The following is a 57,671-nucleotide window of genomic DNA, read 5'->3' as shown; positions in this document are numbered from 1 at the left end:
GGCTCGGGGAACGCACCGCGACGCTCACCTTCGGCACCGACCTGGCCGCCCGCCGCGCGCTGGCCGCGCTGCACCGGCTCGGCATGGGCTGCACGACGTCGGCCTCCGGGCTGGTGATCGGTGTCGCGCTGTCCGGGCCCGCCGACATCACGGTGCTGGTCCGCGCGCTCGACGCGGCGGGCGCGCCCATGAAGGACCTCACCGTCGCCGAGCCGACACTCGATGACGTCTACCTTTCGCTGCACCGGAATCCGGCGGCCGCACCATGACCGAGGCACGGCACCGCGCGCCGTCCCAGCCGGTGCTGACCAATCCGGCGACGTGGCCGCCGAGCACTTTCGCCACCCAGGTCCGGGTGCTGGCGGTCCGATCGCTGAAGACGGCGTTCGGCGACCGGCGGCTGGTGTTCTTCGGGCTGCTGCAACCGATCGTGCTGCTCCTGCTGTTCAGCCAGGTCTTCAACGGGGTCAGCACGCTGCCTGGAGTCGCGGCGTATCAGGGGTACGTGAACTTCCTCGTCCCGGCGACGCTGGTGAACATCGCGATGACCACGGCGATGAGTTCGGGCGCCGGCCTGCTCGCGGAGATCTACAGCGGCTTCACCGGACGCCTCCGGTGCATGCCCATCAGCCTTTCCGCCGTTCTGGTGGCGCGCACCATCTCGGATTCCGCCCGGCTCGGCGTGCAACTGCTGGTGACCGCGCTCGCCAGCGTGGTGCTGCTCGGTTTCCGGCCGACCGGTGGCGTTTTCGGTGTCACCGCGGCGCTTTTGCTCACGCTCGTGGTCGGCTGGTGCCTGAGCTGGATCTTCGTCGCCATCACGACCTGGCTGCGCAAGGCCGAAACCCTGCAGATCGCGTCGTTCGTGGTCATGTTCCCGCTGATGTTCTCCTCCAGCGCGTACATGCCGCTCGAGACGATGCCGTCCTGGCTGCGGACGGCCTCGGCGCTCAACCCGCTGACCTACGCGATCGACGCGACCAGGGCGCTCGCGCTGGGACGCCCGTCGGGCTGGTCGATCCCGGTGTCGCTGGCGATCGCCGCCGTCGCCGCGGCGGCCGGCGGGTGGATCGCGGCACGGACCTTCCGGTCGCCGCGGGACACCACCCCGATGACCTGAAACCCGTAACTCGCGTGTCCAGAGCCGTAACTCTCGTGATCAGAGCCGTAACTCGCGAGTTACGGCTTCAATCACGTGAGTGTCGGCTTCAATCACGTGAGTTACGGGTTTCCGTCAGTGCGGCAGGGACTCCAGGTGATCCGCGGCGGCCACGACTCCCCCGGCCGCCGCGAACGAGGCCCGCACCCGCGCGGCCGCCGCGGCGTAGGCGGGCTCGGTCAGCACTTCGGTGACCGTGCGGCGGATGTCGGGCGTCTTCGCGCGGTCGAAACGCAGCCGCAGCCCGGCACCGGCCGCCTCGACCTGCTGCGCCAGCATCGACTGGTCGTCCCGGATCGGCGCGATCACCAGCGGCAGCCCGGACGCGAGGGTCTCGCTGACGGTGTTGTGCCCGCCGTGGCAGATCACCGCCGCCGCTTTCCGTACCACTTCCGCCTGCGGGATCCGCTTGACGATCAGCACTTCGTCGCTGAGCAGTTCGCCGGTCGGGTCGACGACGAGGCCTTGGACGTCCGGCATCCCGGCGAGGGCGTCGACGCATTCGGACAGGAAGCGGCGGCCGAGGGCGGCGTTGGCGGTGCCGAGAGTGGCGAGGACGAGCGGACGGCCGTCGAGCCGATCCCACGAAAAGCCCACCGGCGGTGCGGGAGGCAGCGCGGGCCCGACGAACCTGACCGCGCCGACGTCGGCGATCGGGCCCGTCAGGGAGACCGTGGTGAAGGCCAGGATGAGCTCCGGCGAGAACCGCAGGTCCCCGCACGACACCTTGTGCCGGGCACGGAGTCCTTCCTGCAATCCGTCGACCCAGGCGGCGATCTTCGGCATGGCGCCCAGCGGATCGCCGAGTTCGGTGGACGTCGACGCCGACGTCACCCACGGCAGGGAGCGCCCGCTCGCCACGAGGGCGCCCGCGAAGGCCTGCTGGTCGGCGAGCACGACGTCGGGCCGGAACGCCGCCACCGCCTTCTCGACCCCGGGGACCATCGCGTCCGCGAGCGGGACCAGGTACTGCTCCCACAGGTATTTCAGCGCCGCGAATCCGCGCAGGCCCTCGGGACGGCGCTCGACGGCGAACTCCAGCGCGTCCCCGGCCGCGTACACCCGGCCGGCGCGCGTCAGTTCGGACGTCGTGGGTTCCGGGCCGCACCAGGCGACGTCGTGGCCGCGGCCCATCAGCTCGGCGGCCACCGCGCGCAACGGCGCCACGTGCCCGGTGAGCGGCGGGACGACCAGCAGGTACCGGCTCATCCGCGCGGCCTCCCGTGCCGGTCGATCCACTTCAACAGCAGCTCCCGGACCTCGCGGTGCTGCTCGACGAGCACCGAATGCCCTTGGCCCTCGAACACGTGCAGCTCGCCGCGGGGCAGCAAGGAGGTCAGCGCGGTGAGATCGTCGGCCTGATAGCCGTGACTGCCCAAAATGGACAGTACGGGGCAGCCGATCGCCGCCACCTGGTCCAGGGTCAGCAAGGGACCGAGCGGGACCTCCTCGGCCATCGACGTGGACATGATCCGCTCGGCCGCCATTCTCGCCAGCCGCCGGTGATGGGCGCTGTAATTGGCCTCGATCCAGTCGAAGCTCTCTTCGACCTTCAAGAAGCGCACGGTGTGCTCGAGGATCTGCGACATCTTGCCCGCCCACAGTTCGGTGGCGGGTTCCGACTCGATGCACACGATGCTGCGCACCCGTTCCGGTTTCGCCACGGCGTAGCTGTAGGCGAGGGTGCCGCCGAAACTGTTGCCGACCAGGTGCACAGGCCGGTCGAGGTCGAGCTGGTCGAGCAGGTCGTCGAGATCGGCGACGAAATCCGCGATCGTGTACCCGCGCTCGGGGCGTTCGGTCTTGCCGTGCCCGCGCAGGTCGTAGCTGATCACGTCGACACCGGCGGCGGCGACCGGCGGGGCGAGCGTGAGGTAGAAGCTCGCGAGGCTGTCGGTGCCCATACCGTGCAGGAACACCACGGTCTCCGTGCCGCCGCCGGGCACGAGCTGCACGTTGGTGCGCAGCCCGTTGACGGTCATGGTCGGCACCGCCTCAGCCCCGTTCGCCGAGGCGGGCGGCCACGTAGTCGGCGATGTCGCCGACCCGCAGCCCGATCACGTCGTCGAGATCCTTCTCCGCCAGGAACTCCGCGAGGTTGACGTCCGCGCCGAAGAACTCGGCGAGGATGCTCGCGAAGGTCACCAGATCAATGCTCTCCAGCTGGAGGTCCTCGTGGAAGGTGGTCTGCGGGGTGATCTCGATGCCGAGGACGTCGGTGTCCCCGACCAGTTCCTTCAGCAACTCGGCGACGGTGCCGAAGACCGACGCCGGACTCTGCTGTTCGATGGTCATGCTCTGCTCCTGTTCCTACCCGCGGTTCCAGGCCACCACGTGCCCGGGGATTCCGGCGAATTCCGCCCCGATACCGATCTCCTCGGCCAATCCCGCCAGCTCGCCTTCACCCCGGACCGCGATCCGGGGTGGCGTCGCGGTTTCCTCCCGGACCAGGGCGACCGCGACCTCGCCCGCCGACGCGACGGCCACCGCCAGCGGTGGCAAGACCCGGCCGTGCAGCCCGGTCACCCTGGTCCCATCGGCGCTCACGCGGAGTTCCGCCGGGTAAACGCCGTCCAGGCCGAGTTTCGCGCGGACCGCGTCCTTGATCGCGATCCGCTCCAGCAGCCAGCCGCGCTGCCGTCGTGGCGAGCAGGCGGCGAACTCGGCGCGTTCCTCCGCGCCGAGGTAGACGCCGGCGTAGATGTCCCGCGCGGCGGGGCTCGGCCACCGGTCGGTGACCACCGTCCAGCCGCCGTGGTGGTCCTCGGAAAGCCGGTGCCGGTCCGGGAAGGCGTAGACCCGGTGGGCGGGCCGGTCGCACGGGAACCGGATGTCCCGCCACTGTTCGATCCGGGCCAGCACGGCGCCGTCCAGCACCAGTTCCGCGTCCATCTCCAGCACGTCCGGCCGCGGCAGCCGGACCCGGACCACGCAGCGCAGCTTGGTGCCCGGCGCCGGTTCCGGCGCGAACCAGGCGACCCGGCCCATCGACGTCGGGAACGCCAGCAGCGCGTCCGCCTTGGTGGCCATCAGCCAGCAGCCCAGCAGCTGGCCGACGTTGTCCAGCAGCGCGCCGGGCGCGGACGGGACGACGAGGTCGCCGCGGATATGCCGCTCGCCGAGCCCGATGAGCTTGTCGAGCCCTTGGTACGCGGGGCCGTGGAACATCTCGCGGCGGGTGTAGATCTCGGCGGCGGTCAGCGGCGGCGCCGTTTCCGGCCCCGGCGGCGGAGACGGCCGCGGTGCCGTCGGATACCGCTGCGCCAGATGGACGTCCATGCTGGCGTGCGGTCCGATTTGGACACTGATCCGGTCGCCCTCGCGGGTCATCGAAAGCGGCACGCGCACCGCCGGGGCGGCGATCAGCCACCGGGAGAACGCCGCGTTGCTCACGCCCGTCGCGACCGTGCCCGGCCAGGCCCGTTCCGCTTCCCGGCAGGCCAGGTCCACCAGTGTCGTCGCGGGAACGGTGGGACGGAAGTCCGCTTCCTCCGGCCAGTCCTCGCGCTGGCGGAAGAACCGATGGTCGACCAGGTAAGGCATCGTCGCGAGCGATACGTCCACAATGGACTCGAAGGTCCGCCGTGCCGCGGCGTTGGCGACACTCGCCGCGGCCTGCCGGGTCTCCGCGAGCAGCGCGGTGAACTCCGCGACGATCGCGTCCGGGATCCCGTCGGCCAGTTCGGGAACCGCGCCATCGAACATCCCTTTGACGTCGCCCTCGACCGAAAGCAGCGATCCCGCCGTGTCTATCCGGGTCCGGCGCGGCTCCAGCGCGTCGAACGCGGGCCGCCCGCCCTCCACCCAGACCGCGGTGGCCACCCGGCGCAGCTGGGCGAGACCGGGCCTCGTGCCGGACGACGCCGGGATGACCAGGTGCGGCCGCGAGCCCAGCGTGTCCGACACGAACGATCCGAGCTGGCCTGCACCCGCCTGCACGAAGACCCGGGCGCCGTCGGCGTAGAGCGCGTCGATGAGCTCCCGGAACCGGACCTTGCGCACCAGATGGGCCAGGTACAGCTCGCGGACTTCCACCGGATCCGCGGGATACGGCCGCGCCGTGGTCGCCGACCAGACCGGGATCCGCGGCGGCTTCAGGTCCAGTTCGGCCACGAGCCGGGTGAACGGGCCGAGCCGCGACCGCATCAGCGGGGTGTGGAACCCGGACCGGAACGGCAGGGTCCTCGCGACGACACCGTGCTGGGTGCACAGCTTGGCGAGCCGGGCAGCGGCGGCCGGGTCACCGCAGACGATCGTCTGCCGGGGTGCGTTCTCGTGGGAGACCATCAGCTCCGGTTCGGCGGCGAGCAGTTCCTGCGCCCGCTCCGCGGAACAGCCGAGTACAAGGAATTCGGCATCCGGCAGCGTGAATCCCTGTGGCCAGTACCGGTTCAACATGTCCTCTGTGGACTGTCCGGAGTACATCCCCGCCGCCTGCATCGCGGTCCATTCGCCGACGCTGTGCCCGGCGACGAGGTCGGGGTTGATGGCGAGCCGTCGTAACGCGGTGTCGAGCAGCAACCCGACCTGGGACACGCTCGACGCGCGGGAAAGCACACTCGTCGTCGACCACTCCGGCCGTTCCAAACCGAAATGCCGGGCGACGTCGGCACAGCGCGGTTCCGCGTCCGCTTCCAGGCCCGGGTAGGCGAACGCGGTCTTCGCCCCGGCCTGCTCCAGCAGGGGAGCGGTCGTGCACCAGATGTCGTTGGGACCGTGCCAGGAACCACCCTCGGCCGCGACCTTCGCCAGCACCCTCCGCGCGACTTCGAGCCGCTTCCCGGTCGGCCCGACGATCCCGATCCGGCACGGGCCGTGCCCGCCCGACTCCGGATCCGGTCGATCGAGCTGGGCGCGTAGTCCGTCGAGTGTGGCCGCCGCGAGCAGCAGGACACGCTCGGGCTCCCCGCTCACCTTGGCCCGGCGCGGCCGCGCCGGCGCGGGGTCGGCCTCCTCCAGCACCACATGCGCGTTGACACCGCCGAAACCGAAGGCGTTGACCGCTGCCCGGCGCGGGACGTCACCCGACAGCCACCGTTCGGCGTCGGCCAAGACACGGAACCGGGTCTTGTCCAGCAGCGGGCTCGGATCGGCGCAGTTCAGGGTCGGCGGCAGGACGGCGTGGTGCAGGGCGAGCGCCGCCTTGATCAGACCGGCCGCCCCGGCGGTCGGCATGGTGTGCCCGATCATCGCCTTCACCGCGCCGATCGCCGCGCGCGGCCCGTCCGGCGGGCCGAACACGTCGGCGAGGGTGGCCAGTTCGGCGGCGTCCCCGGCCGGTGTCGCGGTCCCGTGCGCCTCCAGCAGACCGAGCGCGCCGGGCGCGGTGGGATCGAGGCCCGCCGACGCCCACGCTCGCCGCAGCGCCAGCGTCTGACCGGCGACAGCCGGGCTGAGCAGGCTCGCGCCCTTCCCGTCACTCGACGTTCCGGAACCGCGCAGCACCGCGTAAACCCGGTCGCCGTCGCGGCGCGCGTCGTAGAACCGTTTCAGCACGACCATCGCGGTGCCCTCACCGATCAGGAGGCCGTCCGCGTCCCGCGAGAACGGGTTGATCCGCTGGCTCGGCGACAGGGCGCCGAGCTGGGTGAACATCGACCAGAGCGTGTCGTCGTGGCAGTGGTGCACGCCGCCGGCCAGCACGATGTCGCATCGGCGGCGGACGAGCTCGCCGATCGCCTGGTCCACCGCGAGCAGCGAGGACGCGCAGGCGGCGTCCACCGTGTACGCGGGGCCGCCGAAGTCCAGGCGGTTGGCGACCCGCGACGCGGCGAGGTTCGGCACCAGCCCGATCGCGGTGTCGGGCCGGAATTCGCCGAGCGGTTCCAGCAAGGCGTCCCGGAGCCTGTCGAGCATCTCCGGACGCGCCGACGGCAGGAGATCGCGGACGGCGCCGGTGATCTGGCGGACCGACCGGACCCGCTGGTCGAACCGCTGAAGCCCGGGCGAGAGATAGCCTCCCCTGCCGAGGATCACGCCCACGCGTTCGAGATCGCCCAGCCGTCGCAGGCCGCCGGCGTCGTCGACCGCGGCGGCGGCCACGGCCAGCGCGACCAGCTGGTCTGGCTCCATCCCGGCGACCGTGCTGGGCGCGATGCCGAGGGCCGTCGCGTCGAAGTCCAGGCTGTCGGCTACGAACCCGCCGCGCCGTCCGTAGGTGCGGTCCGGGGTGCGGCCGTCACCGTCGTGGAAGCTCGGGTCCCAACGGTGCGGCGGGATCTCGGTGATCGCGTCCGTACCGGAGACGATGTTCTGCCAGTATTCGTCCACAGTGGACGAGCCGGGGAGGAAGACGCCCATCCCGACGATCGCGACCGGCTCCTGGTTCACCACAGCGACGCCGTGTACAGCACGGAGCGGACGTCGGCCGGGCCGTAGGCCAGCTCACGCAGGAGCGCGGCGGCGCCTTCGTCCGGGTCGATCAGTGCCACCTCGCGGCGCTCGTATTCCCGCGCGAGCTCGGGCGACACCATGCCCGCGTGATCGTCCGAAGGCGCCCAGGGTCCCCAGTGGACGGTCAGCGCCCGGCAGCCGGTGCGGTCCGCCCATTGTTCGCCGAGGGTTTCCAGCGCGTCGTTCGCCGCCGCGTAGTCGGTCTGACCCCGGTTTCCCAGCACCGCGGCGATGCTGCCGAAGAAGGTCACGAACCCGGGCCGCACACCGAAGTGCTCCAGGGCGTCGAGCAATGCCCGAGCACCGTCCACTTTGGTCCCGTAGACCGTGCGGAACGACTGCTCGTCCTTGTCGGCCATCAGCTTGTCGTCGATCACGCCCGCCGCGTGGACGACGCCGTCGATGCGGCCGTGCCGGGTGTGCAGGTCCTTGACCACCTGCCGGACGGCGGCCGCGTCGCGCACATCGAGGGACCGGTAGGCCGCGGTACCGCCCGCCGCGCCGATCTGGTCGAGCGTCCGCGCGATCTCACGCTGGGCCAGCACGGTGCGCACCCGGCGTTCGATATCCGCCAGCGAACCGCCACGCGCGGCCAGCGCCGAGCGCATGCCCGGCGCGTCACCGGGAAGGTCCTCGTCGCCCGGTTCGGCGGGCCACGGGGTGCGGCCTGCCAGTTCGATCCGGCATCCGCTCGCCGCCAGCGCGACCGCCGCCCGCGCGGTGATCCCGCGGGCGCCGCCGATCAGCAACAGCACCGAATCCGGGCCGAGCCCGAGCGCCTTGACCTCGCCACCGCCGGGCCCGGCGCCCGCGTACGCGATCGAACCGAGCGAGCCCGCCGAAGGCTCGAACGCCGCACGTCCCGCGGTGTCGTAGCGGACGGCCACCGGTCCGTCGGCGACCGCCTCTTCCAGCACTATCCGCGCCAGGTCCACTGTGGACTCCAGTTCGACCAGCCTGGTCGGTTCGCTCCGTTCCCGTGCCGCGGCGCGGACGAGACCGCGCAGTCCGGCGGTGTGCCCGGCGCCCGCCCTCGCCACCACGACCACCGCGCCCTTCGCGCCCTTGAGCAGGCCGAAAACTTGCGCCGCGACGGGTTCTTCGGCCTCCGACAACGGGTTCAGCACGACGGTGATGTCGGCCTCGTCGGCCGGAAGGGCGCCCGCGTCGGCGAACACCGCACGAACCGAGTCGGCCAGTTCCTCCTGACCGGGCTCGAAGCTCACCGAAACCGTCTTACCGGTCACCTTGGCGAGATCGGGAGTGCCGAGGGGCGCGGAAACGCGGTCGAGCAGGTACCGGACGGGCTCGGTGCCGGCCGGGGCCACGGTGGGGGCCTTCGCCACGGTGACCGGAGCGGCCGGTTCGAGCCACTTCCGCAGCCGCGCGGCCAGCGCGCTCGCCGTCCGGTCGCGGCTGAGCTGATCCTGGGCGTCGTCGTGTACTCGGCCCGAGAGGCCGAGCTTCGCGAGCAGCGAGCCCGCGATCTCGGTGCGTTTGATCGAGTCGATGGAGAGATCCGCTTCCAGATCGAGATCGGCGTCGATCATCTCGGCCGGATAGCCGGTGCGTTCGCTGATCGCGCCGATCACGGTGGCCAGGACATCCGTGACAGCGGCTTCCGAGACCTCCGCGACCGGTTCCGGCTCGGGCACGACGACCGGAGCTTCGACCGGCGGGAGCAACGCCGGCACGACCGGCGCCGACACCGGAGCGGGGGCGAGCGGCGCGGTACCGAGGTACCCCAGCATCACATCCCGCTGCGCCGCCAGCATTTCGCGGCTGGTGCGAAGGAATTCGACGACGGCCTGGTCACGTCCGGGCGCGGGCTGGTTCATGGTCGTCCTCGGGATTCGTCGGGCGGGCACGAGCCCATGGGCGGGGACCTCGCCACCAGGCGCGCGGACGGTCTGGCCGTCTACGGTCCAGGCAGGTTTGGGAAGCGGGCCGACGCGGACACGGCCGTGGAAGAGCCGCTCGGTCCGCACCTCGACACCGGTGAGCGCCAGGCGCGCGAGCGCGGTGAGGAAGCCTCGCAGCCCCGGCCCGCCGGGGTCGCACGCGATCACGGTGTGCGGGCGGTCGCCGAGGATTTCCTTGGCCAGCCGGGAAAGCACCTGTCCCGGCCCCGCCTCGACGAACGTGCGCGCGCCCGCCGCGTACATGTCCTCGATCAGTTCGACGAAGCGCACCGGCGAGCCGATCTGCGCCGCGAGCTCGGCGCGGACCGCTCCGGCTTCGTACGGGCGGGCGGTGCGGTTCGACCACACCGGCGGACCGGGCTCGCCGATCTCGGCGTTGTCGAGGTCGACGGCGAACACACCGCTCGCCCCGGCCACCAACGGACTGTGGAAGGCGCACGCGACCGGGATCCGTTTGGCCCCGATCCCCTGTGCCCGAAGTTCGCGCACCGCCTCCTCGATGGCGACCGTCGGTCCGGAAAGGACGGTCTGGCCGGGCGCGTTGTGGTTGGCCAGTACGACATCCGGGTGGTCGAGGGCGGCGGCGAGTTCGTCACGGGAGGCCTTCACCGCGGCCATCGCGCCCGGGTCGGCGCCCGCGACTTCAGCGATCGAGCGAGCCCTGGCCCGGCTGAGCGCCACCAAGGTCGGGGTGTCGAACGCGCCCGCCACCGACAGCGCGGTCAGTTCGCCGTAGCTGTGCCCAGCCAGCAGATCCGGCCGGACGCCGAGGTCGGCGAGCAACCGGCAGACGGCCGACTCGACGAGCCCGAGCGCGGGCTGGGCGACCCGGGTGTCCTTGAGCGCCTCCTCCTGCGCGGCGCGGGCGTCCTCGGTGAAGGCGCGCGGCGGGAACGTGGCCGCGGCGACATCGGGCGCGAGCCTCAAAACGTCGGCCAGTTCAGGGAAGTGCACGAACAACTCCGCCAGCATCCCCGTCCGCTGGCTGCCCTGGCCGGGGAACAGGAACGCGAGCGCGCCGGCTTCAGTGTCTTTCGCGACGAGCCCTCCGCCGTTCTCGGCGGCCTCGCGCAGTTCAGCGAGGTCACTCGCGACGACAGCGAGCCGCACGGGGCTGGATCCGCCCCGTTCGGCGGCGAGAGCGGCGATCTCCCGCAGTGGACGTCCGTCGTTGGCCGCCAGCAGCTCCCGCAGCGCCGCGCGCGCGGTGTCCACATCGGACCCACGGAGGAGGACCAGCTCGGCGTCCCAGTCGCGCGGGCCGTGCCGCCGTCCTGGCGGGACGGTCGGGGCGGCGAGCACCGCGTGGAAATTGGTCCCACCGAACCCGAACGCGCTCACTCCGGCGAACTCGCGTCCGCGCGGAACCGGCGTCGGCCGGGCGCCGGTGGAGAAGGTGAAGGGGCTGCTCTCGGCGTCCCAGGCGGGGTTCGGCCTGCTCAGGTGCAGCGTGGGCGGCACGACCTCGTGCCACAGCGCCAGCGCCGCCTTCATCAGGCCCGCCAGCCCCGCGGCGCATTTCGTGTGCCCGATCTGGCTCTTCACCGAACCCAGCGCGCACTGGCCCGGTTCGGCGCCCGCGGCGAGGAAGAACTCGGTGAGCGTGGTCAGTTCGGTGGCGTCGCCGACGACCGTGCCGGTGCCGTGCGCTTCCACCAGCGAGACGTCCGCCGGAGACACCCCGGCGTCGCTGTACGCGCGGGCGAGGGCTCGTCGCTGTCCTTCGGGACGCGGCGCGGTGAGGCCGAGCGCCTTGCCGTCACTGGCGGCGCCGACGCCCTTGACCACGGCGTAGACGCGGTCGCCGTCGCGTTCGGCGTCGGAACGCCGCTTGAGCACGAGGCACGCGACGCCCTCGCCGAGCGCGATCCCGTCCGCCGACGCGTCGAACGGACGGCACCGGCCGGTCGGCGACAGGGCACCCGCGGAGGTGAACATGAGGTAGTCGTTGACGCCGTTGTGCAGGTCGACGGCGCCGCACAGGACCATCGAGCTCGTACCGGCCCGCAGTTCCTTCACCGCGAGGTCCAGCGCGGCCAGCGAGGAGCCGCACGCGGCGTCCACGGTGTAGTTGGCACCGCCGAGGTCGAGCCGGTTGGCGATCCGGCCGGAGATGACGTTGGCGAGCGTGCCAGGGAACGAGTCCTCGGTCAGTTCCGGCAACTGCGCGAGAAGCTCTTCCGGCACGTCTTCGAGGTAGCTGGGCAGCAAGGCGCGCAGGACACCGGCGTTCGCCAGATCTCCCCCGGCCTCGGCGCCGAAGATGACGCTGGTGCGCTCGCGGTCGAAGCCGCCGTCGCCGTAGCCGGCGTCTTCGAGGGCACGCCGCGCCGTTTGCAGGGACACCAGCTGGGCCGGGTCGATACTGCCCATCGACTTGGGCGGGATGCCGTACGCGAGCGGGTCGAAGTCCACCGGGGGCAGGAAACCTCCCCATTTCGACGTCGACTGGTCGGCGTAGACCTCGGTGTCCCAGCGCTGATCCGGCACCTCGGTGACGGCATCCGCACCGTGCAGTACGTTCGACCAGAAGGCCGGGAGATCGGGTGCCCCGGGGAATACACAGGCCATCCCGACGATCGCGATGTCACCGTCCACAACGGACTCCTCGGTGGGAATGCGGGCGGCGAGCAGTTCCGCCGCTCCTTCGGTGACTTCCCGGTGCAGGGCGGCGATTCCGGTGCGGTGTTCGCGCAAGACGGTCACCTGTCCCGCCATGTACATTCCCTCGGCGAGCTGGCCGAGCGTGTCGACCTCGACGAGCGCGCCGCCTTCCCGACGGAGGCCCTTGCTCGCGATCCGCAGCCGCCCGGTGTTCAGTTCCTCCAGACGTTGCCAGGCCTCCTGCGGCGGGACGCCGTCCGCGCGGAGGCCGGCCTTCAGCGCGGCGAACTCGTCGGTGTACGGGCTGGGCAGGCAGCGCGTGAGATGTCCGGGCGCGGTCTCGAGCGTGACCGTCGACGCGGCGCCGAGCACCCGGTCCTGGAAGGTCTCGGTGATGGCGCCGTGGGTCACGGCTTCTTCGGTGAACAGGTAGGCGGTGCCCATCAGGACGCCGACGCCACCGTTCAGGGGCGCCGCCATCGCCGAGACCATCGCGGCGGACCGGGCGTCGTGGATCCCGCCCGCGAACAGGACTTCGACGTCTTCGGCGCCGTGTTCACGCAGGACGTCCAGCTGCTGCTCCCACAGCACGAAGCTCGACCGCGGGCCGATGTGCCCACCGCATTCGGCGCCCTCGAAGACGAACCGGCGGATCCCGGCGTCGAGGAACTGACGCAGCAGGATCGGTGACGGAACATGGAGGAAGGTCGCGATGCCCTCGGCCTCCAGCGCCTTGGCCTGCGCGGGTTTCCCGCCCGCGATCAGCACGCAGCGCGGGCGCGCCGCCCGGATCGCCGCGAGCTGCTCGGCGCGCAGGGCCTCCGGGACGAACCCGAGGATGCCCGCGCCCCAAGGCCGTTCACCGAGCGCTTCGGCGGTGTGGCCGAGCAGTTCGGCGGTCTTGGCGCCGTTCGCGGTGGCCACCGCGACGAACGGGAAGCCGTCGTGCGCGGCGACGGCGGCGGCGAAACCGGGCTGGTCGCTCACCCGCGTCATCGGCCCCTGCACGACCGGCAGACGGGTCCCCAACGTGCGGCACAGCCGTACGCCTTGGTCCGAGGGGATCGCCGACGGCGCCGCGAGCGATCGCACGATCGAGCGGACAGCGCTTTCCGCGTCCTCGAAGCGATTCGCGAACAACGCGGAGAGCCCGTCGTCGGCCCTGGCGAGTTCGTTCCGGGCCGCCGCGGACACGTCGGCCTCCGGGAACAGGCCGAGCCCGTCGAGTACCACGCCCGCCGCGCCGCCGGCGATCGCGGCCACCGCCGTACGCGGCCCGATGCCGCCGTACGCCCACACCGGGACGTCCTCGCCGAACCGCGCCAGCAACCGCTGCAGCAGGACGAACGTGGTGAGGTCGGACCCGCCCGCCTCGGCTCCCTTCGCCACCAGACCGGAGGCGCCGGTGTCGAGCATCCGGACGGCCTGCTCGACACCGGTCACCTCGGCCAGCACGGGGAGGCCGGCCCTGCCCCGCCAAACCGCCCCCTCGGCCAGCAGGACGAGCCCCGCGCCACTCTCCCGCACTTCTTCGTCCCGCACGTGGCGGCCCGCCGGGATCCGGACGCCGAACGGGCAGCCTCCGTCCACTATGGACCCGAGCTCCACGACTCCGAGCCCGCCGCCCCTGGCGACGGCGGCCGCCAGCCCCGGATCCGGACGTCCGAGCGGGTTGACGCCGAGTACCCGCGTGCGCGCCGTCGCATGACTCACCGGCGGACCTCCTGTTCGGCTGGGGCTGGTCGAACCTCGCCGGGTTCGGCGATCTTTCAGCGGGATTCCCAAGAAATAACCTACTTGCCGCAGAGAGCGCAATACTCTCGTACGAAAACTCGGAAAACAAGGGAACGCATGCTAAAGTCCGGCGCCGGAAACAAATATGTCGACACACCCAGAACAAGCCCCTGACCTGCACTTTTATCACGTGCATCGCATATTTTGACAACGCGTTGCTCACCGGCATAACAAAACGGAAGAATTGTCACCGAAAGCAGAATCGATAACCATGGAGCGCATGTGGAAGTAACAGGACGAGTCGTCGTGCTGACCGGCGCGGCACACGGTATCGGCGCCGCCATGGCCAGGCGGTTCGCCGCCGAGGGCGCCGCCGGGGTGGTGGTCTCCGATCTCGACCTCGAGGCCGCCGAAGAGGTCGTCGCCGGGATCACCGCCTCGGGCGGCACCGCGATCGCGCGCCACGCCGACGCGTCGTCCAAAGAGGACTTGAAGATGCTGGTGACCGAGGCCCGCGCGGCGTTCGGGCCGGTGGACCTCTTCTGCTCCAACGCCGGTGCCGCGTTCGGGACGGGCGTGCACGCCGCGGACGAACAGTGGACGCGGTCGTGGGCGATCAACGTCATGCAGCATGTGCACGCCGCGCAGGTCGCGCTCCCCGCGATGCTGAGCCGGGGCCACGGATACCTGCTGATCACGGCCTCGGGCGCGGGCCTGCTGGGCACCCCCGGCGACGCGCCGTACTCGGTGACCAAACACGCGGCCGTCGGGCTCGCCGAATGGCTGGCCATCACTTACCGCCCGCGGGGAGTGCGAGTCAGCGCGCTGTGCCCGCTCGGCGTGCGGACCGCGCTGCTGGAACCGGGTATCGCCGCCGGTCACCCCGCCGCGCTCGCGATCGCCGCCGCCGCGCCACTGCTGGAGCCGGAGGACGTCGCGGAGTCCGTCGTGCACGGGCTGGCGTCGGAGGAGTTCCTGATCCTGCCGCACGAATCGGTGCGGGAGACCTACGCCCGCAAGGCGGCAGGCCTCGACGAATGGATCGACCGCACCATCCTCGAAACCGGCGCGCGGAAGAGGTGACCATGGAGTACCGCAGGCTCGGCGCGAGCGGATTGTCCGTCAGCGAGATCTCCTACGGCAACTGGCTCACCCACGCCGACGGCGCGGAATGCGTGCAGGCCGCGCTCGACGCGGGCATCACGACCTTCCACACCGCGGCCGCCTGGGACGGTGGTGCCGCCGAAGAGAACCTCGCCGCGGCACTGAGCCACGCGCGCCGCGACGATCTCGTCCTGTGCACCGGCGTCTTCTGGCCGGAAGGCCCGGGCGTCAACGACGCGGGCCTCAGCCGCAAACACCTGACCACGTCGCTGCACGGCTCGCTCCGGCGCCTGCGCACCGACTACATCGACGTCTATCAGTTGCTGCGGTTCGACTACCGCACACCGCTGGACGAGACGTTCCTCGCGCTGTCGGATCTGGTGCGGCAGGGGAAGATCCTCTACGCGGGCACCGCGGAATGGACGGCGGAACAGCTGCTGGAGGCGCGGCCGATCGCCGAACGGCACGGCGTCCCGCTGATCGCGAACCAGCCGCACTACTCGATGCTCTGGCGGGTCGCCGAGGCCCAGGTGATGCCGGTGTGCGAACGGTCCGGGATCGGCCAGTTCGCCTCGGTCCCCCTCGCACAGGGTGTGCTGACCGGCAAGTACCGGCCCGGCGAGATCCCACCGGGCTCACGAGCGGCGAAGGCCGGCGAGGCGCGGCCGTTGCTCCTGCCGGACCTCCTCGAACGCGTCGGCATGCTGCGCGGCGTCGCCGACGAGGCCGGGCTGACCATGGCGCAGCTGGCGCTCGCGTGGACGTTGCAGCACAACACCGTCGCTTCCGCGGTGACCGGCGCGAGCACCGCCGCCCAGGTGACCGAGAACGCGAAGGCGGCCGGCGTCGTGCTGGACCTCGATGCGCTGACCCGGATCGATCACCTGCTGGGCAGTTTCGTGCAGACGGACCCGAGGCTGACCTGGTCACCGCCCGCGACCACCTGACGCCTGCTTCGCCGGTCCGTGAAGGCCTCCTTCCCTACCCTGAAGGTAGTGAAGGAGGCCTTCACGGCGGTTTCGCGTGATGGGCTGGACGACACGCGCGAGACCGGGGTCGCGCCGCGTGTCGTCCGTCTGATGGCGATTGGCGCGATCGGATCATGAGGGCGAGGCAGTCCGCAGGATGGCCTCGAACCGTCGTTACATTTTGGACGGTCGTTTCACTTTATGCACACAACCCCGCAACGTGCGCCAGCGCTTCGGTCAGTCCGGCCGTCTCATCGTGCGGAGCGGCCCAGGCGACATAGCCGTCCGGCCGCATCAGGAAGGTCTGATCGGAGTCCGCCTCGACGAGCCGCACCCGCCCGCTCACGGCGGCACGGCTCTCGTCGGCGCGGGCCACCAGGAGCGCGCGGCCGTCCTCGGACACCAGCGGCAACGGAGCGAACCGGCCGACCAGCGGATGCGCGGCATCCGGTGCGTAGTCGATCTCGGTCCCGTTCCCCATCGCGATGAAATGCCGCTTGGCCGCCGGGATCTCCAAGGTCTCCTCCAGCACCTCCCGGAGCGCGGCGACCTGCGGGCCGGGGCGCATCAACGCGACCTGGGCCCTGGTGTTGCGCAGAACGCGCTCCCCGACCGGATGCCGCTCCGCGGTGTATGTGTCCAATAAGGACTCCGGAGCCGACCCCCGGACGACCAGGCCCAGTTTCCAGCCGAGGTTCATCGCGTCCTGGAGCCCCAGGTTCAGCCCCTGCCCACCGATCGGCGAATGCACGTGGGCGGCGTCGCCCGCCAGCAGGACCCGCCCCCGCCGATAGGTCGCCGCCTGACGGGTGTTGTCACTGAAGCGGATTCCGCCGCCGAACCGGACGACTTCGACCTCGACCCCCGCGACGCGGCTGATACTCGCCCGCATCTCCTCGGCCGTCAGCGGCGCGTCCCGGTCACCCGGTCCGCCGTCGAACTCCATGGTGGAGATCTCGCCCGGCACCAGCGACGTGTGCACCATTCCGCCGGGGCCGTGCATGGTCGACTTGACCGCGCCGGGGTTCGCGAGTTCCACCGCGGCGACCCGGCCGGTCATCGTCGCGTCCGTACCGGGGAACGCGATCCCGGCCCGCTTCCGCACGACACTGCGGCCCCCGTCGCAGCCGACCAGATACGCGGCCCGCTCGGATCCGCCGTCGGCGAGCACGGCGCGGACCTCCGAGCCCTCCTCGACGAGGTCGACGACTTCGCAATCCGTCCGGATCCGGACACCGAGCCCGGTCGCCCATTCCGCGAGGACCCGTTCCAGCACATGCTGTTTGAGCAGGAACCCACTGGCCGCCCCCGGCGAGACCTCGTCCTCGACGAGCGGCAGGCCGGCGAAGTGCCCCCTGGCGCGACTTCCCTTCATGAACGGCGAAAGCCCCGGCGCGAGCGTCTCCTGCTGCGCCTTCGAGAAGGCCTCGGTCAGGCCACGCAGCCGCAAGGACTGCGACGTGCGGCCGTTGATGCCGCGCAATCCGAAGCTCCGGTTCCGCCTGGCCGCCCCGTCGGCCGCCTCCAGGACAAGCGGATCGGCACCGGCCAGCCGAAGCTCACCCGCCAGCAGCAGGCCGACCGGTCCCCCGCCCACGATGATCACGTCGTTCACGGCAACCCCGTATTTACGGTGTAAATGTACGCTGTAAATATGATAGATACACCGTAAACCTGTCAAGCGAAAGGCGTGGGATGACGCGGAGAGAACCGTTGAACCGGGAGAAGGTCCTGGACGCGGCGCTCGCCTTGGCCGGCGAGGAAGGCCTCAAGGGACTGTCGATGCGCAAACTCGCCAAGACGCTCGGCGTCGAAGCGATGGCGCTGTACAACCACGTCCGGAACAAGACCGACATCCTCGACGGCATCGCGGAACGCGTCTACAGCGGGATAGAACCCGCCGACCCCGGCGCACCCTGGCCGGAACGGGTACGGGTCACCGTACTCAACATTTATCGCGCCCTCGCCCGGCATCCGGTCGTGCCGATGGCGCTGGCCACCGACGAGGCCAACCCGAACTCGCTGCGCGCCCTGCGGCCGGTCGACGATCTCGTCGGCACGCTCTACGAAGCCGGCTTCGAGGACGACGGGATCCGCCAGACGCTGGGCGCCCTCAACAGCCTCGTCTTCGGCTCCCTGCTGCTGACGACCGCCGGCTTCACCACGACGCGCCGCGGCGAAGCCGAGCAGGAGCAGATGGACCATTACCTGCGGAGGATCGATCCGGCGGTCTTGCCGAACTTCAGCCGCGCGTTGCCCGCGCTGAAGGCAGCCGATCCCGAACGGGACTTCATCCGCGCGCTGGACCTGCTGATCAGCGGCCTCGTCGCGGCCGCACCAGGAAGGTCGTGAGGTTGTCGAGTGTCTGCGAAGGCCAAGTCGTATGACCGCTGGCCAGGTGAGCCGAGAGTAGCTCGTCAACGAGGCTTGGCGCCTCCTTGACTGTCCATAAGGGACACCGATCGAGGTCGAGAGTGACCGATTCGCGTGCTTTGCGCGGCTTCGCGACCCCCACGCAGAACTGCACATAGTGGATACAACCGGACTTTTAGTCACCAGCGAGCGTCCCTTGTGGACACCGCCACCGGTGTCCGTGAAGGCCTCCTTCCCTACTCTCAAGGTAGGGAAGGAGGCCTTCACGGAGCTGGCGGTGCCGGGCCGGCCACTCGCCCCCGCCGCGGTCCGGTGCCCGAGGACCGTCCTGCCGGGGTCAGCTCAGGCTCGAGCAAGGCCTCGCATCGGGATCCTGCGCGCCCTTGGGCACCCACCGCACGTTCGCGAACGAAGCGGAGAACTTGCCGTCGGTGTACACCAGGAACGGCGTGTTGACGTTCTCCAGGTCAAGCCCGTTGGCGAAACACGACACCGGGATCTTCACCGTCGACTTCGGCGCCCCCGCCAGATCGGTGAACAGCTTGGTCGCGTTCACCTCGGAGAAGCACGGGTAGACGCAGTGCATGCTGATCACCGTGCGGTTGGCGGGCGCCTCGTGCACCACCGTGTCGAACTCCAGCGCCGCGTCGGCGTTGAGGTAGCCCCGCAGATCGTTGGTACCGGCCGGATTCTGGAAGTAGAGCTGCGCCGGGCCGGTGCCGGTCCACGTCGCCTTGAGCCCGTCCTGCTGCACGTTCACGTCCGACTGGACGACGCCGATCTCAGCGTGTGCGGCGGTGCCGTCCGGGCCGATCTCGGTGCCGCCCCAGTTCTCGGCGGAACCGATGAAACCCTTGTACGGCGCGACATCGGTGCGGTTGAACACTTCGAGGTCCTCGGTCGCGGTACCGCCGCCACCGGTCGAGCCGCACGTCACCGGCCCGGTGGTCTCGTCCAGCTGCCCGACCGTGACGCGCTGCCCGGTCTTGAGGCCGTAGCCGAGCTTGAACAGCGGGTCGTAGTCCGCCGAACCCGCGTTCAGCGGCGTCTGACACGCGCTCTTCGGCCACGAGTACGGCAGCGCGCCCTTGAAGCCGCCCTTGACCAGGACATCCGCGACGCCGCCGCCTTCGGTACCCGGCAGCCAGGCCGCGACGAACGCGTCGGAGCGGTTGATCTCCTTGTTCATGTACAACGGACGGCCGCCGACGTAGACGGTGACGACCGGAGCACCCTTCCCGCGAACCTTGTCCAGCACGGCCAGATCCTCGGGGTAGAGCTTCGAAGCCTCCAGCGTCTTACGCGTCAGGTCGCCGACGCCTTCCGCGTACGGGGTCTCGCCGATGACGGCGATGACCGCGTCGTAGCCCTTCGGGTCGGTGTCGCCCTTCTCATCGAAGGTGACGTTGACGTCGCCGAGCTGCTGCTTGAGCCCGGCGAGGATCGACGTGGCGTTCGGGAAGTCGGCGTTGGTGTTGCCGGTCCCCTGCCAGCTCAGTGTCCAGCCGCCGGTCTGGTTCTGGATGCTGTCCGCGCTCTTGCCGACCACGAGGACCTTCGACTTCGGCTTCAGCGGCAGCACGTTGCCGTTGTTCTTCAACAGCGTCTGCGACGAACGGACGGCGTCGCGCGCCAGCCAGGTCTCCTTCAGTGCCTCGTCGGAGTTGGCGTAGGACCGGTCCGACGGCTTCTGCGCTTCGTACAGCCCGGAGCGCAGCTTGACGCGCAGGATGCGGGTCACCGCGTCGTCGATCCGCGACAGCGGGATCTGGCCGCCGTTCACCTGGGCGACGGTGTTGGCGATGAACGCCTTCCAGTCGTTGGGCACCATCACGATGTCGATGCCGGCGTTGATCGCCTGCGGGCAGGAGGCGTTGGTACAGCCGGGAACCTGGCCGATGCCGTTCCAGTCGGACACGACGAGACCGTCGAAGCCCATCTTGCCCTTGAGGATCTGGTTCAGCGCCTTGTCGCTGCCGTGCAGTTTGCCCTCGCCGATGCCGAGTTCGGCGTTGGTCCAGCTGTTGAACGACACCATCACGGTCTGGGAGCCCGCCGCGAGCGCGCCGTAGTAACCCTGGCCGTGGACATTGATCATCTCGGCCTCGGACGACGGGTTGACGCCCTGGTCCTGGCCCTTGAGGGTGCCGCCGTCACCGATGAAGTGCTTGGCGGTACCGATCACGCCGTTGTAGCCGATGCGTTTGGTCGAGCCGTCCTGGAGGCCGTTGATCGCCTCGTAGCCGTAGGCCCTGGTGATCCGCGGATCCTCGGAGAACCCTTCGTAGGTACGGCCCCAGCGGTCGTCCTTCACGACGGCCAGCGTCGGCGCGAAGGCCCAGTCCTGGCCGGTGGCGCGGATCTGCCGGGCCGTCGCCGCGGAGATGTCGCGTACCAGGCACGGGTCGTGCGCCGCGCCGAGCCCGATGTTGTGCGGGAAGACGGTGGCGCCGTACACGTTGTTGTTGCCGTGCACGGCGTCGATACCCCAGATCACCGGGATCTTCGTCCTGCTGCCCTTCGCGGCGTCCCAATAGGAATCGGCGAGTTTCAGCCAGTCCTGCTGGGAGGCGTGCTTGTCCTTGTTCGGCCACGAGCCGCCGCCGTTGAGGACCGAGCCGATCGAGTACTGCCGGACCTCGTCGGGGGTGATCGCGGCGATCTCGGGCTGTGTCATCTGCCCGACCTTCTCCTCGATGGTCATTCCCTTGAGGATTTCGGCGATCCGCTGCTCGTCACCGGCCTTGCCCTTGAACCGGCTCTCGACCTTCGGCCAGTCGGCGAGCGTCGGCAGGCTCTTCTCGATGCGGGCGCAGCCGTCCCGGTCGAGCGCGGGTTTCCCGATCACCGGCTGCTCGGCGGCGACGGCGGGAGTGGCCGCCACGGCCCCGCCGAGCAGGGTGAGACTCATCAAGGCGATCAGCGGACTTCGGCGCGCACGGGCACGTCTTGCCATGGTCTGGTCCATTCTGCGGGAGGCGGGGACCGGCCGATCCTCACCGGGCCCGGCGGCCGCGTCAAGGGTTTCGGGCCGGTATGCCGGGTGTTAATTTTTGCCATGAACTAAGACTCATCCGGCCACCTGTCGCCGATTGCGCCGCTTGGCGGTGTACGGCAGCGCGAACAGGTACAGCCCGCTGAACATCAGCAGGAAGAGCGGCGGCAGTGGCGTGTAGAGCACCCACTGCGCCGGGTCGCCCTGCGCCACCACGCCGAAGACGAGGGACGTCCATCGGCGGAACGTCCGGATCCACTTGACCTCCACATTACTTGAGCTTTTACCTTCGCGGAAAACGAAGGGAATCACTCATGACCGTCTTGGTAACCGGGGCCACCGGGAACACCGGCCGCCACGTGGTGGCCGAACTCGTCCGCCGAGGGGAACACGTCCGGGCACTCACCCGGAACCCCGCCGAAGCCCGGCTTCCGGCGGGTGTCGAACTCGTGGAAGGCACCCACACCGCGCCCGAAACCCTGACCCAGGCCTTGGCGGGGGTCACCAAGCTGCACATCACCGTCACGGCGGGGCTCGCCGACGTCGGCGTCGATCTGGTCAAGCGCGCCGTGGACGCGGGCGTGCGCCGGATGACCATCGTGTGGGGCGGCTACGTCGGGCCGACGGAACAGGCCATGGCCGAGTCCGGGGTGGAATGGACGCGCCTGGAGCCCCAGGAGTTCATGTCGAACGCCCTGACCTGGGTCGACTCGGTCCGCGCGGAGGGCGTGGTCCGTGAGCCGTTCGACCTTCCGAGCGCCGTTGTGCACGAGGGCGACATCGGCGCCGTCGCCGCGACCGCGCTCGTGGAGGACGGGCACTCCGGCAAGGTCTACAACCTCACCGGACCGGAAGCGCTGACCACGAGCGAACGGATCGCGATCCTCGGCTCCGCGGTCGGCCGCGACATCACGCTGGAGCGGATCACGCGGCAGCAGGCGATCGACCGGCTGCTGGCCGAAGGCGTTTCGGTCGCGGACGCCGAGTACGTCGTCGGCTGGCACAGCGATCCTCCCGTGGAGGCGCGCACCGTCGTCGACACGATCGAGAAGGTGACCGGACGGCCTGCCCGCACGTTCGCGCAGTGGGCCGCCGAGCACGCCGGCCGGTTCACGTCGTGAGCGGTCCGATCGCCTTCACGATCTCCAGCACCGGCGCGGTGTGCACCGTGTGGATCGCGCGCAGCGCGCCCAGCCGGTGCGTGAGGTAGTGGTGCAGCGCGGCGGGATCCGGGCATAACGCCTGCGCGGCCAGGTTGGTGGGCCCGGTCGTGGCGACGACGACGGCGAGCTCCTCGTGAGTGGCCAGCGTCGTCGCCACCTCGTCGAGATCCGCCGGCGCGACGGCCATCCACAGGAACGCCTGGGTGGTCACGCCGTACAGGGCCGCGCTGATCTCGACGTCGAAGAAGAGCGTGCCTCGCGCGCGAAGGTCCGCCAAGCGGCGGGCCGCGGTCGCCGGGGCGAGGCCCGCCGCGGCGGCGAGATCCGCGATGCTCGCGCGGCCGTCGTGCCGGAGGGCGGCGATCAGCGCGTGGTCCGCCGTCGTCGGCGGAGCGTCGTCGCCGTCGGATTCCGGCGGCCGCAACGCTTCCTGCTGTTCCTCCGTCAGCGCGGCGACCCGCCCGCGCCACGCCGTCGGGCCGCCGAGGTAGGTGTGCAGGATGAAATGCGCGGACACCGCCGTGACGCTCGCGGCGCGCGGGATGTCGTGCAGCAGCATCGCGCTCTGCGCATGCCTCGGCGTGTGCGCGATCGTCACGATCTCCGTACCACCCGAGGTGAGCTTGACCCAGGAGGTGTCCGGCCGCCTGGCCAGCGAACGGGCGAGCGTCCGCGCGGAGGCGGGCTGCGCGGTCAGCCGGACGAGCCACTGCGTCAGCCCCGTCCGGCCGGGATCGGGCAGACCCACCACGCGGAGCCCGGATTCGGCCCGGAGCCGTTGATAGCGCCGGGCGACGGTCTGGGTCGAGACACCGAGCACCTCGCCGATCCGGCTGAACGGCGCGCGGGCGTCGATCTGCAGCGCGTGGATCAAAGCGCGATCGATGTCGTCGAGCATGGAATATTTCGCCCATTCGGTCCGGGTATCATGGAATAGAAGTCATCCTGGCCGCACGATCCTGGTCATGCAACTGACGAAGACCAGATCGGTTCCGCTCGCCACGCTGCTCGCGGCGGAGGCGATGAACGTGCTGGACACGACGATCACCCAGGTCGCCGGTCCGGCGATCCACGCGGACCTCGGCGGCCCCGCGTCCGCCATCCAATGGTTCGGCGCCGCCTACACGCTCCCGTTCGCGGTACTGCTCATCACCGGCGGCAGGCTCGGCGACCTGCTGGGCCGCCGCCGCGTGTTCCTCTCCGGCGTCGCGGTGTTCGCCCTGGCCTCACTGTGCTGCGCGCTCGCACCGGCCGCCGGCGTGCTGATCGGCGCGCGAGCGGTGCAGGGCATGGCGGCGGCGCTGGTGATCCCGCAGACCTTCGGGCTGATCAAGGTCATGTTCTCCGGTCCGGCGCTGGCGGCGGCACTGGGCTGGAACGGGCCGGTGGTCGGCCTGTCGGCCGTGAGCGGGCCGCTGCTCGGCGCCCTGCTGACGGATCTGGTGTCGTGGCGGGCGGCGTTCCTGGTGAACGTGCCGATCTCGATCGCGGTGCTCGTGGCGGGACGGCTGCTGCCGGAAGACCGCGCGGCACATCCGGTCCGCTTGGACGTGCCGGGTACCTTGCTCGCCTCGCTCGGCATCGGGCTTCTCGTGTACCCGCTGATCGACAAGTGGAGCTGGAGCCTGTTCGCCGCCGGCGCCACCGTACTGGTGCTGTTCGGGTTCCATCAGCGGAACCGACGCCATCCCCTGGTCGAGCCGAGCCTGTTCGGACACCGCGGTTTCCCCGCGGCGCTGGGGGCGTCGACCTTGTTCTTCGCGGTGATGAACGGGGTGATGCTCGTAGTGGTCCTGCACCAACAGCTCGACGAGGGTCTCGGCGTACTCGCGTCCGGGCTGACGCTGCTGCCGTGGTCGGGCGGACTGGCGATTTCTTCTTGGGCTGCGGGCAAATGGCTCGTGCCCCGGCACGGATCGCGGGTCGCCTTCGCCGGTCTGACGTTATTGCTCGCGGGAGTCCTGCTGGCGATGGCGGGACCGCTGCCGGTCGCGCTCGGCATCGGCGGGCTCGGCCTGGGACTGTTCACGGTGCCGTTCTTCACCGCGGCGCTGTCCGTCGTCCGTCCACATGAGACCGGATCCGCGGCGGGGTTGCTGAACGCGGTGCAGCAAGTCGGCGCGACGCTGGGCATCGCGGTCTTCGGGTCCGTCTTCCTGCGCGGCCATTCCCCGGCGGCGGCGTTCTCGCTCGCGGCGGTGCTGGTGGTCGCGACCATGGCGGCGACCGCGCTGATGCGGATCAGCCCTCGGCGGCCTTGAACCATGCGCCGATCCCGGCGAGCGCGCCCGGACCGTAGTCACCCCGGACGTCGTCGGCCAGATCCGCGATGGTGACCGCGCGCAACGCCGCCCGCCACTGGACTTCGGCGTTCGCCATCGCGCGGCTGATGGCGCACGGCGTCGTGCACGCCTCGGGCGGCGTCGCCATCGGGCCGCGCTGACGGATCTCGGTGCAGATGAAGGCCGGGGCGGGTCCCTCGATGGCCTCGACGACGTCGAGCACCGTGATCTCCGAAGGCGGCCTGGTGAGGACGTAGCCGCCGGCCTTCCCCTGCACCGACCGGATGAGACCGGCCCGGGAAAGCGCCTGGAGCTGCTTCGCGAGGTAACTCGGCGAGACGTCGTGCAGCTGCGCCAGGCGCGCGGCGGGCGCGGGTTCGTCGACCGAGGTCAGCACGACACAGCAGTGCAGGGCCCACTCGACCCCACCGGACATCTTCACCCGGACGACTCTAACCCGCCTCTTGACTCGGACACAATATGTCCGAGTATTATCTCGGACATCAGGAGTCCGGGTTAACCGGCATCACCGACGAAAGGCACTGGGTCATGAAATTCGCGATCATCGGCGGGACCGGGCTGATCGGCTCGCAGGTCGTGCGCGACCTGAACGAGGCGGGGCACGAGGCGGTGCCGCATTCGCTGTCCACCGGGGTCGACCTGCTCACCGGCCAGGGCCTGGACAGCGCGCTCGACGGCGCCGACGTGGTCGTCAACCTCACGAACTCGCCGACCTTCGACGACGCCTCCCCCGCGTTCTTCCGAACGTCGATGGACAACCTCGTCGCGGCCGCAAAGAAGGCGGGCACCGGGCATTTCGTGATCCTGTCGATCGTCGGCGTCGACCAGGTTCCCGAGCTCGACTACTACCGGGCGAAGACGCTGCAGGAGGACATCCTCAAGGAGAGCGGTGTCCCCTACTCGATCGTCCGCGCCACCCAGTTCATGGAATTCGTCGACGCGGTGCTGTCCTGGACCTCCGACGAGACCACGGTCCGCCTGCCCAGCACGCCGATCCAGCCGATCGCCGCGGCGGACGTCGCCGCCGCCGTTTCCGAGGTGTCGGCGGGAAAGCCGCTGAACGGGACCCTCGACGTGGGTGGCCCGGACGTCTACCCGCTCGACGAACTGGGCCGGATCACCTTGTCCGCCAAGGGAGACACGCGTCCGGTGACCGTCGACGAGACCGCGGGCATGTTCGCCGCCGTCAAGGGCGACGTCCTCACCACGAAGGACGGCGCCCGTATCGCCGAGACCCGCTACCTCGACTGGCTCAAGTAGCCGACGAGTCCGTGAAGGCCTCCTTGAGGGACTCTGGGTCCCTCAAGGAGGCCTTCACGGACTGACGAGATCAGCTCGGCAGCAGCGCCGGAGCCGCGAGACGGCTGGCGTTGGCCGCTTCGTCGTCCGGCTGGGCCTGGGCGGAACGCTCCGCCTCGACCCGCGCGAGGTAGTTGGCGACCTCGCGCTCCTGCTTGTGCGAGTCCCAGCCCAGCAGCGGCGCCATCAGCTCGGCCACAACCGGCGCCGCCGTCACGCCGCGGTCCCGCTCCTCGATGGAGATCCGGGTGCGCCGCGTCAGCACGTCCTCCAGATGCAGCGCGCCCTCGTGCGAGACGGCGTAAACGACCTCCGCCTTGAGGTACTCCGCCGTCCCCGGGATCGCTTCGCCCAGTTCGGGGCGTTCCGAGATCGACTCCAGGATGTCCTCGATCGCGGTGCCGTAGCGCTGGAGCAGGTGCTCGATGCGGGCGATCGGCAGTCCCGTGCGCTGCACGAGCGAGTGCCGCGCGCCCCACATCTCGTGGTAGCCCGTCGCGCCCACGATCGGCAGCCGCTCGGTCCACGAAGACGGCGCCGGACGGCCGAGGTCCTCCACCGCGACGTCGACCGCGTCGGCGGCCATCACGCGGTACGTCGTGTACTTGCCGCCGGCCACGATCACCAGACCCGGCACCGGATGCGCGACAGCGTGCTCCCGCGACAGCTTCGTGGTCGAAGTCGCCTTCGCGGCCAACAGCGGCCGAAGCCCCGCGTACACGCCTTCGATGTCGTCGGCGGTGAGTGGCGTGCGCAGGACGGCGTTGAGGTGATCGAGCACGTAGTCGACGTCCGCCTGGCTGGCCGCCGGGTGCTCGCGGTCGAGGTCCCATTCGGTGTCGGTGGTGCCGACGATCCAGTGCCGTCCCCACGGGATGACGAACAGGACGCTCTTCTCGGTGCGCAGGATCAGCCCGGTTTCGAGGTCGATCTTCTCGCGCGGCACCACCAGGTGGATGCCCTTCGAAGCGCGCACGGTGAACGGCGCGGCGATGCCCGCCGCTTCGGCCATGTCGTCGCTCCACACGCCGGTCGCCGCGACGACCGTCTTCGCCCGCACCTCGATCTCCGCACCACTCTCGCGGTCGACCACCTTGGCGCCGACAACGCGTTCGCCGTCACGGATCAGCGACGTGACGCGGGCACGAGTGAGGACGGAGGCGCCTTGTTCTGCCGCGGTCCGCGCGATCGTCATCGTGTGGCGGGCATCGTCGACCTGCGCGTCGTAGTACTGGATGGCTCCGATCAGGGCGTCGTCCGCGAGACCGGGAGCGACCTTTCCCGCACCGCGCTTGGACAGATGCCGGTGCCGCGGCAGGGCGCGCGCTCCGCCGAGGGTGTCGTAAAGCGTGACACCCGCGCCGATGTAGCCGCGTTCCCAGACACGGTGCTTGAGCGGCACCAGGAACTTCACCGGCCGGACCAGATGCGGCGCGAGGGTCTGCAGCAACAGGCCGCGTTCCTTCAGCGCCTCACGGACCAGCTTGAAGTCCAGGTTCTCCAGGTAGCGCAGCCCACCGTGGATCAGCTTCGAAGACCGGCTGGACGTTCCGGCGGCGAAGTCGCGGGCCTCGACGAGCGCGACGGAGAGCCCGCGCGACGCCGCGTCGAGTGCGACGCCGGCACCGGTCACTCCCCCGCCGACGACCAGCACGTCGATCTCCTCGCGAGCGAGCTTGCGCAGCGTCTCGGCACGGTAGACCGGGGAAAGCGGTACGGGTGTCACTCTGTTCCTCCTGTTCATCGGGCTCACTCGACCTCGACCCAGTCGAGCGTGCGGCCGACGGCCTTCTGCCAGCCCGCGTAGCCCTCGGCGCGCTGTTCTTCCGTCCACGACGGCTCCCAGCGCTTGTCCTCGTTCCAGTTCTGTTCCAGCTCGTCGGTGCTCTTCCAGAACCCGACGGCGAGCCCGGCCGCGTAGGCGGCGCCGAGGGCGGTGGTCTCGGCGACGACCGGCTTCGACACCGGCACGCCGAGGATGTCCGCCTGCAGCTGCATGCAGAGTTCGTTCGCGGTCACTCCACCGTCCACACGCAACACGTCGAGCGTGACACCGGAGTCGTTCTGCATGGCCTCGACGACGTCGCGGGTCTGGTAGCAGATCGCTTCGAGGGTCGCCCGCGCCAGATGCGCGTTCGTGGTGGCCCTGGTGAGGCCGACGATCGCACCGCGCGCGTCGGATCGCCAGTACGGCGCGAAAAGCCCGGAGAACGCGGGGACGAAGTAGACGCCGCCGTTGTCATCGACCTGCCGCGCGAGGCTCTCGCTCTGGGACGCGCCGCTGATGATGCCCAGCTGGTCGCGCAGCCACTGCACGGCGGAACCCGTGACGGCGATGGAGCCCTCCAGCGCGTACACCGGCTTCTCGTCGCCGAACTGGTAGGCCAGCGTCGTGAGCAGACCGTGCTTCGAACGCACGACCTCGTGCCCGGTGTTGAGGAGCAGGAAGTTGCCGGTGCCGTAGGTGTTTTTGGCCTCGCCGGGGCGGAAACACACCTGGCCGACGGTCGCCGCCTGCTGGTCGCCGAGCACGCCGGTGATGGCGACCTCGCCGCCGAGCGGACCGTCCGCGCGGGTGACGCCGAAGCGGCCGTTGTTCGACGACGGCGCGATCGACGGCAGCATCTGCTTGGGGATGTCGAAGAACGACAGCAGCTCGTCGTCCCACTCCAGGGTTTCGAGGTCCATGAGCATCGTGCGCGACGCGTTGGTCGGGTCGGTCACGTGGACGCCGCCGTCGGGGCCGCCGGTGAGGTTCCAGATGAGCCAGGAATCGGTGGTGCCGAAGAGCGCGTCACCCTTTTCGGCGTCTTCGCGGACGCCGTCGACGTTCTCCAGGATCCACTGCAGCTTGCCGCCGGAGAAGTAGGTGGCGGGCGGCAGACCGGCCTTGCGGCGGATGACGTCGCCCTTGCCCGCGCGCTCGAGCGCCGAGGCGATCCGGTCGGTGCGGGTGTCCTGCCACACGATGGCGTTGCAGTACGGGCGACCGGTGCGGCGGTTCCACACGACGGTGGTCTCACGCTGGTTGGTGATGCCGAGGGACGCGAGGTCCGCGGCGGTCAGTTTCGCCTTGTTGAGCGCGGTCGCGATGACCGACCGGGTCCGCTCCCAGATCTCGGTGGCGTCGTGCTCGACCCAGCCCGGCTTCGGCAAGATCTGCTCGTGCTCGAGCTGGTGGCGGGCGATCTCGTTGCCGCCGTGGTCGAAGATCATGAAGCGCGTGCTGGTGGTGCCCTGGTCGACGGCGCCGATGTAGTCAGGCATGGTTTCTCTCCTTCAGGAAACGCGCTCGATGTCCTTGGCGGGCAAGGCTTCCGGTGCCGGGTCTGCGGGCAGGTAACGCTCGATGAAGTACTTGTAGATCGCACCGCCGATGACCGCACCGATGACCGGCGCCACGATCGGGATCCACCAGTACGGATAGCCGTACTGATCGGTGAACGCGGTGTCGTACCCGGTGAGCCAGGACATCAGCCGCGGGCCGAAGTCGCGGGCGGGGTTGATCGCGTAGCCGGCGTTGGTACCCCAGGCCATGCCGATCGCGACCACGAGGAAGCCGACGACGACCGGGGCGAGGTTCGCGGCGGGCGCGGTGTTGCGGAGGTCGGTGATGGCGAAGATCACCAGTGCCAGGATCGCGGTCCCGATGATCTGGTCACGGAAAGCACCCCAGTCACCCACCGGCAGGGTTCCGTTACCCGGAAGAGTGGAGAACACACCCTGGGTCTTGATCGTGAGGCCGGGGTCAGCGGCGTTGAGCACCTCGGTGTAGTTCCAGCGCACCAGCAGCGCGGCGAGGAACGCGCCGGCGGTCTGTGCCAAGGCGTACGGGGCGACCTTGCGCCACGAGAAGCCCTTGAACACCGCGAGCGCCACGGTGATGGCGGGGTTCAGATGCGCGCCACTGATCCGTGAAGCCACGTAGATACCCAGCGTGACACCGATTCCCCAGGCCCACGCGATGCTGTCGTGGTCCCCGATGCCTGCCGCGACGACTTGAGCCACCACCCCGCAGCCGAACAGGATGAGGATCATCGTCCCGACGAACTCCGCCGCCAGTTCGCCCGCCAGTCCGCGAGCCTTGAGGTTTCGCACCATTGCTTCCTCCACAAAGGACACCGTTGCCCTGTTGAGGCCGAAGTTAAGTTCGCGGAAACCCGGGGTCAACGGACACCGGTCGGCATTGTCGAACGTCCGGAGACGATGTTCGACATTGTCGAATCAGGGCCGGTCGGGCTACGGTTGGGCCGTGCCCGGTCCGATCCAGTCCATCGAGCGCGCCGCCGCGATCCTGCGGTTGCTGGCGCGCGGTTCCGGCCGTCTCGGGGTCGGCGAGATCGCCGATTCCCTCGAACTCGCCAAGGGAACCGCGCACGGGATCCTCCGCACCCTGCAAGGGGTCGGCTTTGTCGAACAAGACCGTGACACCGGGAAATACCAACTGGGCGCGGCGCTCCTGCATCTCGGCACGAGCTACCTCGACGTCAACGAACTCCGGTCCCGCGCGATCAACTGGGCCGACGCGCTGGCCGCCCGCAGTGGCGAGGCCGTCCGGATCGGCGCACCGCTGGAGGGCCGGGTCCTGGTGGTGCACCACGTTTTCCGGCCCGACGACAGCCTGCAGACGCTCGACGTCGGCACGCTTCTGCCGCTGCACGCGACGGCGCTCGGAAAAGTCCTTCTGGCCTATGACACCGGTCTCGTGGCATCGTTGCGCACCGGCGGGCCGGAGGCCTACACCCGCCGGACCCTGGTCACCCAGACCGCGATCAAACGCGCCTGCGGCAAGGTGCGCGAGGCGGGCTGGGCGAGCGAGAACGGCGAGATGATCACCGGCGAGGCCGGGATAGCGGCGCCGATCCGCGGCCACGGCGGCATCGTGGTCGGCGCGATCGGCGTGTCCGGCGCGACGGAACGGATCTGTGAAGCCGACGGCAGCCCGATCCCCCGGCTGCTCGGCCACGTGCGCGACGCGGCACGGGCGGTCTCCCGCGATCTCGGCGCGTCCCGATGGTGATGGAGGTGCTCGCGTGGTCCAGCGCTACGTGATGTCGATCGACCAGGGCACCACCTCGACGCGGTGCATCCTGTTCGACGCGCGCGGCAGGCTGGTGTCGGTCGCGCAGCGCGAACACCAGCAGCACTTCCCGCGGCCGGGCTGGGTCGAGCACGACGCGACGGAGATCTGGCGCAACGTCGGCCGGATCGTGCCGCAGGCGCTGGCCGACGCCGGTATCGAGCCCGCGCAAGTGGTCGGCCTCGGCATCGCCAACCAGCGCGAGACGACGGTGCTGTGGGACAGACACACCGGCAACCCGGTCGGCCGCGCGATCGTCTGGCAGGACACCCGCACCGACGCGATGCTCGAACACCTCGCCCGCGAGCCGGGCGCCGACCGCGTCCGGCGCCTGTGCGGGCTGCCGCTGGCCACCTACTTCTCCGCGCCGCGTATCCGGTGGATGCTGGAAAGGACCCCTGGCCTGAGGGAACGCGCCGAACGCGGCGACGTCCTGTTCGGGACGGTCGAGAGCTGGCTGATCTGGAACCTGACCGGCGGACCCGAGGGCGGCGTCCACATCACCGACGTCACCAACGCCTCACGCACCATGCTGATGAACCTGCGGACGCTGTCATGGGACGATGAACTGCTGGAGTTCTTCGACGTCCCGCGCGCGATGCTGCCGGAGATCCGCCCGTCGACCGAGGTCTACGGGACGACGTCACGGGTGGTTCCGGGCATCCGGATCTCGGCGGCGCTCGGCGATCAGCAGGCGGCGCTGTTCGGCCAGACCTGCTTCGCGCCCGGCGAGGCGAAATGCACGTACGGAACCGGCAGCTTCCTGCTGCTCAACACCGGTCCGACGCCGGTGCTGTCGACGCACGGAATGCTGACCACCGTCGGATTCAAGATCGGCGACGAGCCCGCCGTGTACGCGCTGGAAGGCTCGATCGCGGTCACCGGATCGCTGGTGCAGTGGTTCCGCGACGGGCTCGAGCTGATCGGCAGCGCGCCGGAGATCGAGACGCTCGCGCGGACGGTCGAGGACAACGGCGGCTGCTACATCGTGCCCGCCTTCTCGGGCCTGTTCGCGCCGCATTGGCACAGCGAGGCACGCGGCGTGATCGCCGGGCTGACGTCGTACATCACCAAGGGGCATCTGGCCAGGGCCGTGCTGGAGGCGACGGGCTGGCAGACCCGTGAGGTCGTCGACGCGATGAACGCCGACTCCGGGCTCGCGCTGTCGACGCTCAAAGTGGACGGTGGGATGACCGCCGACAACCTGCTGATGCAGTTCGTCGCCGACGTCCTCGACGTGCCGGTGGTGCGCCCGATGGTCGCCGAGACGGTGTCACTGGGCGCGGCGTACGCGGCCGGATTGTCGGTCGGGTACTGGCCGGATCTCGAGGGCCTGCGGCGGAACTGGCATCGCGCCGGGCAGTGGCTGCCGACGATGGACCCGGCCCGCCGCGACAGCGAATACTCGCACTGGCGCCAGGCCGTGGAGCTGACCTTCGGCTGGATGCGCCCGGGCCCGACGGCCGCTCCCCCTGGCTCCGACCTGGTCGAGGTCGTCCTGGCCGATCACCGCCGGATCGAACAGCTGTTCCGGGACCTCCGCAACGACGAGGCCGACCGGCCGGCGCTGATCGCGGAGCTCTCGGCGTCCTTGGTCGCCCATGCGACCGCGACGGAACGGATCGTCCGTCCCGATGAGACGGAGAGCGGGCTCGCGGACGAGCTGCTGGCCGTACTGGAATCCGCCGACTCCGAGAAAGCGTTGGTGGCACTGGAGAATTCCGTGGACGCGCATATCCGCGCGGAGGAACGCGGGTTGCTGAACGAGCTACGACGGACACTGTCCACTTCGGATCGCACCGCGCTCGGCCGGGCGTTCGTGGCCGAGCGGCAGCGGCAGCTGGACCTCGGCTGCGGCTCGGTGGCGCACGTCCGCGAACAAGGGGCCCGGCTGCGGCTTTCGTGACGTGCTAGCCTGTCGCCGTGCGCCGCTGGACTCGACTCGTACTCAAGCGCGCCGGCTGAAACCAGGTCGCCGGCGCGCATTCCGGCGACCCCTCGATACGGGGCATCTCCCGGGACCTGGCCCTCCATGGCCTGTACGTTTCCCGCCTTTGGAGACCACGATGTCCACTGTTTCGTTTCAGATCCCCGCCCCTCGTTCGTCCATGCTGGTCCGCCGCCGGATCGCCACCTACTTCGTCGGCGGCGTCGAACAGATCCCCGGCCTGGTCGACGCGCTCGGCTGCCTGGTCCACGACCTGTCCGTCGACGTCCGCGACGGCGTCCGGGAAAGCACCATGACCTGCGCCGTCCTGATCGACGCGGACGAGGTCGAACCGCTCCTGGACAGGCTGCGCGGCCTGGCCTCCGTCGTCTCGTCGGAGCTGGTCTGACCGCGAGTTACGCCTCTGATCACGCGAGTCACGTGTTCAATCACGCGAGTCACGCCTTGGCGCACGCGAGTTCGGCGACATAAGTCCTCTATGCCCGAAGTGACTTGCAGAGTTCGGTGCAGCCGGCCCCGGATGAACCGCAAACCTCTTGACTTAGTTAAGAAGCCTTCTTAACTTCGATTTCATGGCCGAAACTCCCCGAAGCAGCAGGTCCGAAGCCTATCGTCGGCTCAGCTTGGCCGAGAAACACGACAAGTTCGTCAATCAGTACTCGCGGCGGACCCTGTTCCGGGTGGGTGCGGTGAGCGGCGCGGCGCTCGCCACCGGTGGCGTCCTGCTCCCGGGCGCGGCCGCGGCCTCCCCCGGGCCGATGGTGCTGCTCAACGCCGACAAGGTCGCGGGTTCGGCACTGCGGCCGTTCGGACGGCACATCGCCTACGGGGCCGACCCGTCCCAGCAGGTCGTCGTCTCCTGGCAGGTGCCCGCGACGGTGACCGCGCCGTTCATCCGCATCGGCACCGTGCCCGGCGACTTCAGCCCGCCGATCCCGGCCGAGGTCCGGGCGCTGACCAGCCAGATGTCCTGGCAGCATCCGGTCGAGGAAGTCCCGCCGAACAGCCCGAAGTCGATCACCCAGTACTACCTCCACGCCCGGATCGACCGCCTCCTGCCCAACACCACGTACTACTACGTCGTGGGCCACGAGGGCTACGACCCCGCCACCCGGCTCGGCGAGATGGCGAGTTTCCGCACCGCTCCCGCCCCCGGCGGCGACGGCACGTTCACCTTCACCGCTTTCGGCGACCAGGGCGTCGGCTACAACGCCGTCGCGACCAGCAGCCTGATCGCGGGCCTCGACCCGGCCTTCCATCTCGCCATGGGCGACCTGAGCTACGCCCTCGAAGGCGAGGGCGGGCACCCGGAGGAGGACCAGTACGACGCACGGCTCTGGGACTCCTTCTTCGTGCAGAACGAACCGGTCACCGCCGGGATCCCGTGGATGATGGCGCTGGGCAACCACGAAATGGAGGGCTGGTACTCGGCGGACGGTTACGGCGGCGTGCGGGCGCGGTTCACCATGCCGGACAACGCCTGGGCCGGATCCACCTGCATCTACTCGTGGCGCTACCAGAACGTCGGGATGATCAGCCTGGACGGCAACGACGTCTGCTACAACAGTCCGTCCAATCTGGACTACACCAAGGGCAAGCAGCTCAAGTGGCTCGGCAAGACGCTCGCCGCCTTCCGCGCCGATCCCACGATCGACTTCATCGTCGTCTACTGCCACCAGTGCACGTACTCCACCTGCCATTCCAACGGCGCCGAACTCGGCGCGCAGAAGGACTGGGCTCCCCTGTTCGACAAGTACCAGGTCGACCTGGTGCTCAACGGGCACAACCACATCTACGAACGCACCGACCCCATCCGGGCGGGCAAGGCCGTCAAGAAGGTGCCCTCGCGCGGGACCACCGACCCGGCCAAGGACGGGACGACCTACATCACCGCGGGCGGCGGTGGCGGCAGCGTCTCCGAGTTCCCGGCGCCCGACACCTACCTTGGTCACGAGACCAGCAACGACACCCCGGTCCCGATGAAGTACTCGGAACGGGACGGCCAGGATCGCACCAAGAAGGTCACCTGGTCCCGGGTCCGGTTCCGCGGCTACAGCCTGGTCGCGGTCGACGTCATCGCGGGCACGGGCACCACACCGCCCAAAATGGACGTCCGCGCGATCAGCGCCGACGGCACCCTGGTCGATCAGATCATCGTGCAGCGTTCCTGACCGCCGTTACACGGTCATGACACGAACGAGACGGGGTCACGATGATCGTCTCTGAACATCGGCAGCATGCTCGACCAACGAACCAGGCCCATCGCAGTGCCCGGCGCGAACCGGCGGCCACGACTCCGCGTGACGATGCTGATCGTCACGCTGGTGATCGCCGCGATCCTCGGCTACGTGATCTTCCAAGCCGTGGCGGCAGGCGAGTCTGCTCCGGCAAGACGCGTCGCCACCGTGGTCTTCGACCGCACGTCGGGCGAGCAGGTGATCGACGACCGCGGCTCGGAGAGATTCCGCACGGCGTCGGTGGTGAAACTGTTCATCGCGCTGGACGCCGTCACCCGCAAGGCGAGCAGGGCCGACGAAGCCCAGATTCACCGGATGCCGGCGAAAAGCGACGACGCCGTCGCCAACACACTCTGGACCAAGACCGGCGGGCCGGCGATCGCCACCAGGACGGTGGCCACCGCGGGCCTGAAGAACACCACACCACCCGCCGACGGATTCGACCAGTACTTCGGCATCCCTTCGGCCTTCGGCGACCGGCCGTGGGCCGTGAAACAGGGCTGGGCCGCCGGGCGGGGCTCGGTGGACGCGCACACGACGGGACTCGTCGGTGAAGGCGACCGCTACATCGTCGTCATCCTGTCCGGGTCCGCCGAGGGCACCGGTCTCGACGTGGCGACGGCGGCGGTCACCTCAGCGGCCAAGGCCCTGGCTTCCCGACTGGAAAAGTGACTTCGGCCGCGTTTTCCACAGCGATCTTGAAAGCGCTTACAAGGAGGTCCGCGAAACATGCCTGAGGAGCCGCCGAGCCCACTCCCGTCTGAGCTTTCAGCGCGGTCAGCTGCTCGCCGGCCAGCGGCGCGACCCGGTCCATGAACTGCCCGAGGAACCGCAGGGCGGCGACGGGCGGAATCCCGGCGACGGCCAGATCCGTCACCGCGCGCGAAACGGAGGGGCGAACGACCGCCGGGGCCCCCGTGTCGTCCCGCCCGAGCACACCGTGGCGTTCCAGGCACCGGGCGACGGCGGGCTGCTCACGGGCGATGTCGGCCATCGCCGCGTCCAGCTGCTCGGCGCGGTCCACTGTGGTCGTTCCGAGCATCGCGGCGATGGACACCAGGTTGAAGCCCTGTTTCTGCAGCATCGTGATCCGCCGCAGGCGCCGCAGATGGGCCGGGCCGTAGTAAGCGGATCTGCCGTGCCGGACCGGCGGGGCGAGCAGGCCCCGCGTCTGATGTGCCCGGATATTGCGCGCCGACATGCCGACGATCGTGGAAAGTTCTTCGATCGTGTATCCGGCCGGCCTCGGCGAAAAGGGCTTCACGCCGACAGTTTAACCAATGGTCGGATGAGTACACCACAGAGCCGGGACAGTGGCGACACCACTATCAACCGGCTGAATCAACGAGTTGCCATAAGTTCATCGGTTCCCGGCCTGGAACGCAAGGTCAGGGTCACGTTTACCTGGTTTCGTGCCAAGCAATGCCGGTTTTGGGGTGTTCCACGCCCCCCGATTACGCCAGTCAGGCGATCTTGATGGGCCGAGGTCTTCTTTGCCGTTTAAATGCACCAGAGACATCGGATGTCTCGACTCTGTCGACGCCCGCGGAGCGCCGCTGAACCCGATGGTTGGTCGTCAAAGTTTCAACCTTTTCCCAGGAGGTTTCCATGTTCTGGAAACGCATCGCGGTCGCGGCCGTGACCGCGACCGGTCTGGCCGCGGCACTGGTGGTGTCCCATCAGGACACTCCCGCCGCCGCGATCGAGCCCGCCGCGGCGAAAGTGCCCGCGTTCGACCACATCGTCCTCGTGATGTTCGAGAACAAGGACTACAAGGAGATCAGCGGCAGCTCCAAGGCGCCGTACCTCAACAAGCTCGCCTCGCAGGGCGCCAAGTTCACCAAGGCGTACGGGACGACGCATCCGAGCCAGCCGAACTACATCGCCCAGTTCGCCGGTTCGACGCACGGCGTCGACAGCAACAAATGCCAGGATCTCGGGAACAAGGAGAACATCGCTTCCCAGCTGGCGGGCATCGGCAAGAAGTTCGTCGGGTATGCGGAAAGCATGCCTTCCGACGGCTACACCGGCTGCACGAAGGGAAACTACGCCCGCAAGCACAACAGCTGGGTCAGCTTCAGCAATGTGCCGTCGTCGGCGAACAAAAGGTTCTCGTCGTTCCCGAGCGACTTCACCAAGCTGCCGCACATCGCTTTCGTGACCCCGGACCTGTGCAGCGACATGCACGACTGTTCGGTCGACACCGGTGACAAATGGCTGAAGAAGAACCTCGACGCGTACGCGCAGTGGGCCAAGACGCACAACAGCCTGCTGATCGTCAATTTCGACGAGGACAGCGGGACGTCGGTGAACCAGATCTTCACGACGTTCGTCGGCGCCCACGTGAAGCCGGGCAGCTACAGCGAATCCGTCAACCACTACTCGATCCTCCGCACGATGGAGGCGTCGTTCGGCCTGCCTGGCATCGCCAACGCGGCGAACAAGTCGCCGATCACGAGCGTATGGCAGTAATCGGGTGAACCCCGCGGGCGTGTCCACTGTGGACACGCCCGCGGGACGCCTTCGTTCTCTCGGCTCCCTGCAGGAAGGCACGACCGTGAACACCCGCACCCGCGTCTTGATCGCCCTCACCGGAACACTCGCGCTGGTCGCGGCCGCCGTGATCTACGTCGGGGTGGCGGGCGCGCGCAACCAGGACTCCGCGTCCGCGGGCACCAGCGACGCGGTCACCCTCGAAGGCGAGCGGTTGCTCTTCCGCAGCACCGCCGACGCCGACCGCGGGCACGTGTCCAGCGTCAGCGCCGCCGACCCCGGCGGGGCACGGGCGGTGTCGACCATGTCGTGCAGCCGGGTCTACGCGGCGGGCGGCACCGGAATCTGCCTGCGCCCGGAAACCGGGCTGACCACCTACCAGCTCGCCGTGCTCGACCGTCGTCTCGCGGTGACGCAGGAGATCCCGCTGGTCGGGGTACCCAACCGGGCGCGGGTATCGGCGGACGGGAAGCGGCTGGCGTGGACGGTGTTCGTCACCGGCGACTCCTACAACGGCGGCCGGTTCTCCACCCGCGCCGGCACCCTCGATCTCACCACCGACGACGTCGAGGGCACGCTCGAGGACTTCGCCGTGACCGTGGACGGCAAGCCGTACAAGGCGGCCGACGTCAACTTCTGGGGCGTCACCTTCGCCAGGCAGCCGGGCCGGTTCTACGCCACCATGTCGACCGGCTCGCACAGGTACCTCGTCGAAGGCGACTCGGAGGCCCGGAGTGTGAAGACCTTGCGGGACAACGTCGAATGCCCGTCCCTCTCCCCCGGCGAGACCCGCGTCGCCTTCAAGGCCGCCATCGACGGGGATCCCGCGAAAGGCTGGCGTGTCTCGGTGCTCGACCTCGCGAGCGGCACCGTGACGCCGCTGGCCGAGACCAGGAACGTCGACGACCAGCCCGCCTGGCTTGACGACCGCACCGTCGCCTACGCCCTCCCCCGCACCCAGGGACATTCCGACGTCTGGGCCGTGTCCGCCGACGGCTCGGGCGCGCCGCGCCTGCTGATCCCGGAGGCCGAGTCGCCCGCCGCGCTGCCCTAAGCACCCGTGCTCAGACGGACGACACGCGTGATTGGAGGGACGACACGCGTAGGCAAGCAGCGGCCTGGCTGGCAGGCCGCCGCGCTCAGTCGGGCAGTTCCACGGGCGCGATGTCGTCGTAGACGTCGCCCGGTCCCGGGTTCGCCTGATCCGTCTCGCCACCGAAGTGGTGCAGGACGCCCCACACCGCGTTCAGCGCCGTCTGCACCGCGCCTTCGGCCCAGCCCGCCGTCCACGAGACGTCGTCGCCCGCCAGGAACAGGCCGCGGTGGCGCTCCTCCAGCCGGTCCTGCTTGAAATGCGTGAACAACCGGTGCTGGTAGCGGTAGTGGCCGGGCAGATTGGCCTTGAACGCGCCCATGAAATGCGGTTCGGCCTCCCACGAAACGGTCACCGGGTCACCGATGATGTGCCGCCGGACGTCGACGCCCGGGTAGATCTCCTTCAGCGACTGCAGCATCACCTCGACCCGCTCGGACACCGAAAGCGGCAGCCACTTCAGCGAATCGTCGGCCCAGGTGTAGGACAGGCAGATCACCGCGGGCGCGTCCGGGTCGTCGCCGAGCAGGTAGGTGCCGCGCGGCATGCGGTCGGTCAGCGTCATGCTCATCGTGTCGCGCCCGGTCTCCGGGTCCTTGTCCAGCCAGAACGGCCGGTCCACCGGGACGAAGACCTTCGACGACTCCATGTAGTGCGTGCGCTCGATCGCCGTCCAGTGGTCGATCGGGAACAGCGCCTCGTCGCATTCGATCTTCGACAGGAGCATCCAGCTCTGCGCGGTGAACACCGCCGCCGGATAGGTGCGGATGCGGCCTTCGGTGTCGGTCACGGTGATGTTGTTCGGCGCGGTGCGGTGCAGCCGGGCGACGCCGGGGTTCGGGCTTCCGCCGTGCAGCGAGCTCAAACTCGTTCCGGCGGGCCAGAACGCGATGTCCTCGGGCGCATGTTCCCACAGCAGCAACGGAAGCTGCCTGCTGCCGCCGACGATGCTGCGGTGCTCGTCGTCGGCACCGGTGTAGACCACCCGCAGGATCTCCAGGATGGAGTTCGGGAAGTCGGTGTCCCAGCCGCCCGTGCCGAAGCCGACCTGCCCGAAGATCTCGCGGTCGCGGAAGGAGGCGAACGCGGGCGAATCGCAGAGGAAACCGTAGAAGGTCTGGTTGTCCAGCTTTACGACCAGTTCGTTCCACAGCCGCTTGATCGTCTTCGCGTCGCGGTCGCGGATCGCCTTCTGCATCTCGGTGAACGCGGCCTGCTCGGACAGCGTGCTGTCCCAGGCGGCGGCGACCTTGCCGAAGACGGCGGGAAGTTCGTCCGCCGTGCGCGCGTAGTGGCTCTCGCCCTTGAGATCGACGACAGTGCTCGGCGTGCCCGGCGCCAGCGGGTTCGGGAACGGCGTGGTCTCCAGGCCGACTTTGTCGATGTAGTGGAAGAGCGCGGTCGACGCCGGCGGGAAGCGCATCGCGCCCATCTCCGCGACGACGTCGTCCGGGCAGCCGGGGAAGTTCACCGTGCGCAGGCGGCCGCCGATCTCGGCGATCTCGTACACGACCGGGCGCAGCCCGAGCTTCATCAGCTCGTACGCGGTGACGATGCCCGAGAGGCCGCCGCCGATCACCGCCACCTCGGTGCCGTGCCGCTCGGCCGGAAGAGTGCCGAGCCCGGCGGGGTGGGTGAGGAAATCGTCGTAGGCGAACGGGAAATCGGGGCCGAACATGGTGATCGGGCGGCCCGCCGGTTCGTCGTGGTGGATCGCGGTCGGGAGGGCGGAGGTCATGCGGAAAGTCCTCGGTACAGATCGGGCCGTCGGTCGGCCAGGTGGGTGTTCTCCAGCCGCGACGCGACGAGCGCGGCACGGGTGACTTCGGCGCTGATCAGCTCCGGACCGGCGCCCGCGCGGGCGAGCACTTCGCCGGTCGGGGCGACGACGCAGGAGCGGCCGCAGTAGGTCAGTTCCTGTTCGGTGTCACAGCGGTTCGCGTACGCGACGAACAGCTGGCTCTCGTAGGCACGGGCGGGCACCAGCGTGTCCGCGACCAGTTCGTACGGGCTCATCAGCGCGGTCGGCACCACGAGCAGTTCGGTCCCGGCCAGCGCGTGCGCCCGCACCACCTCGGGAAACTCGACGTCGTAGCAGATCAGCAGGCCGATCCTGAGGCCGTCGAGCTCGGCCTGAACGACCGCCTCGGCGCCCGGCTCGAACCAGTCACGGTCGATGTCGCCGAAGAGATGCGTCTTGCGGTAGTTCGCCAGGCGCTGTCCGTCGCGGCCGATCAGCTGGACGCTGTTGTACACCCGGCCGCCGTCGGACTCGGGGTATCCGTACGCCAGCGCGACGCCGGATTCCTTTGCCAGCACGGACATCCGGGCCGCGGTCGGGCCGTCGGCCTGCTCGGCGAGCTCGTGTGACCGGGCGCCGATGTGGTAGCCGGTGGTGACCATCTCGGCGGCGATCACGAGATCGGCGCCCGACGCCATGACGGCGGACGGCAACTCGGCGTACGAGCCCTGATGGACGGCGATCTTCACGTCGCCGACGATATCCGCCGTTTCGATGCGTCGATAAGGGCCAATCATTGCGCAGAGTATTGGCAAACCATCGATTCAATGCAGCATCATGCAATCCTGCGGCGATTTGTTGTCCGCGTCACCCGCCCGGCGGTGGTTCCTCCGCGTGATCGTCCGCCCAGCCGAGCGCCTCGGCGATCGCCTTCTCCGCGATGGCCGACAACGTCGACATGTAGGTACCGCTGACGTGGTTGTCGTCGAGGTAGACGAGCACGTTGCCGATCACCGGCGGGCAAACGTCGGCCGTGCAGAAGTAGTCGCTGAAATCGAGGAACCGTACATTCGGCGGCAGATCCGGCAGCGTCTCGTACGGCGGCTCCGCCGCATAGAGGTCGTCGCGTGGGGTGGAGCAGTCGGGCGACTGCGCGCCGCGGCTCTCGACGCACGCCGACGGCGACTGGCCGAAGCGCGGGTTGTCCCGCAACGCCAGCACCGGGACGCCCGCCTCGTCGACCTTGCGCCACTGCGCGATGTAGCCGTCGGGAACCCGTTCTTCGACACCGGCCTTCACGTCCCTGGTGCCGATCGTCATCACCGCGTCGGGGCGGGTCGTGACGATCTCGTCCACCACGGCGGCGTTCCAGTCGATACAGGACTGGTCGCCCGGTACGGCGTCGGACTCGGTGGAGAACGGGCAGCCGCCGCGGAGGATCGACGTGACCTCCCAGTTCTTCTTCTCGGCGACCGGGAGGAGGGCGCCGAGGAACTGCCCGGCATGAGAGTCGCCGGTGACCACGATCCGGCGCGTGGGATGCCCGGAGGTCTCCGACGTACAGACTTCGAGATCGGCGTTGCGCGGCGAGGTTCCGCACCGGGCCGGGTCGATACCCGCCCAGTCTTCGGACACCGCGACGAACGACGGGACGAGCGCGGCGTCGGCGGCACCCCAGTACGTGAACCCTTCGGTGTGCGCGACCGCGCCGGGGTGGTCGGGGTCGTCGACCGCGATCGAGTAGCTCTCCGTCCGGTTCACGCTCACCCAGTGCCAGGCGCCGGTCGCGGCGAGCACGGCCGCTAGCGTCGCGACCCCGAATCGGTAAGCGCCCCAACGGTTCCCGGTTCCGATCGCGGACGCGCGGACCGGTTTTTCGACCAGGTGATGGGTGACCACGGCGAGGACGAACGCCAGCGCGATGATCACCGCGCCGCCCCGCACACCGACCTCTTCCCGGTCACGGGCGACGAGGTAGAACACCAGGACCGGCCAATGCCAGAGATAGAGCGCGTAACTGAGGTCGCCCAGATACTTCAGCGGGCGGCTGCCGAGGAACCGGTCGGCGCCGCCGGCGAACGCGGTGTCTCCCGCGAGGATCACCAGGGCGGCCGAAAGCGTCGGCCAGAGCGCGAGGTAGCCGGGGAACACCGTCCCGACCTGGAGCACCAGCCCGCAGGAGACGAGCCCGGCGACCCCGGCCCAGCCGAACACGACACGCGCCGGCCGGGGCACCGAAACCCGGTCGATCGCCAGCGCGAGCAGACCGCCCAGCGCGAACTCCCAGGCGCGCGTCAGCGAATCGAAGTACGCCAGCGGCTGATCGACCGCGGTCAGCCACACCGAGTACGCGAGCGAAGCCGCGAACACCGTGCCGAGCACGCCGACGAGCATCGGCAGGACGTTGTTCTTCGTCCGCTTGGCGACCAGCAGCACCAGCCCGGCCAGCAGCGGCCACACCACGTAGAACTGCCCCTGGATCGACAGCGACCAGAAATGCTGCACGACACTCGCCGAGTTGTGCTGCGCGAAGTAATCGGCGGAATCCGCCGCCAGCCGCCAGTTCTCCACATAGAGGGCGGAGGCGACGACCTCCTTGATCGTCTGGAACCAGCGGTTCTGCGGCAACAGCACCGTGCTCACCGCGATGACCAGCAGCAGCACGGTGAGCGCGGCCGGGAACAGCCTCTTGATCATCCGGCCCCACATCGGCCGGTACTCGATCTTCCCGCGCGCCGCCGCGCGATAGAGCTGCCCGGTGACGAGGAACCCGGAGATCAGGAAGAACGCGTCGACGCCGCCGGAAATCCGGCCGAGCCACACGTGGTAGACGACCACCAGCACACACGCCAGCGCCCGCAGTCCCTGGATTTCCGGGCGGAACCGCCGCTCCGTCTCCCGCACACAACCACCACCATGATCACCGGCCGCCGACGGGCCGGGACCCTACGGCAGGAAGCTGTGAGCGAGCTTAGGGTCGGATGATCGGACGGAACTCGCGTGATTCCCGCCGCAACTCACGTGATTGGAGCCGTATCTCGCGAGTGAGCGGCAGACGTCAGGTCGACTTCTGGCCGTCGATGCTCTCCCGCAGGATGTCGGCGTGGCCGGCGTGCTGCGCGGTCTCGGCGATGACGTGCGCCAGCACCCGGCGCACGCTGCGCACCGCGCCCGGCGGGTTCCAGGGCGCCTCCGGCAGCGGATGCGTCGCGGAAAGATCCGGGATCGACGAGACGACCTCCTTCGTCCGTGCGGCCACTTCCTCGTAGCGCGCGAGGATCCCCGCCAGGGTGTCGCCGGGCAGCATCCTGAAGTTGTTCTGGTGGTCGATCGCCCACTGCGGGAACTCACGGGCGGTCCCGGCGCCGATGTCGGCCCAGGTGACGCCTTCCGGCAGGTCGTAGGTCATCGCGGACGGACCCTCGACCACGAAACGCAGCCACATCTCCTCGATCGAGGCGACGTGTTTGAGCAGCCCGCCGAGGCTCAGCTCGCTGACCGTCGGATGCGCGTCGAGCTGCTCGTCCGTGAGCCCCTGGACGGTGGTGGTCAGCGCGGCGCGGATGGTGTCGAGGGCTTCGAGCAGGTCGGCGCGCTCGGCGTCGAGGATGGTGGTGGTCATCGGGCCCTCCGTGTTGTCGTTTTCTGGCACACGACGACTCTCGCAGGGGTAGAGGACAGGTTGTGGCCGCTACTCGCGGCATCATGGAAAACATGCCGAAGACCTCCGCGCGCCTGCTGTCGATGCTCTCGTTGCTGCAGGCACGCCGCGACTGGCCGGGAGCGCTGCTGGCCGAGCGGCTGGACATCAGCCCGCGCACCGTGCGGCGCGACGTCGACAGGCTTCGCGAGCTCGGCTACCCCATCGCGACCATCAAGGGTCCCGACGGCGGATACCGGCTCGACGCCGGGTCCGAGCTGCCACCGCTGCTGTTCGACGACGATCAGGCGGTCGCGCTCGCCGTCGCGCTCCAGATCGCCACCACCAGCGGCGCGGGGATCGAGGAGGCGGCGATGCGGGCTCTGCACACCGTCCGGCAGGTGATGCCCTCCCGGCTGCGGCGCCGGATCGACACGCTGCGGGTGACCGCCGTCGAGTCGCCCGCGAGCCGGTCGGAACCCCGCGTCGGCAAGGACGTCCTGTTCGCGCTCGGCGCGGCCGTGCACGCCCGCGAGGTCCTGCGGTTCGACTACGCGGACGCGCCGCGCCGGGCGGAACCGCATCACCTCGTCACCTGGCACGGCCGCTGGTACCTCGTCGCCTGGGATCTGGATCGCGCGGACTGGCGCACCTTCCGGGCCGACCGGATCTCCCCGCGCACGCCGACCGGGCCGCGGTTCACGCCGCGTGAACTGCCGGCCCCCGACGTCGCCACGTTCGTCGCGAGCCGGTTCCGTGGCGCGTCCGAGTCCGGCGAATGGCCGTGTCGCGGGGAAGTCATCCTGGACCTTCCTGCGGCCACGGTGTCCCACTACGTCCGCGACGGTGTCGTGGAAGAACTCGGGCCGGATCGGTGCCGTCTGACGCTGGGCTCGTGGTCGTGGGCCGGGCTCGCGGCGAGTATCGGCCGGTTCGACGCCGGCATCGAAGTCGTCGGGCCGCCCGAACTGCGGGATGCTTTCGCGGTCCTGGCCCGCCGTTACGCGAAGGCCGCCCGCTGAACACGGATACGACGCCGGGAACCGCCCAGGGTCTGGGGACGGTGCCCGACGTCGCCGACCGCCCGAGGTCCGGGGGCGGTGCCCTCCGTCACCGGGTCCGCCCGGGATCCCGGTACCGAAGCTTCGATGCCGTCATGCCTTGTGGTGCACCTCTTGCAGCCCGAACACCGGCGTCGGGATGCCCTCGTAGCGCGCTTTCAGTTGCAGCGCGAGGTAAAGGGAGTAGTGCCGCGACTGGTGCAGGTTCCCGCCGTGGAACCAGAGGCCTTCCTTTCGCGTGGGTTTCCACATGTTGCGCTGCTCGCCCTCCCACGGTCCGGGGTCCTTCGTCGTCCCGGAGCCCAGGCCCCAGCATTTGCCGACGAGGTCCGCGGTCTCCTGTCCGACCAGGTCGGCGACCCAGCCGTTCATCGAGCCGTAGCCGGTGGCGTAGACGACGAGGTCCGCCTTCAGTTCCGTGCCGTCGGACAGCACCACCGCGTCACGGGTCAGATGGTCGACCTGGCCGTGGGCCAGCTTGATCTTCCCGTCGGCGACCAGTTCCGACGCGCCGACGTCGATGTAGTAGCCGGAGCCGCGGCGCAGGTACTTCAGGAACAGGCCGGATCCGTCGTCGCCCCAGTCGTGCTGGAACCCGGCCGCTTCCAGCCGCGCGTAGAAGTCCTTGTCCCGCTCCCGGATCGCGTCGTACACCGGGATCTGGAACTGCGGCATGATCCGGTACGGGATCGACGCGAAGATCATGTCCGCCTTGTCGGTGGTGATCCCCGAACGCACCGCGCGTTCCGAGTACAGATCGCCGAGTCCCAGGTCCATCAGCGAATCCGACTTCACCACATGCGTCGACGACCGCTGCACCATGGTGACGTCGGCGCCGTGTTCCCACAGCGCCGCGCAGATGTCGTGCGCGGAGTTGTTGGAGCCGACCACGACCGCCTTCTTGCCGGCGTAGGAGTCCGGGCCAGGGTGCTGGGACGAATGGTGCTGATCGCCCTCGAAGACGTCCATTCCGGGGAACGAAGGGAGATTCGGCTTGCCGGACATCCCGGTCGCGAACACGACGTGCCGCGGCATGAGCACCAGCTCCTCGCCCTCGCGGACGACGGTCACCAGCCACTGCTGCTTTTCCTCGTCCCAGGACGCCGAGGTGACCTCGGTGCTGGTCCAGTACGGCACTTCCATGAGCCGCGTGTACATCTCGAGCCAGTCGGCGATCTTGTCCTTGGGCGCGAACACCGGCCAGTTGTCCGGGAACGGCAGATAGGGCAGGTGGTCGTACCAGACCGGGTCGTGCAGGCAGAGGTTCTTGTACCGCTTGCGCCACGAGTCGCCCGGCCGCTGGTTGCGTTCCAGGACGAGCGTGGGCACGTCGAGCTGCCGCAGCCGGGCGCCGAGCGCGATCCCGCCCTGGCCGCCGCCGATGACGACGACGTACGGCTGCTGCTCGTAGCCGAGCCGGGTCTGTTCCTCCTCGCGCTTCTCGGCCCACGATTTCCGGCCGCGGACGACGCCGTGCTCGACGCCCTTCGGCCGCTGATCGTTGCGGCGTTCCTCGAAACCTTTGAGCTCGCGCAAACTGGTCAGCAGCGTCCAGGCGCCTTCGTCCTTCAGCCTCAAGTGCCCTTTCGCGCGTCCCGTCGCGGTTTCGAATTCGAGCCACGCTTCGGTCACGCCATCGGCTTCGGTCGGCGTCTCGGTCGTGCGGAACCCGGACGGGTCGATCCGGTCGAGGCAGGCGCCGAGCATGCCGGCCACCTCGTCACGGCCTTCGACCGTCTTGAGCGTCCAGGTGAAGGCGACCAGGTCACGCCAGTAACTGTCGACCGCGAAAAGCGCCGCGGCGGCTTCGACATCGCGGGCGGCGAGGGCCGATTCGAATCGGCTCAGCCAAGCGTCCACCCGAGCCTGCGGCGAGCCTGTCGCCTCGATCCGGTCCACCGTCTGTGTCATGGCCACTCCTGAACTTCGGCGTTCGGCTGTTACCCCGATCACACGCCGCGAGCGGATGCGGCGGCAAGGGTTGCAGCGAGTTGCAGCGCGGCTCCATGGCGCACGTCGTCCGCCGGACCTATGCTGGTCAGTCGACGCGATGGTGCGGAGGTGGCGTGTGAGCGTGCACAGCTCGGTCCCGCCAGGTGCCGACCTGCCGATGCACGCCCGCGACCTGATCCGCATGCACGAAGCCGTGATCGGTGGCGGCCGTCCGCGGGTCCGGCCGCGGCCGCTCGTTTCGCGCTCGTGGTCGCGGATGCTGAGCCTGGGGCTCGCCGCCGACGGGGTGAACACCCGGGATTCGGTGCCGCTCGACGAGGTCGCCCGCCGTCGTCGTGCCTCGCCGCTGCGGTTGGTGGTGGAAGACCTCGGTCAGGTGGTCGGCGCGACGGCCGACACCGCGAACATGCTGCTCGTGGTGACCGACGCCGAGGGCATCATCCTCTGGCGGGTGGGTTCGCCCGCCGTGCGACGGCGGGCCGACACGCTGGGCTTCACCGAAGGCGCCGTCTGGACCGAGACCAGGGTCGGCACCAACGCGATCGGCACCGCGCTCGCCGAGGCCGCGCCGGTGGAACTGCTGGCCGGGGAACATTTCGAGCAGGGCCAGCATCCCTGGTACTGCACCGCGTCGCCGGTGCACGATCCGCGCACCGGCGAGCTGCTCGGCGTGATCGATGTCAGCGGTCCAGCGCTGACCTTGCATCCGGCGATCGGGGCGCTGGTGGAGACCGGGCGGCGGCTGGTCGAATCCGAACTCTGGCGGCACCATCAGCAGGGCCTCGACCGGTTGCGCCGGACCGCCGAACCGGTGGTGACCGGCGTGGGCGGCCCGGTACTGCTGGTGGACGACGACGGCTGGGTGGCCCACTCCGCCGGGGTCGCCTCCGGCGCGCGGATCGCCGCGCCCGCGGAGGGACAGATCCTCGCCGTACCCGGTCTCGGCGCCTGTCTGCCCGAACGGCTCGCCGAAGGCTGGCTCGTCCGTCCCGCCGACACCGCGCGCCGCGTCCGCCTGGAACTCGAACTCGGCCACGCGCCGATGCTGCGGATGGCGTCGGGCGACGTCGGCTGGGTCCGCACGGTGACACCCCGGCACGCGGAGATCCTGGTGCACCTCAACACGGCGGGTGCGTCCGGGCTTTCGGCCGAGGCGCTCAGCAGGGCGCTCTACGGCGACGCCGAACACCTCGTCACCGTCCGCGCCGAGGTCTCCCGGCTGCGACGGCTGCTGGGGGCCATTGTGGACACCCGGCCGTACCGGCTGGCCGACGGCGTCCTCCTGACAGTCCATAAAGGACTCGAAGTCGGCGGCTGAACAAGCCCCGGTTGCCAGGAGATCAAGCCGGGTACTCCGCGTCCATGGAGATACTCCTCGCCGGGGCGGGCGTTCTGGCGCTGTGCGCCGCGGTGCTGCCGAACCTGCTGCACGAACGCCCGCTGTCGATGCCGCTCGTCCTGCTGGTGGGCGGGCTGCTCTTCGGGCTGCTCCCCTTCGGATACCCCTATGGCCAAGGCGTGCTGGACCCGCGGTCGCATGTGGGCGCCGTCGAGGTGATCACCGAACTCGGTGTACTGGTGTCGCTGGTCGGCGCCGGCCTGAAATCCGACCGGTCGATCGGCTGGCGGTCCTGGAATTCGACGTGGCGGCTGCTGGCGATCACGTTACCGTTGTCGGTCTGCGCGGTCGCCCTGCTCGGCTGGTGGGCGCTCGCCCTGTCCCCCGCCGCCGCGCTGCTGCTGGGGGCCGTGCTGTCGCCGACCGATCCGGTACTGGCGAGCGACGTCCAGGTGCCCGCGCCGCACACCGGCGACGGACGGGGCTCGGACAACGAGATCAGGTTCACGCTGACTTCGGAAGCCGGGCTCAACGACGGACTGGCGATGCCGTTCGTGCTGGTGGCCCTCGTACTGGCCGGAACGGCGAGCACGTCGCCCGTGCCGTGGCTACTGACCGAAGTCCTCGTCCCGCTCGCGATCGCCGTACTGGTCGGCCTGGTCTGCGGCAGGTTGCTGTCCTGGCTGATGTTCCGGGTGCGACACGAAAGGCTGCGCCTCGGCGAGTACTCCGACGGACTGGTGGTGCTGGCCATCGCGTTCCTCCCCTTCGCGCTGTGCGAGTGGCTGGGCGGCATCGGCTTCGTCGCGGTGTTCACCGCCGCCGCGACCATCCGCGCCAGCGAACGCTCGCACGAGTACCACGGGGTCCTGCACGAATTCGGCGATCAGCTGGAACGGCTCTTCGTCGCGCTGGCCCTGCTCGGTCTCGGCGTCGCACTGGGCGACGGGCTGCTCGCGGGTCTGACGGTCGTCGAGATCCTGGTGGCCGTCGCGGCGGTGGTGATCGTGCGCCCGCTGTTCGGCGGACTGGCGCTGCTCGGCGGCGCCACCACTCGTCCGGCGGCGACGGCGATCGCGTTCTTCGGTATCCGCGGGATCGGCAGTCTCTACTACCTGTCCTACGCGCTGGGGCACGGCGAATTCCCGATGGCCGACTCGCTTTGGCGCGTCACGGCGCTCACGATCGCGGTGTCCGTGCTCGTGCACGGACTGCTGTCCGGCCCGGTGATGCGCAAACTGGAGAGCCAGGGGATGCAGAGCTTCGAGAGCGGGTAAGTGCGCCCCTGGTCGTGTCGTCTATCCGCTGGTCGAGTTGGCGACGGAGGGGATCGTCGCAACTGCCTGACACCACCTCGACTGTCCACAGGGGACGAAGAGGGTTATTGAGGGGTAAGGCAAACGTGGCGTGGTCGGTGCGGGTGGTCGTGAGTGGCGCCGAAGGCCTCCTTGCTCACGGTCTCACCACGACACCGGGTGCCGACGGCGCCCTGCCGCACCTTGAATGTCCACACAGGACTGTTCCTGGCGCCCGAATGCCCGTTTGATGCTCACATGACCGGTTTTCATGGGGGTCGTGAGTGGTAAGTGTCGTTAGAACCCCACTCGCCACTCACGACCTCCGCGCGAAGATACGCAAACCTCCCAAATCGGCCACTTTAGGCTGAAGGCATGTCCTTTATGGACACTCGGGACCGCGCTGCCCTCTTCGGCAAGCTCGCTCCTGCCACCCAGACCATCACGCCACCTTTGCCTTACCCCTCAAGACCTACCGTCAGCGGCGCCAGTCCCGGCCCTCGAGCCGGGCCTTCACCCGCTGCAACGTGGTGGCGATATTGGCCTGATTCGTCCCGGCGCGATCCGGCTCACCGGTGATGAGAATGGCGATCGGCACGAACCACGGCGGCACCCGCAGCCAGTTCGTCACCGTGAGACGGCTGCCGTCGCCCTCGGGGACGATGTCGTACTCCCACCGCGAAATCGGCACGAAGAACGGTGTGCGCACCCGGTAGGCGAACCTCCGCCCGGGTTCGGCTTCGACGATCTCGGCGTGGGTCACCCAGCGCCGCCGTCCGTTGCGGTTGCTGCCGGCGAACCAGTTCCCGACGCGCGCTTCGGTCGCGCCGCGGATCCAGCGTGCCTTGCGCAGCTCCTCTGTGCACTCCGACATCGAGACCGGATCGCTGACGAGCCGGTACACCTGCTCGGGGGTGGTGCCGATCGTGACCTCCCCGGTCGCGATCGGTTCGCTGTAGGTCAGGCTGTCCCTCGGCTTCGTCGCCATCGCGCCTCCCAGTCGACTTCGCCAGCCCACCAGCAGCGGCCGCCCCGGTCAAGCCTGGAGCGGCGAGCACAGCACGGACGCGGAATCATCGTGCGGCGATGAGTGCCTGGGGAGCGGCTTGCTTCATCCGCGTACGAAGCCAGGTCAGTTGCCGCGCGGTCTCCTGTTCGTGTTCCTCGACCAGGTCGAGCAGTTTCCGGTCACGCAGCCCCTGGGCCGCCTGGCCCACCACGGTCCAGGTGACGTCGGTGAACGACGAGAGGGCGTAGAGGTCCTGCAGGTCCCTCAACAGGCCGACACCGCCGCTGCGGGTGCCTTCCAGACCCGCGGCGTGGAGCCGCTCCGGCTCCTCTTCACGGTCTTCGCCGTACCGCTCGACGATCGGGGCGAGCGCCTCGGTCTGCCGATCGATCCGCCCGGCGAGCAGCAGGCACGTGTGCTCGACGTCGGGCTCCTCGCCGTGGCCGCGACCGACGTCCCGGAAGGCGTCGGCGAGCGTGTTCAGCGAGGTGTGCAGAAGCCCGAGGTACGTGGCGAGATGCATGGGTCAGCCCTCCACCTTGCGGACGCGGACGGCACCGATCTTGAACAGCGGCTGCTTGGACACCGGATCCCATTCGGTCATGGTCAGTTCGTTGGCGGCGCGGGGACGGCCTTCGCCGCCGGTGTCCCAATAGCCGTAGTGGAACGGCAGGAACACGACGCCCGGCCGGACCCGGCCGATCCGGGCGGGCACCTCGACATGGCCCCTGGCGGATTCGACCCGGACGAGATCCCCGTCCGTGACCCCGAGTTCGACTGCGTCGGAAGCGGCGATTTCCGCCCAAGGTTCCGGCGCGGCCCGCCGGAGTTTCGGGGCACGGCCGGTCTTGGTCCGCGTGTGGAAGTGGTACACCGTGCGCCCGGTCGTGCAGACGAACGGATACCGCTCGCCGGGTTCCTCCGGCGGGGGCGTGTATTCCGCGGCTTTGAGGAACGCGCGCCCGTCCGGGTGCAGGGCCTTGTGCTCCTGGGCCGAGACCGTCCCGCCGGTGAGCAGGTCGTGGCCGTAGTCCTCGCAAGCGTCCGAACTCGTGGTGAACACGCCGTCCGCGTAGAGCCGTTCGGTGCCGTCCGGACGCTCCTCGTCGCAAGGCCATTGGATCCCGCTGCCGCCGCGGAGCTTGTCGTACGACAGCCCGCTGTAGTCGCACAGCCTGCCCCGGCTGCATTCCTGCCAGGCACGGAAAGCCTCCTCGGGCGTCCGCCAGCCGATCAGCGGAGCGCCGTCACGGTCACGGAAGTCCATCCGCCGCGCGTAGTCGAGGAAGATGTCCAGATCGGCGCGGGCCTCACCGGGCGGCTCGACGGCCTTCTCCGACAGATGCACCGTGCGGTTGGCGTTGGTGAAGGTCCCCTGCTTCTCGCCCCAGAGCGCGGCGGGGAGGACGACGTCGGCGAACTCGGCCGTCTCGGTCCGGAAACCGTCCTGCACCACGACGAACAGGTCCTCCTTGCCGAGGATCTCGCGGATGCGCGGCAGTTCGGGCATGGAGACGGCCGGATTGGTGGCCGAGATCCAGAGGAACCGGATCGAGCCCTGTTCGGCGTACCGCCAGATCTGCATGGCGTGCGTCGGCGGCGACCAGTGCGGGACGGTCAGTTCCTCGACGTTCCACAGTTCGGCCAGCTGCCGGACGTGTTCGGGGTTCTCCCAGTTGCGGAACCCGGGAAGGTCGCCGTCGGCGCCGCATTCCCGCGTGTTCTGCGCGGTGGGCTGACCGTTCATCTGCAGCACCCCGCCGCCCGGCTTGCCGAGCATGCCCCGCAGCAGATGGAGGTTGTTGACCTGGCAGGCCGCGGCGGTGGCCTGATGCGACTGGTAGAAGCCCTGCAGCACGGTCGACAGCACCCGCTCGGACGTACCGAAGATCTCCGCGGCCCGCACCAGCGCGTCCGGCTCGATCCCGCAGATCTCGCCGACGTGGCCGGGGGTGTACGGCTCGACGGTCTTTTCGAGTTCGGAGAAGCCGAGGGTGTGCGCGGAAACGTAGTCCTCGTCGATCCACTTGTTCACGATCAGCTCGCGGACCAGACCGTTCATCAGGGCCTGATTGGTACCCGGCAGTGGAGCCAGGTGCAGGCCACCGGACTCCTCCGCCGCCTCGGCGACCTTCGTCCGCCGCGGATCGACGGCGACGACCACGGGTGGTTCGGGTCCGGCGAGCCGGTCGAGGACCCGGCTCCACAGCACGGTCTGCGTCTCGGCCATGTTGTGGCCGAACAGGAAAAGCGCATGGCAGTGGTCGATGTCGGCGTACGTCCCGGGCTGGCCGTCGGAACCGAAGCTCTCCTTCATCGCGGCGGCGGAGGTCGCGGTGCACAGCCGGGTGTTGCCGTCCATATGCGGCGTGCCGAGGCCGGCTTTGCCGATGACGCCGAGCGTGTAGTACTCCTCCAGGAACAACTGCCCGCTGGTGTAGAAACCGTGTGACAGCGGGCCCGCCTCGTCCAGCAGTTCCTTGGAGCGTCGCACGATCAGGTCCATCGCGGCGTCCCAGCCGGATTCCACCAGTTCGCCGTCGCGACGGATCAGCGGCCGGGTCAACCGCTCCTTCCCGTTCCACTGCCACGAACCGTAGAGACCTTTGGGCCCCATCCGGCCGTGGTTGACCAGGTCGGTCTCGCGGCCGCGGACACCGACCATCCGGCCGTCCTTCACCGCGATGTCGCACGCGCATCCGTTGCTGCACAGCACGCAGGCCGACTGGACCCAGCGGTCCACATCGGATTCCGCGACACCCGCCTCGAGATGGGAGTCGGCTCTGCGTGGCCACCCGGCCCCACGCGTGTACGGGGTCCGCTCTCCCCAGACTTCCGCGATCCGCTCAGGCACCGGCTTCGTGTTCATGCGGAAGCCGTACCACCGCGCTCACCAGCCCAAACACCGGACAAAGCGGGCGAGGAGGTCAGGTGGCCGGTTCCGCCGGGAAGGTGACTTGGAAGCCCAGCCCCCGCAGCAGCTGCGTGAGCATCGCCTTGGTGTTGGCCTTGGCGCGCTCGAGCAGACCCGAGTGCTGCGCGGCCTCGCCGATGCGTTTCTCCGCGGCGAGGTAGAACGGCCGCTGGTCCTGCACGGACACCAACGCGCCGAGCCGGTCGATCAGGCCGCGCTCCTGACCGAAGACGTAGCTGCGTTCGTTGTCCAGATTGGGTTTCGCCAGCTTCGGTTCGGGCAGCCGGACCTCGACCGATCGCCGGTCTTCGGACACGGTCAGCGAATTCTCCACCAGCGGCCCGAAGTCGACGTACGCGTCGACGGAGCCAGCCGCGACGAACAGGGTGCGCTCCCCGGCGATGCTCGCGGGCACCCATTTGACGTCCTTCTCGATGTCGACGACGACCTGGTAGTCGCCGACCGCCGCGTGATATTGGCTCAGATCCCGCACCGCCTGGAGCACCGCGGGTTGCGAACGGTCCACAGTGGACGTTCCGAACGGGTCGAGCTTCGGCAGCAGCCCGGTGATCTGCAGCGCCGCGGCGACGACCAAGAGCCCGACCAGCACGAACGCCCCGAGACGCACCCAGCGTTTCTTCACGCCCACCACCGCCTCTCCAGCGCGTGGAGTACCCGCCGGACGCGGCCCCGAAGCGTCGAGCGCGGTTTACCGTGCGATCGGCCGAACCGCCTTTCGCACTTGGAGTAGTTTGGCCGCATGCAGAACGTCTTGCCCGCGCCGGAGAAGACCGGGCTGAACATCTCGGCGTTGCACTGGGCGGGTTTCCTCGGAATCGCCGTGCTGGTGCTCGTCACGTCCGGGATCGGCCTGCCCTCGGTGCTGGTGGTGGCGCTGGGCGTCACCGGGATGGCCACCCTCGTGCTGTCCTGGCTCGGCATCGGACGGCTCGCCGCCGGGCTGCCCGAGCGGCGGCTGTACTGGATCGCGGTCTCGTGGTGCGCGCCGCTGCTCGTCGCGCGCCCCCTGTTCAGCGGCGACATCAACAGCTATCTGGCGCAAGGCCTGATCGCGGCGAAGGGGTTCGACACCTATCTCGTGGGGCCCGCCGAGGCGCTCGGCGCCGATTCCCCGGTGACGATGGCGGTCAGCCACTACTGGCGGGACACGCCCGCGCCGTACGGTCCGGCGTTCGTCGCGCTGGCCCGCACGATCGCCTACGTCGCGGGCGACGCCTTCGTCCCGACGGTGCTGCTGCACCGGCTGCTGGGCCTGATCGGGATCGTGCTCATGGCGTGGGCGCTCCCCCGGCTCGCCCGCCGCGTCGGGGTCTCACCGTCGATCGCGTTGTGGCTCGCCGTGCTCAACCCGCTCGTGCTGTGGCACGTCGTGGCGGGCGTGCACAACGACGGGCTCATGGTCGGGCTGATGGTCGCCGGGCTGGAGCTCGTCCTCATGGGCGCGGCGAAGACGGGCGCGGCCCGGCCGGCGCTGATCGCGGCAGGCGTGATCGCGGTGAGCGCGGCCGCGAACATCAAGATCGTGGCCGTCGCGGGCCTGCTGTTCGTCGGCGTCGACCTGTTCCGCCGGGCGACGCCTGCCGGCCGGGTGGCGGTCGCCCTCGGGCTGCCCGCCGGATTCGCCGCCGTCACCGCGGCGATCTCGCTCGGCAGCGGGCTCGGTTTCGGCTGGGTCCGCGTCCTGTCCGGGGTTTCCGGCCAGGTCCACAGCTGGATGGCGCCCACCAACGAGCTCGGCTTCCTCGTCGGCGGGGTCGGCAAGATCTTCGGGGCCGACCTGACCGACGGCGCGATCAAGGTGTTCTCGCTCATCGGCGCGATCCTCGGTCTCGCCGTCGGCGCCAGGCTGTTGTGGCTCACGTACCGGGAGAAGCTGCACCCGCTCTATGGCGCGGGGCTCACCTTCGCCGCGATGCTGGTCCTCGGCCCGGTCGTGCAGCCCTGGTATCTCCTGTGGACGGTCGCGCTGCTCTCCGTGAGCCTCACGACCGGCCGCGGACGGTGGATCCTCGCGATCGTCAGCGCCGTGTTCGGCGTCCTGCTCCCGCCCGCGAACGGCGGCGCCGTGTCCTTGGCGCTGGGCTACTTGATCGCCGTCGTGCTCATCGGCGGCACCTTGTTCGTGCTCAAGCGAAAAGGCCTCTTGCCGGAGATCAGGTTCCGCAAGAGGCGGACGTAGCGGCTCCAGCGCGCGGGCGTCTCGACCGTGCCGGTGAGTTCACGCTCGGCACGGTCGAGGCAGTCCTCCAGCAGCGCGTCGTGCATCGGCCGCCACAACAGCGGATAGGTGAACCAAGCCGGATACCGGAGCCGCAGCACCATGAGGTGCCCGAGCTCGGTCTCCCCGCTTTCCGTCGCCCGCAGGGTGAATTCGTGGAATCCGTCGAAGCCGCGCGGCGCGGTGAAGCGGAACCGCACCGACCTCCCGGGTTCGTAGGACTCGACGTGGTACCGCACCGGTCCGTGCCCGCCGTCGGCTCCCACCCCGAGCGGCCGGTCGAACCGCAAGGGCGGCCACGCGTCGACGGGCCAGAGCCGGTCTCCGTCCGCGGACAGGGTGTCGATCAGCGCGCCGACCCGCTCCTGCGCCACACCGATGATCCGGGAATGCCTGTTCCACACGCGCATCGTGCCTCCTCATTCTAGAGACCTTCCCCTAAAACGATAGTAGAGGATAGTCTCTGAAAATGGGACGGCCACCGCGGCACACCGCCGACGACTTCCTCGACGCCGCCGTGCGGATCTTCGCCGCCGAAGGGGCCGCCGGGGTGACCATGTCGGCCGTCGCCCGCGCGGTCGGCGCGCCGAGCGGGTCGATCTACCACCGTTTCCCCGGGCGTCCGGCTCTGCTCGCCGCCGTCTGGCTCCGCACCCTGACCGGCTTCCAGCAGGGCTACCTCGAAGCACTCGAACAGGAACCGGCCATCGAAGCCGCCGTCGAGGCCGCCGCGCAGGTCGTCCGCTGGTGCCGCGCCCATCCGGCCGAGGCGAAACTGCTGTACGGAGGCGACAGGGCACTCGGCGGCGAAGACTGGAGCGCCGAGGATCGTGCCCGTGCCGAGGCCGCCAACCACCGGCTCGACACGGCGATCACCAAGGTGCTGCGGAAGCTGCGCCCGCTGACCGGCCGGAGCACCGACGAGCTGATGCTGGCCCTCGTGGACCTCCCCTACGCCGCGGTGAGGAGACATCTCGACCGCGGCGAGGCGCCACCCCCGCGCACCGTCGACCTGGTGGCCAAAACGACCCGCACGCTGCTGGCGGGCTGAACTCAGGCCCGCGTGGTGACCCTCGTCAAACCGGCGGGCGCTCCCCGCGGGCGATGTGCCATCCTGGTCGAGGAACCTCCTGAACGAGGTCCCCGGACGAGTGGGTGCCGTACCCGGCCAGCGACAAGACGGCGCTCTGGGAGCGCGTCATGTCGTGGCTTGTCCTCATCGTTTCGGGTGTGCTGGAAGCCGTTTGGGCCACCGCCCTCGGCAAATCCGAAGGATTGTCCCGGCCGGTGCCGTCGGTGATCTTCGGCGTGACACTGGTGGCCAGCATGGTGGGTCTCGCTTACGCGATGAAGGATCTCCCCGTCGGCACCGCCTACGCGGTCTGGGTCGGCATCGGAGCTTCGCTCACCGTCGCCTACGGCATGTGGTCGGGCGCGGAAACCGTTTCGCTGGCCCGGATTCTGCTGATCGTGGGAATCGTCGCCTGCGTGGTGGGCCTGAAGATCCTGCACTGACCCGGGTCGCGGCGTGGGGGGGGGGGGGGGGGGGGGGGGGGGTGTGAAGCTCCAACCGCCAGCGGACCCCCACGGCGAGGGGGGGGCCCCCCGCCCC

The 57,671-nt window shown here is 69.5% G+C and carries 45 protein-coding genes and 1 riboswitch (1 of these 46 running past the window's edge); of the genes, 21 read left to right on the top strand and 24 right to left on the bottom strand.

The features are described 5' to 3' along the window. Positions 1–269: the end of an ATP-binding cassette domain-containing protein gene (locus tag ACIRGA_RS14025; RefSeq protein WP_400940632.1), read on the top strand. The gene continues 676 nt to the left of window position 1, outside the view; 269 of the gene's 945 nt are visible here — the last part of the coding sequence; its start codon lies beyond the left edge, outside the window; the stop codon is at positions 267–269. After that, positions 266–1,120: an ABC transporter permease gene (locus tag ACIRGA_RS14020; RefSeq protein WP_400940629.1), complete on the top strand. Its 855-nt coding sequence runs from the start codon at positions 266–268 to the stop codon at positions 1,118–1,120. The genes ACIRGA_RS14025 and ACIRGA_RS14020 overlap by 4 nt, the downstream gene beginning before the upstream one ends. Before the next feature lie 114 nt (positions 1,121–1,234). Here the strand turns inward: ACIRGA_RS14020 and ACIRGA_RS14015 are convergent, their stop codons facing one another. The 5 genes from ACIRGA_RS14015 to ACIRGA_RS13995 are packed head-to-tail and all read right to left on the bottom strand — an operon-like array spanning position 1,235 to position 13,791. Further along, positions 1,235–2,368, bottom strand: a complete 1,134-nt coding sequence (locus ACIRGA_RS14015; protein WP_400940689.1) for a glycosyltransferase — start codon at positions 2,366–2,368, stop codon at positions 1,235–1,237. Continuing rightward, the gene (locus ACIRGA_RS14010; RefSeq protein ID WP_400940626.1) at positions 2,365–3,150 is read right to left on the bottom strand and encodes an alpha/beta fold hydrolase; all 786 of its coding nucleotides are present in this window, start codon (positions 3,148–3,150) and stop codon (positions 2,365–2,367) included. The genes ACIRGA_RS14015 and ACIRGA_RS14010 overlap by 4 nt, the downstream gene beginning before the upstream one ends. A gap of 4 nt (positions 3,151–3,154) precedes the next feature. Continuing rightward, positions 3,155–3,454 (bottom strand): phosphopantetheine-binding protein, encoded by a 300-nt coding sequence (locus ACIRGA_RS14005; RefSeq protein WP_360131005.1) that lies wholly within the window; start codon positions 3,452–3,454, stop codon positions 3,155–3,157. A gap of 15 nt (positions 3,455–3,469) precedes the next feature. Further along, the gene (locus tag ACIRGA_RS14000; RefSeq protein WP_400940621.1) at positions 3,470–7,492 is read right to left on the bottom strand and encodes a beta-ketoacyl synthase N-terminal-like domain-containing protein; all 4,023 of its coding nucleotides are present in this window, start codon (positions 7,490–7,492) and stop codon (positions 3,470–3,472) included. Continuing rightward, on the bottom strand, positions 7,486–13,791 hold the full coding sequence (locus ACIRGA_RS13995; protein WP_400940618.1) for an SDR family NAD(P)-dependent oxidoreductase: 6,306 nt from the start codon (positions 13,789–13,791) through the stop codon (positions 7,486–7,488). The genes ACIRGA_RS14000 and ACIRGA_RS13995 overlap by 7 nt, the downstream gene beginning before the upstream one ends. 303 nt (positions 13,792–14,094) lie before the next feature. On the opposite strand from ACIRGA_RS13995, the gene ACIRGA_RS13990 reads away from it, so the two are divergent. Together ACIRGA_RS13990 and ACIRGA_RS13985 are read left to right on the top strand one after the other, a co-directional pair. Next, complete coding sequence (locus ACIRGA_RS13990; RefSeq protein ID WP_350583475.1) at positions 14,095–14,895, top strand: SDR family oxidoreductase; 801 nt, start codon at positions 14,095–14,097, stop codon at positions 14,893–14,895. Between the two features lie 2 nt (positions 14,896–14,897). After that, positions 14,898–15,863, top strand: coding sequence for an aldo/keto reductase (locus tag ACIRGA_RS13985; RefSeq protein WP_400940614.1), 966 nt, complete (start codon positions 14,898–14,900; stop codon positions 15,861–15,863). 220 nt (positions 15,864–16,083) lie between these two features. Here ACIRGA_RS13985 and ACIRGA_RS13980 read toward each other — a convergent pair whose 3' ends face one another. Continuing rightward, entirely contained in the window at positions 16,084–17,499 is a 1,416-nt protein-coding gene (locus ACIRGA_RS13980; protein WP_400940611.1) for an FAD-dependent monooxygenase, read from the bottom strand. An 80-nt stretch (positions 17,500–17,579) separates the two neighbouring features. Between ACIRGA_RS13980 and ACIRGA_RS13975 the strand changes: the two genes are divergently transcribed. Continuing rightward, positions 17,580–18,236 (top strand): TetR/AcrR family transcriptional regulator C-terminal domain-containing protein, encoded by a 657-nt coding sequence (locus ACIRGA_RS13975; RefSeq protein ID WP_400940608.1) that lies wholly within the window; start codon positions 17,580–17,582, stop codon positions 18,234–18,236. Positions 18,237–18,594: 358 nt separating this feature from the next. Here ACIRGA_RS13975 and ACIRGA_RS13970 read toward each other — a convergent pair whose 3' ends face one another. Both ACIRGA_RS13970 and ACIRGA_RS13965 read right to left on the bottom strand, forming a co-directional pair. Continuing rightward, a complete protein-coding gene (locus tag ACIRGA_RS13970; RefSeq protein ID WP_400940686.1) occupies positions 18,595–21,168 on the bottom strand; it encodes a glycoside hydrolase family 3 protein in 2,574 nt (857 codons plus the stop codon). 159 nt (positions 21,169–21,327) lie between these two features. Continuing rightward, positions 21,328–21,522: a hypothetical protein gene (locus ACIRGA_RS13965; protein WP_400940605.1), complete on the bottom strand. Its 195-nt coding sequence runs from the start codon at positions 21,520–21,522 to the stop codon at positions 21,328–21,330. 44 nt (positions 21,523–21,566) lie between these two features. Between ACIRGA_RS13965 and ACIRGA_RS13960 the strand changes: the two genes are divergently transcribed. Beyond that, the gene (locus tag ACIRGA_RS13960) at positions 21,567–22,373 is read left to right on the top strand and encodes an NmrA family NAD(P)-binding protein (RefSeq protein ID WP_400940602.1); all 807 of its coding nucleotides are present in this window, start codon (positions 21,567–21,569) and stop codon (positions 22,371–22,373) included. On the opposite strand, the gene ACIRGA_RS13955 is transcribed toward ACIRGA_RS13960, so the two are convergent. Further along, positions 22,363–23,313, bottom strand: a complete 951-nt coding sequence (locus tag ACIRGA_RS13955; RefSeq protein WP_400940599.1) for an Lrp/AsnC family transcriptional regulator — start codon at positions 23,311–23,313, stop codon at positions 22,363–22,365. The genes ACIRGA_RS13960 and ACIRGA_RS13955 overlap by 11 nt on opposite strands. A 67-nt stretch (positions 23,314–23,380) precedes the next feature. On the opposite strand from ACIRGA_RS13955, the gene ACIRGA_RS13950 reads away from it, so the two are divergent. After that, positions 23,381–24,676: an MFS transporter gene (locus ACIRGA_RS13950; protein ID WP_400940596.1), complete on the top strand. Its 1,296-nt coding sequence runs from the start codon at positions 23,381–23,383 to the stop codon at positions 24,674–24,676. Here ACIRGA_RS13950 and ACIRGA_RS13945 read toward each other — a convergent pair. Beyond that, on the bottom strand, positions 24,657–25,139 hold the full coding sequence (locus tag ACIRGA_RS13945; RefSeq protein WP_400940594.1) for an RrF2 family transcriptional regulator: 483 nt from the start codon (positions 25,137–25,139) through the stop codon (positions 24,657–24,659). The genes ACIRGA_RS13950 and ACIRGA_RS13945 overlap by 20 nt on opposite strands. Positions 25,140–25,246: 107 nt before the next feature. On the opposite strand from ACIRGA_RS13945, the gene ACIRGA_RS13940 reads away from it, so the two are divergent. After that, positions 25,247–25,978: an SDR family oxidoreductase gene (locus ACIRGA_RS13940; protein ID WP_400940592.1), complete on the top strand. Its 732-nt coding sequence runs from the start codon at positions 25,247–25,249 to the stop codon at positions 25,976–25,978. 70 nt (positions 25,979–26,048) lie between these two features. Here the strand turns inward: ACIRGA_RS13940 and glpD are convergent, their stop codons facing one another. From glpD to ACIRGA_RS13925, 3 genes are read right to left on the bottom strand one after another with little or no spacing between them, the layout of a single operon-like run. Continuing rightward, complete coding sequence (gene glpD, locus ACIRGA_RS13935) at positions 26,049–27,761, bottom strand: glycerol-3-phosphate dehydrogenase (protein ID WP_400940589.1); 1,713 nt, start codon at positions 27,759–27,761, stop codon at positions 26,049–26,051. A gap of 5 nt (positions 27,762–27,766) precedes the next feature. Beyond that, positions 27,767–29,284, bottom strand: coding sequence for a glycerol kinase GlpK (glpK, locus tag ACIRGA_RS13930; protein WP_400940586.1), 1,518 nt, complete (start codon positions 29,282–29,284; stop codon positions 27,767–27,769). A gap of 12 nt (positions 29,285–29,296) precedes the next feature. Continuing rightward, positions 29,297–30,118, bottom strand: coding sequence for an MIP/aquaporin family protein (locus tag ACIRGA_RS13925; protein WP_400940583.1), 822 nt, complete (start codon positions 30,116–30,118; stop codon positions 29,297–29,299). Between the two features lie 151 nt (positions 30,119–30,269). Between ACIRGA_RS13925 and ACIRGA_RS13920 the strand changes: the two genes are divergently transcribed. The 5 genes from ACIRGA_RS13920 (at position 30,270) to ACIRGA_RS13900 (ending at position 35,954) form a co-directional block, all read left to right on the top strand. Continuing rightward, the gene (locus ACIRGA_RS13920; protein WP_184891889.1) at positions 30,270–31,037 is read left to right on the top strand and encodes an IclR family transcriptional regulator; all 768 of its coding nucleotides are present in this window, start codon (positions 30,270–30,272) and stop codon (positions 31,035–31,037) included. A 13-nt stretch (positions 31,038–31,050) separates the two neighbouring features. Continuing rightward, complete coding sequence (glpK, locus tag ACIRGA_RS13915; protein ID WP_400940579.1) at positions 31,051–33,003, top strand: glycerol kinase GlpK; 1,953 nt, start codon at positions 31,051–31,053, stop codon at positions 33,001–33,003. Positions 33,004–33,163: 160 nt separating this feature from the next. After that, on the top strand, positions 33,164–33,433 hold the full coding sequence (locus ACIRGA_RS13910) for a hypothetical protein (RefSeq protein WP_400940577.1): 270 nt from the start codon (positions 33,164–33,166) through the stop codon (positions 33,431–33,433). Between the two features lie 235 nt (positions 33,434–33,668). Next, positions 33,669–35,216, top strand: coding sequence for a purple acid phosphatase family protein (locus tag ACIRGA_RS13905; RefSeq protein WP_400940574.1), 1,548 nt, complete (start codon positions 33,669–33,671; stop codon positions 35,214–35,216). Positions 35,217–35,282: 66 nt separating this feature from the next. Then, positions 35,283–35,954, top strand: a complete 672-nt coding sequence (locus ACIRGA_RS13900) for a hypothetical protein (protein WP_400940571.1) — start codon at positions 35,283–35,285, stop codon at positions 35,952–35,954. Here ACIRGA_RS13900 and ACIRGA_RS13895 read toward each other — a convergent pair. Further along, positions 35,911–36,546: a MerR family transcriptional regulator gene (locus ACIRGA_RS13895; RefSeq protein ID WP_400940569.1), complete on the bottom strand. Its 636-nt coding sequence runs from the start codon at positions 36,544–36,546 to the stop codon at positions 35,911–35,913. The two genes, ACIRGA_RS13900 and ACIRGA_RS13895, sit on opposite strands and share 44 nt — an antisense overlap. 344 nt (positions 36,547–36,890) lie before the next feature. Here ACIRGA_RS13895 and ACIRGA_RS13890 point away from each other — a divergent pair, with 344 nt between their 5' ends. Both ACIRGA_RS13890 and ACIRGA_RS13885 read left to right on the top strand, forming a co-directional pair. Beyond that, positions 36,891–37,754 (top strand): alkaline phosphatase family protein, encoded by an 864-nt coding sequence (locus tag ACIRGA_RS13890; protein ID WP_400940566.1) that lies wholly within the window; start codon positions 36,891–36,893, stop codon positions 37,752–37,754. An 85-nt stretch (positions 37,755–37,839) separates the two neighbouring features. Continuing rightward, complete coding sequence (locus tag ACIRGA_RS13885; protein ID WP_400940683.1) at positions 37,840–38,829, top strand: TolB family protein; 990 nt, start codon at positions 37,840–37,842, stop codon at positions 38,827–38,829. An 85-nt stretch (positions 38,830–38,914) separates the two neighbouring features. On the opposite strand, the gene ACIRGA_RS13880 is transcribed toward ACIRGA_RS13885, so the two are convergent. The 4 genes from ACIRGA_RS13880 to ACIRGA_RS13865 all read right to left on the bottom strand — a co-directional run bounded on the left by ACIRGA_RS13880 (position 38,915) and on the right by ACIRGA_RS13865 (position 44,231). Further along, a complete protein-coding gene (locus ACIRGA_RS13880) occupies positions 38,915–40,606 on the bottom strand; it encodes a flavin monoamine oxidase family protein (protein ID WP_400940563.1) in 1,692 nt (563 codons plus the stop codon). Next, the gene (locus tag ACIRGA_RS13875) at positions 40,603–41,358 is read right to left on the bottom strand and encodes a carbon-nitrogen hydrolase family protein (protein WP_400940561.1); all 756 of its coding nucleotides are present in this window, start codon (positions 41,356–41,358) and stop codon (positions 40,603–40,605) included. Before ACIRGA_RS13875 ends, ACIRGA_RS13880 begins: the two co-directional genes overlap by 4 nt. 118 nt (positions 41,359–41,476) lie before the next feature. Further along, positions 41,477–43,513, bottom strand: coding sequence for an acyltransferase family protein (locus ACIRGA_RS13870; RefSeq protein WP_400940558.1), 2,037 nt, complete (start codon positions 43,511–43,513; stop codon positions 41,477–41,479). Positions 43,514–43,667: 154 nt separating this feature from the next. Next, positions 43,668–44,231, bottom strand: a complete 564-nt coding sequence (locus tag ACIRGA_RS13865) for a DinB family protein (RefSeq protein WP_400940556.1) — start codon at positions 44,229–44,231, stop codon at positions 43,668–43,670. Positions 44,232–44,323: 92 nt separating this feature from the next. Here ACIRGA_RS13865 and ACIRGA_RS13860 point away from each other — a divergent pair, with 92 nt between their 5' ends. Beyond that, entirely contained in the window at positions 44,324–45,271 is a 948-nt protein-coding gene (locus ACIRGA_RS13860; protein WP_400940553.1) for a helix-turn-helix transcriptional regulator, read from the top strand. Between the two features lie 132 nt (positions 45,272–45,403). Here the strand turns inward: ACIRGA_RS13860 and ACIRGA_RS13855 are convergent, their stop codons facing one another. Further along, positions 45,404–47,221: a flavin-containing monooxygenase gene (locus ACIRGA_RS13855; RefSeq protein ID WP_400940550.1), complete on the bottom strand. Its 1,818-nt coding sequence runs from the start codon at positions 47,219–47,221 to the stop codon at positions 45,404–45,406. 157 nt (positions 47,222–47,378) lie between these two features. Between ACIRGA_RS13855 and ACIRGA_RS13850 the strand changes: the two genes are divergently transcribed. After that, positions 47,379–48,581 (top strand): transcriptional regulator, encoded by a 1,203-nt coding sequence (locus ACIRGA_RS13850; protein WP_400940547.1) that lies wholly within the window; start codon positions 47,379–47,381, stop codon positions 48,579–48,581. A gap of 44 nt (positions 48,582–48,625) precedes the next feature. Continuing rightward, on the top strand, positions 48,626–49,879 hold the full coding sequence (locus tag ACIRGA_RS13845; RefSeq protein ID WP_400940545.1) for a cation:proton antiporter: 1,254 nt from the start codon (positions 48,626–48,628) through the stop codon (positions 49,877–49,879). 496 nt (positions 49,880–50,375) lie between these two features. Here the strand turns inward: ACIRGA_RS13845 and ACIRGA_RS13840 are convergent, their stop codons facing one another. The 4 genes from ACIRGA_RS13840 to ACIRGA_RS13825 all read right to left on the bottom strand — a co-directional run bounded on the left by ACIRGA_RS13840 (position 50,376) and on the right by ACIRGA_RS13825 (position 54,469). Further along, entirely contained in the window at positions 50,376–50,885 is a 510-nt protein-coding gene (locus ACIRGA_RS13840; RefSeq protein ID WP_400940543.1) for an SRPBCC family protein, read from the bottom strand. A gap of 85 nt (positions 50,886–50,970) precedes the next feature. Next, positions 50,971–51,429: a hypothetical protein gene (locus ACIRGA_RS13835; protein ID WP_400940541.1), complete on the bottom strand. Its 459-nt coding sequence runs from the start codon at positions 51,427–51,429 to the stop codon at positions 50,971–50,973. A 3-nt stretch (positions 51,430–51,432) separates the two neighbouring features. Next, the gene (locus ACIRGA_RS13830; protein WP_400940539.1) at positions 51,433–53,775 is read right to left on the bottom strand and encodes a molybdopterin oxidoreductase family protein; all 2,343 of its coding nucleotides are present in this window, start codon (positions 53,773–53,775) and stop codon (positions 51,433–51,435) included. 58 nt (positions 53,776–53,833) lie between these two features. Beyond that, positions 53,834–54,469 carry a DUF4230 domain-containing protein gene (locus ACIRGA_RS13825; RefSeq protein WP_400940681.1) on the bottom strand — a complete coding sequence of 212 codons (636 nt, stop codon included), beginning with the start codon at positions 54,467–54,469 and terminating at the stop codon, positions 53,834–53,836. 111 nt (positions 54,470–54,580) lie between these two features. On the opposite strand from ACIRGA_RS13825, the gene mptB reads away from it, so the two are divergent. Beyond that, a complete protein-coding gene (gene mptB, locus ACIRGA_RS13820; RefSeq protein ID WP_400940536.1) occupies positions 54,581–56,020 on the top strand; it encodes a polyprenol phosphomannose-dependent alpha 1,6 mannosyltransferase MptB in 1,440 nt (479 codons plus the stop codon). Here mptB and ACIRGA_RS13815 read toward each other — a convergent pair. Then, entirely contained in the window at positions 55,924–56,469 is a 546-nt protein-coding gene (locus tag ACIRGA_RS13815) for an SRPBCC family protein (protein ID WP_400940534.1), read from the bottom strand. The two genes, mptB and ACIRGA_RS13815, sit on opposite strands and share 97 nt — an antisense overlap. Positions 56,470–56,528: 59 nt before the next feature. On the opposite strand from ACIRGA_RS13815, the gene ACIRGA_RS13810 reads away from it, so the two are divergent. Both ACIRGA_RS13810 and ACIRGA_RS13805 read left to right on the top strand, forming a co-directional pair. Further along, positions 56,529–57,110, top strand: a complete 582-nt coding sequence (locus ACIRGA_RS13810) for a TetR/AcrR family transcriptional regulator (protein ID WP_400940531.1) — start codon at positions 56,529–56,531, stop codon at positions 57,108–57,110. 69 nt (positions 57,111–57,179) lie between these two features. Further along, positions 57,180–57,248, top strand: a riboswitch (guanidine-III (ykkC-III) riboswitch). Positions 57,249–57,259: 11 nt separating this feature from the next. After that, a complete protein-coding gene (locus ACIRGA_RS13805) occupies positions 57,260–57,574 on the top strand; it encodes a DMT family transporter (RefSeq protein ID WP_400940529.1) in 315 nt (104 codons plus the stop codon). Positions 57,575–57,671: the final 97 nt, after the last annotated feature.

Origin of the sequence: Amycolatopsis sp. NPDC102389 (assembly GCF_044765885.1) — a bacterium.
Lineage (GTDB): Bacteria > Actinomycetota > Actinomycetes > Mycobacteriales > Pseudonocardiaceae > Amycolatopsis.
The sequence above is the reverse complement of the archived record's forward strand: the minus strand, read 5'-3'. Positions and strand labels throughout refer to the sequence as shown.

Excerpts from the sequence above, each read along its gene's own strand:
- ACIRGA_RS14020 (WP_400940629.1), top strand. The coding sequence starts at position 266 with ATGACCGAGGCACGGCACCGCGCGCCGTCCCAGCCGGTGCTGACCAAT.
- ACIRGA_RS14015 (WP_400940689.1), bottom strand. The coding sequence starts at position 2,368 with ATGAGCCGGTACCTGCTGGTCGTCCCGCCGCTCACCGGGCACGTGGCG.
- ACIRGA_RS14005 (WP_360131005.1), bottom strand. The coding sequence starts at position 3,454 with ATGACCATCGAACAGCAGAGTCCGGCGTCGGTCTTCGGCACCGTCGCC.
- ACIRGA_RS13985 (WP_400940614.1), top strand. The coding sequence starts at position 14,898 with ATGGAGTACCGCAGGCTCGGCGCGAGCGGATTGTCCGTCAGCGAGATC.
- ACIRGA_RS13975 (WP_400940608.1), top strand. The coding sequence starts at position 17,580 with ATGACGCGGAGAGAACCGTTGAACCGGGAGAAGGTCCTGGACGCGGCG.
- ACIRGA_RS13970 (WP_400940686.1), bottom strand. The coding sequence starts at position 21,168 with ATGAGTCTCACCCTGCTCGGCGGGGCCGTGGCGGCCACTCCCGCCGTC.
- ACIRGA_RS13960 (WP_400940602.1), top strand. The coding sequence starts at position 21,567 with ATGACCGTCTTGGTAACCGGGGCCACCGGGAACACCGGCCGCCACGTG.
- ACIRGA_RS13955 (WP_400940599.1), bottom strand. The coding sequence starts at position 23,313 with ATGCTCGACGACATCGATCGCGCTTTGATCCACGCGCTGCAGATCGAC.
- ACIRGA_RS13950 (WP_400940596.1), top strand. The coding sequence starts at position 23,381 with ATGCAACTGACGAAGACCAGATCGGTTCCGCTCGCCACGCTGCTCGCG.
- ACIRGA_RS13940 (WP_400940592.1), top strand. The coding sequence starts at position 25,247 with ATGAAATTCGCGATCATCGGCGGGACCGGGCTGATCGGCTCGCAGGTC.
- glpD (WP_400940589.1), bottom strand. The coding sequence starts at position 27,761 with ATGAACAGGAGGAACAGAGTGACACCCGTACCGCTTTCCCCGGTCTAC.
- glpK (WP_400940586.1), bottom strand. The coding sequence starts at position 29,284 with ATGCCTGACTACATCGGCGCCGTCGACCAGGGCACCACCAGCACGCGC.
- ACIRGA_RS13925 (WP_400940583.1), bottom strand. The coding sequence starts at position 30,118 with ATGGTGCGAAACCTCAAGGCTCGCGGACTGGCGGGCGAACTGGCGGCG.
- ACIRGA_RS13910 (WP_400940577.1), top strand. The coding sequence starts at position 33,164 with ATGTCCACTGTTTCGTTTCAGATCCCCGCCCCTCGTTCGTCCATGCTG.
- ACIRGA_RS13900 (WP_400940571.1), top strand. The coding sequence starts at position 35,283 with ATGCTCGACCAACGAACCAGGCCCATCGCAGTGCCCGGCGCGAACCGG.
- ACIRGA_RS13890 (WP_400940566.1), top strand. The coding sequence starts at position 36,891 with ATGTTCTGGAAACGCATCGCGGTCGCGGCCGTGACCGCGACCGGTCTG.
- ACIRGA_RS13880 (WP_400940563.1), bottom strand. The coding sequence starts at position 40,606 with ATGACCTCCGCCCTCCCGACCGCGATCCACCACGACGAACCGGCGGGC.
- ACIRGA_RS13865 (WP_400940556.1), bottom strand. The coding sequence starts at position 44,231 with ATGACCACCACCATCCTCGACGCCGAGCGCGCCGACCTGCTCGAAGCC.
- ACIRGA_RS13860 (WP_400940553.1), top strand. The coding sequence starts at position 44,324 with ATGCCGAAGACCTCCGCGCGCCTGCTGTCGATGCTCTCGTTGCTGCAG.
- ACIRGA_RS13855 (WP_400940550.1), bottom strand. The coding sequence starts at position 47,221 with ATGACACAGACGGTGGACCGGATCGAGGCGACAGGCTCGCCGCAGGCT.
- ACIRGA_RS13845 (WP_400940545.1), top strand. The coding sequence starts at position 48,626 with ATGGAGATACTCCTCGCCGGGGCGGGCGTTCTGGCGCTGTGCGCCGCG.
- ACIRGA_RS13840 (WP_400940543.1), bottom strand. The coding sequence starts at position 50,885 with ATGGCGACGAAGCCGAGGGACAGCCTGACCTACAGCGAACCGATCGCG.
- ACIRGA_RS13835 (WP_400940541.1), bottom strand. The coding sequence starts at position 51,429 with ATGCATCTCGCCACGTACCTCGGGCTTCTGCACACCTCGCTGAACACG.
- ACIRGA_RS13830 (WP_400940539.1), bottom strand. The coding sequence starts at position 53,775 with ATGAACACGAAGCCGGTGCCTGAGCGGATCGCGGAAGTCTGGGGAGAG.
- mptB (WP_400940536.1), top strand. The coding sequence starts at position 54,581 with ATGCAGAACGTCTTGCCCGCGCCGGAGAAGACCGGGCTGAACATCTCG.
- ACIRGA_RS13815 (WP_400940534.1), bottom strand. The coding sequence starts at position 56,469 with ATGCGCGTGTGGAACAGGCATTCCCGGATCATCGGTGTGGCGCAGGAG.
- ACIRGA_RS13810 (WP_400940531.1), top strand. The coding sequence starts at position 56,529 with ATGGGACGGCCACCGCGGCACACCGCCGACGACTTCCTCGACGCCGCC.
- ACIRGA_RS13805 (WP_400940529.1), top strand. The coding sequence starts at position 57,260 with ATGTCGTGGCTTGTCCTCATCGTTTCGGGTGTGCTGGAAGCCGTTTGG.